Here is a 57,671-nt window from a genome sequence, read left to right as displayed (position 1 = left end):
AACCGAACCCGGACCCCCACCCGAAAGGCACTCCCCGTGCAGCACAAGCGCACCCTGGCCGGCATCGCCCTGGCCGCCGCCGCGATCGTCACCCTCGCCGGATGCTCGGCGACGAGCTCCGCCAGCACGACCAAGGACGACACCGACTGGAAGACCGCCACGAGCGCCGAGTCCGCCGGCGGCATGGACGCCCTCGTCAAGGCCGCCAAGTCCGAGGGGCAGCTCAACGTCATCGCGCTGCCGCCGTCGTGGGCCAACTACGGCAAGATCATCGACGGCTTCACCAAGAAGTACGGCATCAAGATCACCTCCGCGAACCCGAACGGGTCCTCCGCCGACGAGGTCGCCGCCGTGAAGTCGCAGAAGGGCCAGTCCACCGCGCCCGACGTACTCGACCTCGGCAACGCCGTGCTCCAGCAGAACCTCGACCTGCTGACGGACTACAAGGTCGCGAACTGGAGCGACATCCCGGACACCCTCAAGGACGAGGACGGCGCCTGGACCCGCGACTACACGGGCCTCATGTCGATCGGCTACGACTCGTCGAAGATCACGGACGCCCCGAAGGACCTGAACGACCTGCTCGGCTCCGAGTACAAGGGCAAGGTCTCCATCTCGGGTGACCCGACGCAGGCGAACCAGGCCGCCTCGGCCGTGTACCTCGCCGCGCTCGAGAACGGCGGCTCCGCGGACGACATCACCAAGGGCGTCGACTACTTCGGCAAGCTCAAGCAGGCCGGCAACTTCCAGAACGTGCTGCCGACGCAGGCGACGGTCGCCTCGGGTGAGACCCCGGTCGTCATCCAGTGGTCCTACAACAACCTGGCGTGGGGCCCGGCCGCCGGCACCTCCGGCAACAAGAACTGGAAGACGGTCGTCCCCGAGGGGCAGGCCCTCGGCTCGTACTACTCGCAGGCCATCAACAAGGACGCCCCGCACCCGGCGGCGGCACGCCTCTGGCAGGAGTACATCGCCAGCCCGACGGTGCAGAACCTGTACCTGCAGGCCGGCGCCTTCCCGTCGACGCTCTCCGCGCTCGAGAAGTCGGGCAAGGTCGACCAGGACGCCCTCGACGCAGCCGGTGGCGCGCCGAAGGACTACGTCGAGCTGACGGACGACCAGGCCACGGCCGCCGCGAAGGTCCTGTCGGCCAAGTGGGCCTCGACGATGGGGTCCTGAGCAGCATGACCACCGCATCGGCGGGCCCCGCCGCCACCAGCGTGGCCCCCGCCCCGGCGATCACCGCCGATGCAGCCGACCGCCGCGTCGCCGGGCACCGCGCCCGGCGCCGCGGCGGCCTCGCCTGGCTCGGCCTCACCCCGTTCGCCGCGTACGTCCTGCTCTTCCTGGCCGTCCCCGCCGTGATCGCGGTGGGCAGCGGCTTCTTCGACGGGTCCGGGGGGTTCACGCTCGCGAACCTCGCCGCCTTCGCCGACCCGTCGGTCATCCGTGCCTTCGTCGGGTCGTTCGGCCTCTCCGCCGTCTCCGCCGTCGTCGGTGCGGTCGTCGGGGCGATCGTGTGCTGGGCGCTCGCCGCGCTCCGGCCCGACGGGCTCGTCCGGTCGATGATCGACTCCGCCGCGAGCGTCCTCGCCCAGTTCGGCGGCGTCATGCTCGCGTTCGCGTTCATCGCCACGATCGGCGCGCAGGGGCTCGTCACCGCGTGGCTGGTCTCCGCCTTCCACGTCGACCTCAACGCGAACGGGACGTTCCTCTACACGGTGCCCGGGCTCGTGATCCCGTACGTCTACTTCCAGGTGCCGCTGATGGTCCTCACGTTCATGCCCGCACTCGAGGGCGTCAAGACGCAGTGGGGCGAGGCCGCCGCCACGCTCGGTGCCTCCCGCCTGACGTACTGGCGGCGCATCGGTCTCCCCGTGCTCGCACCGGCGTTCTGGGGATCGCTGCTGCTGCTCTTCGCGAACGGATTCTCGTCGTTCGCCACCGCCGCGGCGCTCATCTCGCAGGGCGGGATCGTGCCGCTCACCATCCGCACGCAGCTCACGAGCGAGACGATCATCGGCCTGCAGAACGTGGCCGGGGTGCTCGCCTTCGGCATGGTCGTCGTCATGGCGGTCGTGATGAGTGGGTACGCGCTGCTCCAGCGTCGCGCCGCCAGGTGGCAGCGATGAGCGGGACGGGAGGCGCGACCCGCGTCCCACGCTTCGGCGTGGCCCCGTCACGGGTCACCGCCGCGATCGTGCTGATCGTGGTCGGCCTCGTGTTCGCCGTCCCCCTCGTCGCCCTCGCGCAGTTCACGTTCCGTCAGGGGACCGACGGCAGCCTGACCGTCGCGCACTACGCCGCCATCGCCGACCCGGTGAACGCCGCGACCTACCAGCCGGTGTTCGACGGGCTCGGCGCCTCGCTCGTCATCGCCCTCATCACCGTGGCGATCGTGCTGCTCGTGCTCCTGCCGGCGCAGATCATCACGGCCCTGCGGTACCCACGGCTCCGCCGCATCCTCGAGTTCGTCTGCATCGTCCCGATCACGGTGCCGGTCGTGGTGCTCGTCGTCGGGTTCATCCCCGTGTACCAGATCGTCGCGCAGGTCTTCGGGTCGGGGGCCTGGACCCTGGCGTTCGCGATCGGGATCGTCTCGTTGCCGTTCGCGTTCCGGCCGATCGCCGCAGCCATCACCGCGATGGACATGACCGTGCTGTCCGAGGCCGCCAGGTCGCTCGGCGCCTCGTGGTGGACGGTGACGTGGCGGGTGCTGCTGCCGAACCTCCGCCGCGGCATCACGGCCGCGTGCTTCCTCACCATCACGGTGGTCCTCGGCGAGTACACCCTCGCTTCGTTCCTGTCCCGCACGACGTTCCAGACCGCGCTCTTGCTTGTGCAGTCCACCGACCCGTACGTCGCGGCGATCTTCTCGCTCGGCGCCCTCGTGTTCGGCTTCGTGCTGCTCGTCGTCATCGGACGGGTCGGCGCCGCGCGCGTCGGCACTGCGCGCGTCGGCGCCGCCCGGGCCGGCACCGCCCGTCGATCCCGCACCAAGGAGTCCGCATGACCGTCACCGCCCCCGCCGCCCCCGCGTCGCTCTCGACTTCCGGGGCGACCGTCGAGCTCGAGGCCGTCGAGAAGCACTACGGCACCCACCGCGCCCTCGCCGGCCTGTCGCTCCGGGTCGAGCCGGGCGAGTTCGTCTCGCTCCTCGGCCCGTCCGGCTGCGGCAAGACCACGGCGCTCCGCGCGCTCGCCGGGCTCGAGGGCATCGACTCCGGCACCATCCGCATCGACGGCACGGACGTGTCGAGCGTGCCGGTCGACAAGCGGGACATCGGCATGGTGTTCCAGCAGTACTCGCTGTTCCCGCACATGACGGTGCGGCAGAACGTCGCCTTCGGGCTCGAGATGCGGAAGGTCCCCGCGGCCGCCCGCCGCGAACGGGTGATCGACGCGCTCGACATGGTCCACCTCGGCGAGTTCGCCGACCGGTACCCCCACCAGCTGTCCGGAGGCCAGCAGCAACGCGTCGCCCTCGCCCGCGCGCTCGTCACCCGGCCCCGTGTGCTCCTGCTCGACGAGCCGCTCTCCGCGCTCGACGCCAAGGTGCGGGTGTCCCTCCGCGACGAGATCCGCCGCATCCAGAGCGACCTCGGCATCACGACCGTCTTCGTCACGCACGACCAGGAGGAAGCGCTCGCCGTCTCGGACCGCATCGCCGTGATGCACGCCGGTGACATCGAGCAGATCGGCACGCCCGAGGAGCTCTACCGCTCCCCGTCCTCCGCCTTCACCGCGGACTTCGTCGGGCAGTCGAACCGGCTCCGCGGCGACCTGCGCGGCGGCGACGTGTTCGTGTACGGGTTCCGGGTGCCGGCGCTCGACGGCTCGGTGGCCGACGGGCCGGTGCTCGCGTACGTCCGCCCGGAGGACGTCGCGTTCGCCCCCGACGGCGTCTCGGGGACGGTCGTCGCGTCGAGCTTCCTCGGCTCGATCCGCCGCACGACGGTCCGGCTCGACGACGACACGGTCGTCACCGTGCAGCACGAGGTCGGCGACCGGCGCGTGGCCGGCGACGCCGTCGCCGTGCGGCTGCTCGGCGCCCCCGTCGCGGTCGCGCCCCTCGCCTAGGCGGCCGCCGACCCCCGGCCCCCGGCCGCCCCGAGTCTCGCGCTGAGCGACAGTTTTCGCGGTCGTCGGCCCGAGAAGTGTCGCTCACACCGAGACTCGGCGCCGCGCCTCCAGGCCGTCAGCGCTGGAAGCGGGCGGCGGGGCCGCCGGACAGGGCCGCCTCGATGCGCGCGAGCATGTTCGCGGGCATCTCCGGCAGCGCGTCGAGCGGCGCCCAGAACGCCTCGGTGTTCTCCCCGTCGGCCGGGAACGGCTCCCCGGAGACGTACCGGCACGCGAAGACAAGGTCGAGGTACTGCGCCCGGTCGCCGTTGCCGTAGGTCATCTCGGGCAGCACCTGCACCCACGCCAGGCGTTCGGCGACGGCGACGACGTCGGCCTCCTCCAGGACCTCGCGCTCGGCGGCGACCGCGGGTTCCTCGCCGGGATCGACGATGCCCGTCACCGGGGTGAACGCACCCGTGTCGGCACGGCGGACGACGAGGAGTTCGCGCTCTTCGCCCTCGCCGCGGGTGACCACGGCGGTCACCCCCGTGAGCCAGAGCGGATCGGTGCCGATCTTCGCGCGGAGGGACAGGACGAAGTCAGGCGTGGGCATGCGACCACGCTACCGACACGCCCCTGTCGCGGACTGGTCATGACCAGTAGGCTGTCCCCGTGGAGATCATCATCCTGCCCACGCCGGAAGAGGTCGGCCGCGTCGCCGCGGCCAAGATCGCCTCCGTCGTCGCGAAGAAGCCGTCCGCCGTCATCGGAGTCGCCACCGGCTCCAGCCCGCAGGGCATCTACACCGACCTGCAGCGTCGCGTCGAGGCGGGTGACATCTCGTTCGCGGAGGCCCGAGCGTTCGCCCTCGACGAGTACGTCGGCATCCCGCTCGAGCACCCCGAGTCGTACGCGAGCGTCATCGCCCGCGACGTCATCGGCCCGCTCGGGTTCGACCCGTCGCGCGTGCGGGTGCCGGACGGTCGCGCCGCCGACCTTGAGTTCGCCGCGAAGGAGTACGACGCCGCGATCCGTGCCGCCGGCGGGGTCGACGTGCAGATCCTCGGCATCGGGGCGAACGGGCACATCGGGTTCAACGAGCCGACGTCGTCGTTCGCGTCCCGGACCCGCATCAAGACCCTCGCGCCGTCCACCCGCGAAGCGAACGCCCGGTTCTTCGACTCCCTCGAGCAGGTGCCCACGCACTGCATGACGCAGGGGCTTGGCACCATCCTCGACGCCCGTGAGCTCGTCCTCGTGGCGCAGGGCTCGTCGAAGGCCGACGCCGTCGCCGCCGCGGTCGAGGGGCCGCTGTCGTCGTTCGTCCCCGGGTCCGCGCTGCAGCTGCACCAGCACGCGACCGTCGTGGTCGACGAGGAAGCCGCGGCCGGCCTGCAGCTCGCCGACTACTACCGGTACACGTACGCGAACAAGCCGGCCTGGCAGCGCTTCGAGTAGGACCCCGGCTCAGCCGTCTGCACGTCGCGACCACGCGGCGTGCAGACGGCTGAGTCCTTCGTCGAGGGTCTCCGCCGAGCAGCCGAAGTTCAGGCGCAGGTGGCCGGAACCCTGCCGTCCGAAGTCCAGGCCGCGGCCGAGCGCGACCTTCGCCTCGTCGACGAGCGCGGTCGCGGGGTCGTCGCCCCACGGGAGCGCGCGGAGGTCGAGCCACGCGAGGTACGACGCCTGCGGCTGCCGGTAGCCCGAGCCGGGCAGGACGTCGCCGAGCCGCTCGGCCAGCGTGCGCCGGTTCGCGGCCAACTCGGTGAGGAGCGACGCGAGCCACGGGCCGCCCTCGCGGAACGCGGCCACGCTCGCGGTGTAGCCGAGGATGCCGGTGCGCTCGACCACCTCGGTCGGCATCCCGTCGAACCAGGCGCGTGCCCGGTCCGAGGCGCCGACCATGAGCGCGCACTTCGTTCCGGCGAGGTTCCACGCCTTGCTCGCACTCGTCAGGGCGACGCCGAGCTCCGCCGCCTCGGGGCACGAGTCGAGGAACGGCGTGAAGACCGCGTCGGCGTGCACGAGGGGCGCGTGGATCTCGTCGGACACCACCACGGCGTCCCACTCCGCGGCCAGCCGGGCGAGGGCAGCGAGGTCGTCGCGGGAGTGCACGAGCCCGAGCGGGTTGTGCGGGTTGCAGAGCAGGACCGTCCGGGCACCGTCGGAGAACGCCCGGGCGATGCCGTCGAGGTCCATCCGCCAGCCGGCCGTGGTGTCGAAGGGGTCGGCCGGGCCGTCCGGTGCGAGGAGCGGCACCTCGGTCACGGAGCCGCCCGCCTCGGTCACGTACTCCCAGAACGGCGGGTACACGGGCGGCATGATGACGACCTGGTCGCCCGGCTCGATGACCCGGCGGAGGGTCTCGACCGCTGCGACCGAGACGTCCGTGGTGGTCCGGACGAGGTCGGGGTCGACGTGCCAGCGCCAGCGGTCCTCGGCGAAGTCGGCGAAGGCCTCTGGGAGGACCCGGCGGTGGCCGACGTACCCGGTGTCCCCGTTGGTGACGGCCGCCACGAGGGCGTCCCGCACGGGTTCGGCGAGCTGGCTGTCCATCTCGGCGACGAACATCGGCAGCACGTCCGGCGGGTAGGCCGTGTACTTCTCGCTCGTGCGGGTGCGGAGGGCATCGAACGTGGAGACCATGACGCTCATGGGCCCATCCTCGCAGCCGGATCCGGAACTCGGCAGTGACGTCGACCGATCGTGGTGCTATGTTTGCGCGCGCAACAAATCCCGGACGAGGACGTCGGAGGACGCGCGATGACGCACGGCACAGAGCACCGCTTCGGTGAGACGACCCTGACGATCGTCGACGGTACGGGCAGGCCGCTGCCCGGAGTCGACCTGACCGTCGAACAGACCCGCCACGCGTTCGGCTTCGGCAACATCGGCTTCGACTTCATCGGGCTCGCGAACGGTGAGCCCGACGTCGGCACGGAGCACCTGGCGGACCTCTTCACCGACGTCTTCAACACCGCGACCCTGCCGTTCTACTGGGGCCGCTTCGAACCGGAGCGCGGCGCCCCGGACACGGACCGCCTCCGCGCGACGGCGGAGTGGTTCCGCGCACGGGGCACTGCTCTGAAGGGCCACCCGCTCGTCTGGCACACCGTGCAGCCGGACTGGCTCCTCGGCCTCCCGCTGGACGAGGTCGAACGGCTGCAGCGCGAACGGATCCGCCGTGAGGTCACGGGCTTCGCCGGGCTCGTCGACACCTGGGACGCGATCAACGAGGTCGTCATCATGCCGGTGTTCGACAACGGCGACAACGCGATCACGCCGCTCGCCCGGGCGAAGGGCCGCATCCCGATGATCCGGATGGCCTTCGAGGAAGCGCGGGCCGCGAACCCGCACGCGACGCTCCTCCTCAACGACTTCGACCTCTCGAGCGCGTACGAGTGCCTGATCGAGGGCGTCCTCGAAGCGGGGGTGCAGATCGACGCGATCGGGCTGCAGACCCACATGCACCAGGGCTACTGGGGCGAGGAGACGATGCTCGCGATGGTGGACCGGTTCGCCCGCTACGGACTGCCGCTGCACCTGACCGAGACGTCGCTGGTCTCGGGCGACCTGATGCCGGCCCACATCGTCGACCTCAACGACCACCAGGTGCCGTCGTGGCCGTCGACCCCGGAGGGAGAGGCGCGCCAGGCCGACGACCTCGAGCGGCACTACCGCAGCCTCGTCGGCCACCCGTCCGTCGAGGCGATCACGTACTGGGGCATCACCGACGCCGGCGCGTGGCTCGGCGCACCGATCGGGCTCGTCCGCGCCGACGGCACCCCGAAGCCCTCGTACGACGTGCTCCGCCGCCTGGTCAAGGAGGAGTGGTGGCTCGGTCCGACGACGCTCCGCACCGACGAACGGGGTCAGGTGCGGGTGCAGGGGTTCCGCGGCGACTACCGGGCGGAGGTCCGGGGGAGCTCGACGGCGTTCACCGTCACGGCCGACGACGACGCCAGCGCGCAGATCGTCGTGTGACCGTCGGGCTCAGCCGAGCTCACGCCCCGCGCCCCACACCCGCTGCACCTCGAACGACGGCGACATCGCCACGAGGTCCGCGGCGAACCCTGGAGCCAACCGGCCCAGCCGGTCGCCGAGCCCCAGCGCGGCCGCCGGCACGCTCGTCAGCGCCGCCACCGCGTGGGGCAACGACTGTCCGGCGAGGGTGACCGCGTTCCGGAGTGCCACGTCCTGCGTGAGCGTCGACCCTGCGATGGTGTCCGTCCCCGCGACGTGGGCGACCCCGTCCGTGACCGTCACCGCGAGCGAACCCAGCGTGTACGACCCGTCGGCGGCTCCCGCTGCGCCCATGGCGTCGGTGATGAACGCCACGCGGTCCGGGGCCGCACGCATGAGCATCGACGCCACCACGGGGTGCACGTGCACGCCGTCGAGGATCAGCTCGAGCGTCACCCGGTCGTCCGCCACCGCGGCCGCGATCGGACCGGGAGCACGGTGGTGGATCCCCGGCATGGCGTTGAACGCGTGCGTGAGGACGGTCGCACCGGCGTCGAAGGCCGCTCGGGCCTGCTCGTACGAGCAGACGGTGTGCCCGACGGCGACGACGACACCCGCGTCGACGAAGCGCTCGATCGCGGCCAGCGCCCCCGGGAGCTCCGGCGCGATCGTGATCTGCCGCAGCACGCCCGCACCCGCCGCGAGCACCGCGGAGACGGCGTCGGGGGTCGGGTCGATCAGGAACGACTCGTTGTGCGCGCCCTTGTTGTGCGGGGAGAGGAACGGCCCCTCCAGGTGCGCCCCGAGCACGAGCGGGTCGTCCGCCATCACGGTGCGCACCCGGTCGAGCGACGCCTCGAGCGCCGAGACCGGGTTCGCGACGAGGGACAGGACGGACCGGGTCGTGCCGTGCGCCCGGTGTGCGGCGAGGGCGGCCGCGAACGAGTCGTCCTCGTACGCCTCGGTCGCACCGCCGTGGCCGTGCAGGTCGATGAAGCCGGGCGTCAGGACCGCGTCGCCGAGGTCGACGACGTCGTCGACCGAGGTCGCCGCAGGGGTATCGGGGCCGGAGCCGACCGCGCTGATGGTGTCGCCCGACAGCAGGACCCAGCCGTCGGCGGTGGAGCCGGCCGCGTCGACGACGCGGGCCGCACGGACCAGGGTGCGGTGCGCCTCCAGGCCGGTCGGGAGGCGCGGCGCGGTCACGCGGTCTCCTTGCGGAACGCGATCACGCCGCTCAGGGCCGCGATCACGATGAAGACGAGGCCCACGACGGGGTGCCCGATCGAGATCCAGCAACTCCCCGCCGCGACCACCAGCGCGACCTCGACGATCGTCTTGCCGACGACGTCCGTCTGGATCGGAGAGGCCGGGGACCGGAAGAAGTACCAGACCAGCGCCGCGAACACCGGGGCCCCGACCATGAAGAGGATCCCCGGCATCGGGAACGGCCACGCGATGTAGCCCCAGTACGCCAGCGACACGAGCCCGAACGCGCAGACGACGATGCGGAGCACCCGCCAGCCGTCGAACTCGCGGCGGGGCTTGCCGATCGCGGACGGATCGGGGACCTCGCCCCAGTCGACCGGGGACTGCGGACCGTTCGTCATGGTGCTGCCTACTTGAAGATGATGGTGCGGGCGCCGTCGAGGAGGACGCGGTCCTCCGCGATCCAGCGCACCGCCTGGGTGAGGGTGCGGGACTCCTCGTCCTGCCCGATCGACACGAGGTCCGCGGGGTCCTTCGTGTGGTCGACGCGGACGACGTTCTGCTCGATGATCGGGCCCTCGTCGAGGTCGCTCGTGACGAAGTGCGCCGTCGCACCGATCAGCTTCACCCCGCGGGCGTGCGCCTGCCGGTACGGGTTCGCACCCTTGAAGCCGGGCAGGAACGAGTGGTGGATGTTCACCGCGCGACCCTCGAGCGCCGCGCACAGCTCCGGCGACAGGATCTGCATGTACCGGGCGAGGACGACGAGCTCGATGTCGTGCTCCTCGACCGCCTGCAGGATCCGGCGCTCCATCGCCTGCTTCGCGGCGGCGTCGGTCACGGGGCGGTGCTCGAACGGCACGGAGTAGAACGCCGCGAGGTCCGAGAGGTCCGCGTGGTTCGACAGTACGAGGGGGACCTCGATCGGGAGCTGCCCGCCGCGCTGCCGGTAGAGGAGGTCGTTGAGGCAGTGCCCGGCCTTCGACACGAGCACCAGCGTGCGGAGCGGCCGGCCGACGACGTCGAGCTGCACGCGGGCGGCGTAGCGCTCGGCGACGGGGGCGATCGCGGCTTCGAACGCGGCGCGGTCGACCGGGGCCATGACCTGCAGGCGCATGAAGAAGGTGTTCGTGTCGACGCTCGAGAACTGCTGCGACTCCGTGATGTTGCCGTTCGCCGCCACGACCGCTCCGGAGACGGCGTGCACGATCCCGGGCTGGTCGTCGCAGACCAGGGTGAGGGTCCAGTGCGTGGGGGGCGCGTCGATCGGGTCGGTCACCGGTTCAGGCTACCGGGCCTGGTGCGGGGAGCGGCTTCCCGAGGGCGCGGTCGGCGATGGTCAGGACGCTGAGGAGCACCCCGACCCCGATGATCACCCAGGCGAGCACGTGCAGGTCGGGGGTGGTCGGGGCCTGACCGAAGACACCGCCGATGAGCGAGGACGCCCCGATCGCGCCGATGTAGACGCTGGTGCGGGAGAGCCCGGCGGCGGTGCCGATGTACTCCGACGGCACGACCCGGTACAGCGCCGCCTGGTTCGACACGGACGCCAGGGCCTGCGGCACGCCGAACAGGGCCGGCGCGAGCACGAGCAGCAGCACGGGCGACCCGGCGTGCAGGAGCAGGAGCAGGAGCCCGCCGAGGACCGGCACGACGGCCGCGATGATCAACGGGATGCGCACGGCGGTCTTCCGCGCGACGAGGAACGACGCGACGCCGGCGACCAGGGCCGCTGGCAGCTGGAGGTACCCGGCGACGTCGCTCGAGTACCCGGCGACGTCCTGCACCCACTGCGAGAAGCCGTACGTCATCGTGTACGCCAGCAGGTAGGCCAGGAACAGTCGCACGTAGGTCCGGGACAGTGCGCCGTTCCGCGCCAGCAGCCGGACGTCCACGAAGGGCTTCCGCGCGCGGAGCTCCCACAGCACGAGCGCCGCGAGCAGCACGATCGCGACGCCCAGCAACCACCAGAGGCCGGCGGACAGGTCGAGCAGGAACACGAGCAGCGCCGACACCGCGCCGGTCATGAGCAGCATGCCGAGCGGGTCCAGTGCGGTGAGGACGGGCAGGTCCTCGTCGCTGCGGGGGCGGAGCTTGTCGGACGGCAGCCAGAGCGCGGACACGACGATGCCGAAGACGGCGAGCGGCACGTTGACCAGGAAGATCGCGTGCCACCCGAAGGCCGCGATGAGTGCGCCCCCGAGCGGCGGGCCGGCGGCGGCCGACACGAGCGAGGTGATCGACAGCGCGCCGAGCACGAGCGACGGGGTCGGCTTGCCGATGCGGGCCGAGTGCTGGCGGAGGGTGGTGAGCGCCGCCGGGTAGGCCGAGGACGTACCGATGCCGATGAGCACGCGCGCGAACACCGCACCGCCGAAGCCGGTCAGGAACTCGGGCACGATGCCCGCGACGCCGACGATGACGAGCCCCGTGAGGAAGACCTTCTTCGGCCCGAACCGGTCGGCGAGCTTCCCCATCGTCGGCTGGGCGATCGCACTCGCGAGGTAGAGGGCGGCGACGAGCCAGATCGCCTGCGCCGCACCGATCCCGAGGTCGCGGGAGATCGGCGCGAGGGCGACCGACACCATCGTGGTGTTGATCGGGTTGAGCAGCGGGCCGACCAGGACGGGGACGAGCAGCTTCGGGCCGAAGCCACTGCCCTTCGGGCCGGTCGCCGGCGTGACGGGGGTGGAGGCGGTTGCGGTGGACGTGACGGTCAGTCCTTCAGGGTTCGACGACGGGGCCGAGGATGGCGATCGACCGCGCGACGGTGGCGCGGTCGTCGGGGTCGAGGGACGCCAGCCGTTCGGCGAGCAGGCGGGTGCGGGAACGGTGCGAGTCGTCACGCGCGGTGCGCCCGGCGTCGGTGGCGCTGACGATCGTGCGGCGGCCGTCCTCGGGGTCGGGCTCCCGCGTGACGAGGCCGAGGTCGACCAGGGCCTGGACGGTCGCCCCCATCGACTGCGGCCGGACGCCCTCGGCGCGGGCGAGCTCGGCCGTGGTCGTGGCACCGTCCCGGATGAGCCGGCCGAGGACGGCGGACTGGGAGGCGGTGACGTCGTCGACCTTGCCGACGAGCGTGGTGCGGCGGATCTTGCCGTACAGCGTGAGCAGCTCCCCGGCGAGTTCGTCCGTCGCGCGTGATTCCATACCGACACGGTACTACTTCAGCAGGTGGACTTGCAAGGCAACCTGTCGATCACCGGAGCCGGCGGGGCGGAGGCGATCCGCGCCTCCCGGCCGACCGTCAGTGCGACGCGCTGAGCGTCTCGACCAGGTGCTCCTGCACGTACCCGAGCCAGTCGTAGACGTCCCGCAGGCCGACGCCGGCGTCCGACGTGTACGACCGTTCCTCGGTGGCGGCGTCCACGATGCCGAGCCGGTCCGCGATCGTCAGCCGCAGGTCCGTCAGGCAGCGGAGCCAGGCCTGCTCGTCCTCGACGGTGAACGCCCCGTCCCGCGCACCCGTCAGCCAGGCGTGCACCGTCGACGCGTTCGTCGTCTTCTGCGCGAGCAGGTCCGACTCGGTCCACCGGCGGAACTCGGCGCTCGCGTCGGCGTCACCGCGGTAGGCGTCCGGGAACATCCGCGCCGCGACCGGGTCCGACGCCAGGTCGCCGGCGAGGACCTGCTGCAACTGCTCGGTGAGCGACGTGAGGACGGAGCGCTCGCCGGAGGACATGCCGAGGTGCACGCCGTCGCGGCGGCGGACGAACGGGATCACGGCGTCGGGGCCTTGTCCACGGAGGCCTGCAGACCGTAGCCGTGCATCGCCTCGACGTGGGCCTCCATCGCCTCGCGCGGGCCCGTCGCCACGATCGCGCGTCCCTCGTCGTTCACCTGGCGCATCAGCCGCTCGGCCTTGGGCCGGGGGAACCCGAAGTACTGCTGGAAGACGTAGGTGACGTAGGACATGAGGTTCACGGGGTCGTCCCACACCACCGCGACCCACGGGGAGTCCGGTCGGACGTCGGCGCGGGCGTCGGTGCGCTCGTCCACGTCGGGCGTCAGCAGGGTCATGCACCCAGGGTGACACGAACCGGCTCGCTCGGTACGATCGGGGGGTCGCGACTGGCGTTGGATGGGTCACCATCGGGGAGCGACACCTGACACGGTGCGCGGCCGTACGCCTGGGCCGCGCCCCACCGTCCACCTCGTCGCGCTCGTGCGCGGCGGACAGACAACGAGGAGTCCCGTGTCCATCACCGATCTGCCCCCAGCAGCCACCGCTTCGACGTTCAACGCCCCGCTCAGCGAGGTCGACCCCGAGATCGCGAAGGTCCTCGAGCAGGAGCTCGGCCGTCAGCGCGACACCCTCGAGATGATCGCGTCCGAGAACTTCGTGCCGCGCGCCGTGCTCGAGTCGCAGGGCTCGGTGCTCACGAACAAGTACGCCGAGGGCTACCCGGGCAAGCGCTACTACGGTGGCTGCGAGTTCGTCGACGTCGCCGAGCAGCTCGCCATCGACCGGGCGAAGGCCCTCTTCGGCGCCGCGTACGCGAACGTGCAACCGCACTCCGGTGCCAGCGCGAACGCCGCCGTCCTGCACGCCATCGCCTCGGCCGGCGACACCATCCTCGGCCTCGAGCTCGCCCACGGCGGCCACCTGACCCACGGCATGAAGCTGAACTTCTCCGGCCGCATCTACAACGCCGTGTCGTACGGCGTCGACCCGGAGACGTTCGAGGTCGACTACGACGACATCCGCGCGAAGGCGATCGAGCACCAGCCCAAGGTCCTCATCGCCGGCTGGTCGGCGTACCCCCGCCAGCTCGACTTCGCGAAGTTCCGCGAGATCGCCGACGAGGTCGGCGCCACGCTCTGGGTGGACATGGCGCACTTCGCCGGGCTCGTCGCCGCGGGCCTGCACCCGTCGCCCCTCCCGCACGCCCACGTCGTGTCGTCGACGGTGCACAAGACCCTCGCCGGTCCGCGCTCCGGCCTGATCCTGTCGAACGACGAGTCGCTGTTCAAGAAGCTGAACTCGGCCGTGTTCCCGGGGCAGCAGGGCGGCCCGCTCATGCACGTGATCGCCGCCAAGGCCACCGCGTTCCTGCTCGCCGCGACGCCCGAGTTCAAGGACCGTCAGGAGCGCACGCTCCGGGGCGCCCGCATCCTCGCGGAGCGCCTCACCCAGCCCGACGCCCGCGCGGCCGGGATCGACGTGCTCACCGGCGGCACCGACGTGCACCTGGTCCTCGTCGACCTCCGCGAGTCCGAGGTCGACGGCAAGCAGGCCGAGGACCTGCTGCACGAGGTCGGCATCACCGTGAACCGCAACAGCGTGCCGTTCGACCCGCGCCCGCCGATGGTCACCTCGGGTGTCCGCATCGGTACCCCGGCGCTCGCGACGCGTGGCTTCGGGGACGCCGAGTTCACCGAGGTCGCGGACATCATCGCGCTGACGCTCATGCCGAACCCCGACGTCGAGGCCCTCTCGGCACGGGTGAAGGCCCTCACCGACGCGTTCCCGCTGTACGCGTGAGCGGTGTGGCTCCTTCCCTCGCGCCCCTGCCGCGCGAGCGCTGGGCCGGGGAAGGCTCTGCCGTCCGCATCGACGGCACCGCCCTCGCCGCCCGCACGCTCGACGACCTGAAGCTCCGCATCGACCGGCTGCACGACCACGGGTTCCGACCCGGCCTCGGCACGATCATGGTCGGGCAGAACCCCGGGTCCGTGTCCTACGTCGCCGGCAAGCACCGTGACTCGGCGCAGATCGGGCTCGACTCGGTGCGCATCGACCTGCCGGAGACGGCGAGTGCGGCCGACATCCGGGCCGCGATCCTGCAGATGAACGACGACCCCCGGGTCACCGCGTTCATCGTGCAGCTCCCGCTGCCGTCCGGCATCGACCCGACGCCGATGCTCGAGCTGATGGACCCGGCGAAGGACGCCGACGGCCTGCACCCGACGAACCTCGGCGAGCTCGTGCTCGCCGTGCCCGGAGGCGCCGGCACCATCGACGCGCCCCTGCCGTGCACCCCGCGTGGCATCGTCGTGATGCTCGAGGCGTACGAGATCCCCATCCGGGGTTCACACGTCACGATCATCGGGCAGGGTCTGACCGTCGGCCGGCCCCTCGGTCTGCTGCTCACCCGGCTCGAGGCGACGGCCACCCTGACGCACTCGCTCACCGCCGACGTCGCGGCCGAGTGCCGGCGGGCGGACATCATCGTCGCTGCCGCCGGGGTCGCCGGACTGGTCGAGCCGGACTGGGTGAAGCCCGGTGCCGCCGTCATCGACGTGGGGATCACGCGTGTTGTGTCCCCGGAGACGGGGAAGGCGAAGTTGCGCGGGGACGTCGACCCCGCGGTCGCCTCGGTCGCCGGGTACCTGTCGCCCGTGCCCGGGGGCGTCGGGCCGATGACGCGCGCGATGCTGATGAAGAACGTGGTCGAGGCGGCCGAGCGGCACCTGCACTAGGGCGGCGCGGCGCTCGCTCGCGGCGCGGCGCTCGCGCGCGCGGTCGGCCGCTCGCGCGGGCGCTCGCTCCGAACCACGGAACCGACGTCGAACCAGCCCCGGGGCACGGTTCGACGTCGGTTCCGTGGTTCCACCCTCCGCGCGGGCACCGGCAGCGGCCTGGAGGCGCGGCTCGACCCGCCCCGTCGGTCCGGCCTCCCCAGTCGCTCGGTGCAGGGCCACCCCTCGGACGGGCGGTCCTGCTGCGGCCCGCTTCGCGCTACCGTGCGAGCATGACCACGCCCGCCGAGGAGCCCCGGACCCGGGAGTCACTGTTCACGACGGACAGCCGGAAGCTCGTCTGGATCACCCTGCTGTGTCTGTTCCTGCAGGTCCTGGCGCAGAACTGGTCGGCCGGCCCGCCACTGCCGGGCAGCACCGACGATCGTCAACTCGGGTTCGTGCAGTTCGGGGCCAGGCCGTGGATCGGGTGGGTGCTGCTCAGCGTCGGGTTCGCGTTCGCGGGGTTCGTCGTCGGGGTCGCACGTCGTGGTGCCTCGCGGTGGAACCAGGACCGCATCCTGGCGCTCGGCCTGGCAGGGGTCGTCGGGGTGACCGTCCTGGTGTGGGTGCTGTTCATCGTGCAGTACGAATGGGTGTACTGGGCCGTCGCGCACGGGAACCTGCACCCCTTCACGATCGGCGACGTCGCATGGTCGATCGAGCGGCTCGGGGACGCCCCGTGAGCGCCGAGCGGGGTGCTACGGTCGCGGACATGGGGGAGAACGTGCAGACCGCACCGGTGATGGCGGCACACGGTCGGAAGATGCGACCGCGGGGGTGGGGGCTCGCGCTGCTCGGTGTCGTCGCGCTCGTGCTGTCCCCGACGTCCACCACGTGGTCGGCCTCGGCGGAGTACGGCGGGACGGACGCCGACGGCAACTGGATCGACAACGCTGGGAACCCGGTCTCGAGCGCGCCGCCCACCGTGCACGTCGAGGGGCACGTGGCCCCCGTGGCGCTCGCCGTGTTGCTGCTCGTGGTCGTCGTCGGGGTGTTCCTGCCGCCGACGCTCGAGCGGTTCGGCCAGCGGGCGCTCGGGGACATCGTCCGGTACTCCGCGTACCTGGCAGCACCCGTCGTCGTCGTGGTCGGGGTCCTCGTCTACACCGTGTGGCAGGGCCACGTCGTGGTGGACCAGGTCCAGCACGAGGTCCTGCACCCGCACGGCTTCCCGTGGGGCGGCGTGACCGTCACGACGGGCCACATGACCCGCTGACGGACCGCGACTCAGTCGCGCCGGGCGCCCTGCGCGGCGTGCACGGTGAAGACGTTCGGCTCGCGGTACCCGGCCTCGGCGAAGGCGGCGGTGACCGCCGCGGTGATCGCTCCACGCGCCTCCTGGTCGACCAACGCGATCGCCGCACCACCGAACCCGCCGCCCGTCATCCGGGCGCCGACCGCACCGTGCTCGACGGCGGTCGCGACCGCGAGGTCGAGCTCCGGCACGGAGATCTCGAAGTCGTCGCGCATCGACTCGTGCGACGCGACGAGCAGCGCGCCGATCGCCCGCGGACCCTGTTCGCGCAGCGTGCGGACGGTGTCGAGGACGCGCTGGTCCTCGGTGACGACGTGCCGGACACGACGGAAGGTCTCGTCGTCGAGGAGTTCCTCGGCGCGGGGGAGGTCGTCGACGGACAGGTCGCGGAGCGCCTCGACGCCCATCGCCGCAGCGCCGCGCTCGCACGACTCACGACGGGCCTTGTAGCCGCCCGTGGCGTGCGCGTGTTCGACACGGGTGTCGATCACGAGGACCTCGAGCCCGTTCGCCTCGAGCGCGAGGTCGACGACCGCGGTGTCGAGCGTGCGGCAGTCGAGGAACACCACGGCGTCCTGCTCGCCGAGGAGCGACGCCGACTGGTCCATGATCCCGGTGGGGGCGCCGACCGCGTGGTTCTCGGAGTACTGGCCGACCCGGGCCAGGGTCTTGCGGTCGAGCCCGAGCTCCCAGAGGTCGTTGAAGGCGAGCGCGACGCCGCACTCGATCGCGGCGCTCGACGACAGGCCCGCGCCGACCGGCACGTCCGACTCGATGAAGACGTCGAACCCGGTCTTGTCGGTCAGGTCGGCGCCCGCCTGCTCGCGGAGTGCCCACGCGATGCCGAGGACGTACGCGGACCAGCCCTCCATCCGATCGGGCGCCAGCTCGTCGAGCGAGAGCGACACGGGCGGGTGTTCGGTGTCGAAGGCCGAGGCGACACGGAGGACCCGGTCCTCGCGCGGGGCGATCGATGCCGTCGTCCGGCGGTCGATGGCGAAGGGCAGCACGTACCCGTCGTTGTAGTCGGTGTGCTCGCCGATCAGGTTGACCCGGCCCGGAGCGGAGTACTGCACCGCGGGCTCGTACCCGTAGACCTGCTGGAACGTCATGCGCGTTCGATCCCTCCTCGGATGAACTCGGCCGCCTTCTCGGGCACGAGGTCCCCGATCCAGGCGCCCATGGCGGCTTCGCTGCCGGCCAGGAACTTCAGCTTGTCCGCCGCACGACGCGGCGACGTGATCTGCAGCATCAGCCGCACGGTGTCCCGGGCGGTGTGCACCGGAGCCTGGTGCCACGCTGCGATGTACGGGGTGGGGTCGCCGTAGAGCGCGTCCAGCCCGCGGGTGAGCCGGAGGTGCATGTGCGCGAGCTCGTCCTTCTCGGGGTCGGTGAGGCCCGCGAAGTCCGGCACGTGACGGTGCGGCAGCATGTGGACCTCGATCGGCCAGCGCGCGGCGAACGGCACGAACGCGGTGAAGTGCTCGCCGGCGAGGACGACCCGCTCGGACGCGCGCTCGTTCGCGAGGTGCTGCTCGAACAGGTCCGGACCGAAGCGCTCGATGCTCGCGAGCAGACGCTGGGTGCGCGGCGTGATGTACGGGTACGAGTAGATCTGCCCGTGCGGGTGGTGCAGGGTGACGCCGATCGCTTCGCCCCGGTTCTCGAACGGGAAGACCTGCTGGATCCCGGGCATCGCCGAGAGCGCCGCCGTGCGGTCGGCCCAGGCCTCGACGACCGTGCGGGCACGCGACTCCGAGATCGACGCGAAGGAGCCGGACGTCTCGGGGGAGAAGCAGACGACCTCGCACCGACCGACACTGCGGAGCTGCCGGTTCAGCCCGACGTCGCTGAGCGACTCGAGCGAGGTGGGTGCGTCGTCGGCTTCGAGCAGGGGACCGAACGACGGGGACCGGTTCTCGAACACGGCGACGTCGTAGCGACTGGGGATCTCCGACGGGTTCGCGGCCGTCTGGGGCGCGAGGGGGTCCTGGTCGGTCGGCGGCAGGAACACCCGGTTCTGCCGGCTCGCGGCGATGGAGACCCACTCGCCGGTGAGGACGTCCTGTCGCATCCGCGCGGTCTCGGGCCGGGGGTCGAGCACGCGCTGGTCGATGCTGCGTTCGGCGGGCAGCGTCGAGTCGGCGTCGTCGAAGTAGATGAGGTCGCGGCCGTCCGCGAGCTTCGTCACACGCTTGGTGATCACCGCACCACCCTACCCCCGATCCGAAGCGTTGCGAAAGCCACCGGAAGCAAGCGAAACTGTCCCCATGACGGACGACGACCTCTCCTTCCTCGCCGGTGCGCTCCCCGCGCCGCTGCGCCAGGACCGCATCGTCTCCATCGTCGAGGGCGCGCCGGGCCTGGTCCGCACGGCCGCTCTGGCAGCGGCGCTCGGTACCAGCGAGGTGACCGTCCGGCAGGACCTCGCCTCCCTCGACCTGGAGGCGCGGATCCGCCGGGTCCGTGGCGGTGCGGTCCGCCTCGGGGCCGGGTCCACCGAGCGTCCCTTCGAGGAGACCGCCGTCGAGCACCAGGTCGCGAAGGCGGCGATCGGCCGTGCCGCCGCAGCGCTCGTGCGGTCCGGCCAGTGCGTCGTGCTCGACGTCGGGACGACCCCGGCCGCCGTCGCGGAGGCCCTCGTCGCGCGGACTGACCTGGTGGACGTCACCGTCGTCACGAACTCGCTCACCACCGCGCTGACGCTCGAGCGTGCCGTACCGCGGTTCACCGTCGTCGTCACCGGCGGCACGCTCCGGCCGCTCCAGCACTCCCTCGTGGCGCCGTTCAACAACACGCTGCTGCCCCTCATCGCCGCGGACGTCGTGTTCCTCGGCGGCACCGGACTCGACGTCGGACACGGGCTCACGAACGTCAACCTGCCCGAGACCGAAGCGAAGCGCATGCTCGCGGCGACGGCCCGGCGTACGGTCGTGGTCGCGGACGGGTCGAAGTTCGGCCGGGCCCACATCGGGGTCGTCCGCGCGCTCCAGGACATCGACGTCGTCGTCACCGCCGAGACCACGGCGGACGCGGTCGCCCCCGTCCGGGCTGCCGGGGTCGAGGTGGTCGTGGCGGACGGCAGCGACGACACCGCCGGCTCGGACCCGGCACCGACCGGAAGGAACCACACCCCATGACCGCAGCAGCACCGACCGGAGGGCAGTACCACCTCCGCCACGCCGGCCCCGACGGGGTCGTCGAGGCGGTCGTGACCGAGGTCGCCGCCGGCATCCGCGAGCTCCGAGTCGCCGGGTTCGACCTCACCGAGCCGTTCCCCGTCTCGTCGCAGCCGCCCGGAGCCGACGGCATCGTCCTCGCACCGTGGCCGAACCGGGTCGCCGGCGGCGTGTGGGAGCTCGACGGCAAGCGCCAGCAGCTCGACGTCTCGGAACCCAAGTACGGCAACGCGTCGCACGGGCTGCTCCGCTTCGCGCCGTACCGCGTGGTGGGCCAGACGGAGTCGTCCGTGCAGCAGGAAGCGACGATCCACCCGCAGCACGGCTGGCCCTTCACCCTCGAGACCCGCGTGCACCACGAGCTCGTCGACGACGGCATCCGGATCACCCACGAGGTCGTGAACCGCTCGGGTGTCCGAGCACCGTTCGCGATCGGCGCGCACCCGTACCTCCGGGCCGGCGACACCCCCGCCGAGGACCTCGTCGTCCGCCTCGACGCCGCGACGGCCTTCACGGTCGACGAGCAGAAGATCCCGAACGGCACGGTGCCCGTCGACGGGACGCCGTACGACCTCCGGGGCGGGCTCCGTGCCGGGGACGCCGATCTCGACACCGCCTACCGGGACGTCACGCCCGACGCCGAGGGGGTCCGCCGGACGACGCTGCACGGACCGGAGGGCGACGGGGTCGAGCTCTGGCAGGACGAGTCGTTCCCGTACGTGCAGGTGTTCACCTCGCGGGAGTTCCCCCGGGGCGACGGCACCGGCCTGGCCGTGGCGGTGGAGCCGATGACGGCACCCGCGAACGCGCTCAACTCCGGGGAGGGGCTGCGCTGGCTCGAACCCGACGAGTCCTGGACCGGCACGTGGGGGATCCGCCGCGTCTGGTCCTGACCTCGGCCACCGCCCCCGCACACCACGAGCCGCACGCGAAGGACGCCGCCCCACGGGGCGGCGTCCTTCGTCTTATGAGGGGTCTCGCGGGGCGTCAGGCTCGCCGCATCCGCAGCGCCTCGACCGCGAGGGACTCGGTCGCGTACCGCCCGACCTCCTGCGCCCACGCGGGGTCGTCCCCGCGCAGCGCGATGAAGTCCTTGCGCTGCCGGCAGACGTAGCCGAGCACTGCGGTCCCGGTGGCGACCTCGACGAAGTCCTTCCGGATGTGCCGCGTCGTGACCCGCGCGTTCCGACGGAGCGTGTCGAGCAGCAGCTCGTTGCTCATCGACGTGTTGGTCACGGCGGCGAGCTCGACGATGCGGCGTGCGTCCCCGGTGGTGCTGGTCTGCGTGGCTTCGATGGGCTCGATCACGGTGTACCCCGTTCGGTCTGCGGTGGAGCGGTGGTGCTGGATCCGTCGATCGGATCCGGGAACGACACTATCGGCGGTAGGCCAACAGTCGGCTGAACGCGCACTGAACTGTGCAGAGGAACTGCCATGAGCCGGCTGAGGACGCCTTGTACCCCGACGCAGGCGGTCAGGCGATCACGCGATCAGGCGCACTGCTCGCCCTGTGCGGGCGTGGCGAGCTCGTCGAGGGAGTCCTCGATCCGACCGGCCAGGTAGAGGTAGCCCGCGTCGTTGAGGTGCTGCCCGTCCGGTGCGGCGTAGCTGGCGCTGTTCATCGCGGTGAACCACTGCCCGTCGAGCGGGTCCACGTAGGGCACACCCGCTGCCCGGGCACCAGCGGCGACCGCCGACGAGATGCCCGCGGTCGACTCGGCGCGGGGCTGGGGAGCGGAAGGGCCGACGGCGACGACGACCGCTCGGGGCCACTGCCGCTGCGCGGTGCGGAGGGTCCGTTCGACCCGGGCTTCGAGGGTGGCCGCACTGACGAGCCAGTCGTTCTGGCTGCCCTGCACGATCACGAGCTGCGGGTCGAGCGCGGCGCTCCGTTCGATGCGCGAGACGTAGTTCCACCGCGTGGAGTTCGTCGCGCCGGTGTTGACGTACCCGGTGCCGGGGACGCCGTCGATGGTGGCGTCCCACCCGCGTTCCGTCGCGAGGTCCTGCGCCCAGCCGTGCGTGCCGTCGTACGAGCCCCGCCCGGTCGTGTACGAGTCCCCGACGATGAGGACGTCCGAACCGCGCGAGATCGCTGCGGCGACCCGGGTCGCCGAGACGTCGGACGCGGCGGGCACCGACTGGCACGCGTCCGAGACGGCGGGGAGCATGACCAGGCACCCGGCGACGCCGAGGGCCATCGCGCCGAGCGCGACGGCGGGGATGACCCGTCGGGTTCGGCGTCGTCGTCGGACGGGATGCGAACGAGGACCGTCCGGCCATCCACCGTCGGTTCGTCGGGCCACGGCGAGGATTCTACGCGGTGGGCCCCGTGGGGCTCGAACCCACGACCCTCGGATTAAAAGTCCGGTGCTCTACCAACTGAGCTAGAGGCCCTCACCCGCAAGGCTAGCGGGTGAGGGCCTCGAGGTTCGGCTCCGGGGATCGCGGTCAGCCGCGACGACCCGTGAGCGAACGCAGGAGCCAGGCGATCACCGCGATGACGAGCAGCACGATGCCGACCCACAGCAGGAACTTCAGGCTCGCGGCGAAACCGCCGACGAACAGCAGGATGACCGCGATCACGGCCAGGATGATGAGCAGGGCGTTCATGGAGAGTCCTCTTCTTCACGTCCGGGAGGGGTGCCTCCCTGCCGGAGGAGCGTACGCCGGAACGGCTCGTTGCGTTCTGGGCGAACGAGGGGCTCCGAGTGTCGCCGGCCGCGCCTACACTGCTGCGGTGCCTCGCGATCACCACCGTCCCGTCCACTTCACCGACCAGGAGTTCGCCGCGATCCAGGGCGGCGAAGACCCGGCCGTGGTGAACCGCGTCGCGCACGAGACGGCGAACGCGCTGCTCCACCGCGTGCGCCAGGACCCGGACCCGGAGGTCGTCGAGCGGCTCGTGACCTACACGGACGTGCACGGCATCGACGCCATCGCCGAACTGTGGGCGCGCGTCGGAGCGCACACGCTGCCCGGCGCACTGTGGCGCATCTACCTCGTCCGCACGGTCATCCGGCAGAACCCGGACGAGATTGCCTACTTCTTCCAGCGCGGCACCGAGCAGGTCGGCACGATCGACCAGGCGGTCGCGGGGGCGGAGCAGCCCACGGGCCCGGCGGAGATCCTCACGCTCGCCGACCGCATCCTGCAGGGCCTCTACACGGGCGACCTCGCGGTGGCGCTCGACCGCGGAGCGGCCTTCTGCCGGCTCACGGCGGCCGGGGCGACCTCGGTCGCGGACGACTCCGACCTCACGGCGGGCGAGCGCGCGAGCGAGCGAGCGAGCGAACTGACGACGCGGGCGCTCCGCCTGTCCGAACTGGCGGCCGACCTGACCGAGGCGGCGGCGCTCTGGCGTCGCGACAGCCTGGACTGAGCGAGCGGCAGGGCGGACCCGCGCCGCGCCTCCAGGCCGAGGAGATCCCGGACGGACGCGACCAGGCCGACAGACGCCGGCAGAGGAAGACCGGGCCGCAGAAGCGCCTCTCGGCGCGAGGCCGCTCGGAGCGGCGAATTTTGGAGCCCGGGGCTTGCTGCGGCCCGGCGTCTGCGAGTCTACGAGACCCTCGCTGTGCGCACGACCCTGTTCACTGACGGTGGACAGGACCGCGCCCGGGCGTGTACCCGGAACGCGGGGTGAGAACCGCTCCAATCCGACGGACCGACCGTGCCGAATCATCACCGTGGCGGACGAACAGTCCGACACGAGGCGAGGGTCCCGTGAGACCCGGTCCGCTCCCTGGCGGTCAATTCCCTGCGGGTCACGCGGGCCCTCGTCCTGCACCGTTCCTGCACGTCCGGGCGAGCCCCGCTCCCGTGCATCGGCGCAGAACACACAGTCGATCGCAACCGAGAGGAGGGAAACCTGCAATGCTTGCCATCGTGGACAGCGACACCTGGAGCTCGACCGAGCCTGCGCAGGCGTCGCCCGACGACCTCCTCGCACGGGTGGCGACCGGCGACCAGGCAGCCTTCTCCGATCTCTACGACGCGTTGTCCGGCCGTGTGCTGGGCCTCGTGACGCGCCTCCTCCGGGACCGCGCGCAGTCGGAAGAGGTCGCACAAGAGGTCTTCCTCGAGGTCTGGCAGCAAGCCACCCGCTTCGACCGGAAGCGCGGGACCGCCGCCAGCTGGGTCCTCACCATGGCGCACCGCCGAGCGGTGGACCGGGTCCGAGCGTCGCAGTCGTCGCACGACCGCGACACGAAGATCGGCATCCGCGACTTCGAGGCCGGTTTCGACCAGGTGTCCGAGTCGGTGGAGATCCGGATCGAACACGAACGCGTCAGTCGGGCGCTCGGGAAGCTCACCGAGTTCCAGCGACAGGCCGTGCAACTCGCCTACTACGGCGGCTACTCCCACAGCGAGATGGCCGCACACCTCGGTGTCCCGATCGGCACCGTCAAGACCCGTCTCCGTGACGGGATGATCAGACTCCGCGACGAGATGGGGGTGACGTCATGACCGAACGCCACGACGACCCTGCCCTGCTCACCGGTTCGCACGCCCTCGATGCGCTGTCGGACGACGAGCGTGCCCTGTTCGAGACCGCCCTCTCCACCTCCCCGGAGCTGCAGGCCGAGACGGACTCGCTGCGCGAGACCGCACTGCAGCTCGCGTACTCGGTCACCCCGATCGAGCCGCCGGCGTCGCTGAAGGCCTCGCTGATGGCGCAGATCGCGTCGACGCCGCAGGCGGCGCCGATCGCGTCGGCTCCGGTCGCGTCGACTCCTGTCGTCGAATCGACTGCTCCTGTGGTCGCGACGGTCGACGATGCCGGCCAGGAGGCGCGGTTCACCCCCGCCACGCGCCGCACCCGGGCAGACGGTCCGGCAGCGGCCGCAGCTCGCCGCCGGTGGTTCACGCGTCCGGCAGCCCTGCTGTCCGCAGCCGCGGTCGCGGTGGTGTTCCTCGGGGTCGGACTCGGCGTCGGCACCTCGTTCGGTCCGTCGAACGGCCCCGGGACGGGCACCACGCAGGCGAGCAGCGGCCTCGACCGGATCTACGCCGCGTCGGACTTCAAGCGGACCACCGCGAAGGTCACCGGCGGCGGGACGGCCACGGTCGTCTGGTCGAACTCGCTCGGCAAGTCCGCCGTGATCCTCGACGGGGTCGCCGCGGCGCCGAAGGACAAGACCTACGAGCTCTGGTACATCGGCTCCGAGGGCACGGGCGGCAAGATCAGCTCCGCGGGCCTCGTGGACGGTGTCGCCGACGGCGTGCACTCGGCCGTGCTCACGGGCACGAAGCCGCACGGCGCGACGATCGGCATGACTGTGGAGCCCGCCGGTGGTTCGGAGCAGCCGACGACGACGCCGATCATGGCGGTCCCGACGGTCTGACGGGCTGTCGGCTCGACGCTGCAGCGCCCGCGCGTTCGTTCGCGCGGGCGCTTCTGCGTGTGCATCGTTCGACGTCCCACCTGTCGATCGACTGGTGCGCTGTCGACAGATGCGAGCGTGTCCGATGCGGGTGCACAGTGCGACACCGCACTCGTCGATCGACGGGTGCGGTGTCGCATGGCGTGTGCAGGCCGAGGCCCCCGCGGCCCCCGATCACCCGAAGCGGCCGGAGACGTAGTCCTCGGTGGCCTGGACGGACGGGTTCGAGAACATCATCGCCGTGTCGTCGTACTCGATGAGGTGCCCGGGCTGGCCGGTGCCGGCGATGTTGAAGAACGCCGTCTTGTCGCTGATGCGCGAGGCCTGCTGCATGTTGTGGGTCACGATCACGATCGTGTACTCCTTCTTCAGCTCCTCGATGAGGTCCTCGATCGCCAGGGTCGAGATCGGGTCGAGCGCCGAGCAGGGCTCGTCCATGAGGAGCACGTCCGGCTGCACGGCGATCGCGCGGGCGATGCAGAGGCGCTGCTGCTGCCCGCCGGACAGGCCCATGCCGGGCTTGTCGAGGCGGTCCTTGACCTCGTTCCAGAGGTTCGCGCCCTGCAGCGACCGCTCGACGACGTCGTCGGCCTCCGAGCGGGAGAGCCGCTTGTTGTTGAGCTTCACGCCGGCGAGCACGTTGTCCTTGATGGACATCGTGGGGAACGGGTTCGGCCGCTGGAAGACCATGCCGACCTGACGACGGACGAGCACCGGGTCGACGCCGGCGCCGTAGAGGTCGTCGCCGTCGATCTTGACCGAGCCCTCGACGTAGGCGCCGGGGATGACCTCGTGCATGCGGTTGAGCGTGCGGAGGAAGGTGGACTTGCCGCAACCGGACGGGCCGATGAACGCGGTGACGGTGCGGGGCTCGATCGTCATGTCGACGCCCTCGACCGCCTTGAACTTCGAGTAGTAGACGTTGAGGCCGTCGACCTCGATGCGCTTGGACACGGGGATCCTTTACGTGGGTTGGGTGGACGAACCGCGCTAGCGCGCGAGCTTGGGGGCGAAGAGGCGGGTGATGAACCGCGCGAGCAGGTTGAGCGCCATCACGATGAGGATGAGCAGCAGCGCCGCGGTCCACGCCCGGTCGACGAACGGCACCGGGTTGGCGCCCTGCTGCGAGTACTGCGTGTACGCGAACACCGGCAGCGTCATCATCGGGTTCTTGAACAGGTCGTAGTTCATGCTCGCCGTGAAGCCGGCCGTGACCAGCAGGGGGGCGGTCTCGCCGATGACGCGGGCGATGGAGAGCATGACGCCGGTGGTGATGCCGGCGAGCGACGTGGGGAGCACGACCTTGAGGATCGTGAGGTACTTCGGGACGCCGAGCGCGTACGAGGCCTCGCGGAGCTCCATCGGCACGATCTTCAGGACCTCTTCGGTGGAGCGCACCACGATCGGGATCATGAGCACGCTCAGGGCCACCGAGCCGACCAGGCCGAAACGGGCTCCCGGGCCGAGGAACAGTGCGAACAACGAGTAGGCGAACAGACCGGCGACGATCGACGGGATGCCCGTCATGACGTCCACGAAGAAGGTGATGCCCTTCGCGAGCGCACCCTTGCCGTACTCGACGAGGTAGATCGACGTGAGCAGCCCGATCGGCACCGAGATGAGCGCGGCGAACAGCGTGATCTCGAGCGTGCCGATGAGGGCGTGCAGCGCGCCACCGCCCTCGGAGATGACACCGCGCATCGAGTACGAGAAGAACTGCGCGTCGAAGCGCGCGAGCCCGTCCGCGAGCACCGTGTAGAGGAGCGACACGAGCGGCAGCACGGCGATGACGAAGGCCGTGATCACGAGCGAGGTGATGAGCCGGTCGACGGCCTTGCGCCCGCCTTCGACGATCCGCGAGATCACCACGATGAGGACGTCGAACAGCACCGTGCCGAGGAAGAGGGCCGCGACGACGTTGAAGTCCTTCACGGCGCCGCCGGCGTTGAGCAGGGCGAACACCAGGATCAGCGCGACCCAGGAGCCGAGGAGGAGCAGCCACGGCACGGACTTGTGCAGCTTGCCGTTGGCGTAGACGTTGCCGGCGACACCGGACTGACGGATGGCGAGGGACATCGGGTCGGACCTCTCAGCTCACGCGCGCACGGACGATGTACCGGGCGAGCATGTTGATGACCAGGGTGATGACGAAGAGGATCAGACCCGACGCGATGAGCGCGTTGAGGGCCGTGCCGGACGCCTCGGCGAACTGCAGCGCGATGTTCGCCGCGATCGTCGATGGGTTCAGCGAGGTGAGCATCTGGAAGGTGACGTTCGTCGACACCGACAGCACCAGTGCGATCGCCATCGTCTCACCGAGTGCGCGGCCGAGGCCGAGCATGATCGCGGACACGATGCCGGACTTCGCGAACGGCAGGACCGACAGGCGGATCATCTCCCACCGGGTGGCGCCGAGGGCCAGGGCGGCCTCCTCGTTGAGGCGCGGGGCCTGCAGGAAGATCTCGCGCATGACCGCGGTCATGATCGGGATGGCCATCACCGCGAGGACGATCGACGCCGTGAGGATCGTCCGACCCGTGCCGGAGACCTGCCCGGAGAACAGCGGGAACCAGCCGAGGTAGGTGTTGAGGAACACGTAGAACGGCTTCACGAACGGCGCGAGGACGACGATGCCCCAGAGGCCGTAGACCACGGACGGCACCGCGGCGAGCAGGTCGATGACGTACCCGAGGACCGGGGCGATCCGGCGCGGTGCGTAGTGCGAGATGAAGAGGGCGATGCCGAGCGACAGCGGCACGGCGATCACGAGCGCGATGAGCGCGGACCAGACGGTGCCGAAGACGAGGGGCCCGACGTAGTCCCAGAAGTTCGTGGCCTGGTTCGGCAGGTCGCCGACCTTGGCGCTGAACGCCGGGATGCTCTGCCAGACCAGGAAGGCGGCGACGAGGACGAGCACGAAGAGGATCAGTCCGCCGGCGATGACCGAGGCGGCGGAGAACACCCGGTCGCCGATGCGGACGACGGGCTTCGGCTTGGGGGTGACGGTGGCCCCTGGCTGGGCCGGTGCGGTCGTCATGGGACTCCTGTCGGAGGAACGCCGGGGGAGGCGTCGGGTTGGGGGTGTCCGGTGGTGCGACGTCTCCTCCGCCAGCGGGGGCGGAGTGGACGGGCGAGGGCCCGGACGCCGGTCGAGTGGGTGGGGACCGGCGTCCGGGCTCTCAGGGGGCCTTACTTGATGGAGGCGACGGCCTTCGCTGCCTTCGCGGCGAGGTCGGACGAGAGGGCGGCCGACTTGGCCTCCTTCGCGGCGGCGTCCTGCGCGTCCTTCGAGACGACGTAGTCGAGGTAGCCCTTCACGAGCTTGCCCTTGTCGGCGTCCTTGTACTCCTGGCAGGCGATCGCGTAGGAGACGAGGACCAGCGGCCACGCACCGTCGGCGGTGTCCTTGCGGTTGATGTCGATCGCGAGGTCGTTGTCCTCGCGGCCGGAGACGACCTCGGAGTCCGCGACGACCTTCGAGGCGCCGTCGGCCGAGATCTCGGTGGCCTTGTCGCCGACGAGGAGCTTGGCCTTGTCGAGGTCGCCCGCGCCGGAGTCGTCGATGTAGGTGATCGCGTTCGAGGCGCTGGCCATGGCCGAGGCCACGCCCGAGGTGCCCTTGGCGCTGTCGCCCACCTGGTACGGGAAGGTCTGGCTCGGCTCCTCGGTCCACACGTCGGCGGCGTTCGCCGACACGTACTGGGAGAAGTTCTGCGTGGTGCCCGAGTCGTCCGAGCGGTGCACGACCGTGATGTTCGCGTCCGGCAGGGTCGCGTCCTTGTTGAGGGCGGCGATCTGCGAGTCGTTCCACTTCGTGATCTTGCCGGAGAAGATGCCCGCGATGGTCTTCGCGTCGAGCGTGAGGTCCTTGACGCCGTCGACCTTGTAGGCGATCGCGATCGGGGAGATGTAGACCGGGATGTCGATGGCCTTCGAGTCCGCGGCGCAGAGGCTGAAGGAGCCCGAGAGCTCCTCGTCGGAGAGTGCGGCGTCGGAGCCGGCGAAGTCCGCGGCGCCCGAGATGAAGTTCTTGCGGCCGGCACCCGAACCGTCGGGCGAGTAGTTGACCGTGGCGCCGGAGGCGACGCTCTGGAAGCCGGCGGCCCAGGTGGCCTCGGCGGTCTGCTGCGCGGACGAACCCGAGCCGGTCAGCGTGCCGGAGAGCTTCGAGTAGTCCGTGCCCGAGCTCGACGTGGCGGACGCGCCGTCGCCTGCGTTCTCGTTCGAGGCGCAGGAGGAGAGCACGACGGCGCCGACGATCGCGATTGCCGCGACCGTGCCGATTCGCTTGATGTTCACAAGGGTCCCTTCGGGAATGTCATTGCAGGTGGGACCGCTGCTGGTCCCGCGGGCCGGTGCTGACCCGCGAGTGACTGTAGGGACGCGAAGTGACGGCAATGACGCGCATCGGTGAACGGGAGGTGAACGAGGGGTTGTCCCGGACGAGGCGCCGTGCGACGGCGCGCGTGCGGGTGCAGGATCGGGAACGCCGCGCCGTGCGAGCGCATGCGCACGCATGGAGATGCGGCGACCGGCCTGGAGGCGCGGGTCGTCCCTCGACGTCGGCCTACGCCGGGATGGTGTTCCGGTGGGTCTCGACGGCCACCAGTCGGCCGTCGGCGATGTGCATGACCGCGAAGTCCCCGACCGAGAGCATCGCTGCGCGCCGCAGGTCGAACCTCCCGCTGTCGTCGGCGGTCGCGGTGGCGATCCGGGCGATGATGTCCGGCAACACGGGACCGTGCGAGCACAGGACGGTCGACTTCGCCTTCTCGAGGCGCTTCTGGACCAGGCCCTTCACGTTCGCCGCGCCCCGGTCGTGGGCGTCCTGGCTGATGTCGGGCGTGCTGGAGACACCGAGGTGCGTCCGGTCGGACAGCGGTTCGACGGTCGCGAGGCAGCGGGCGGCGGTGCTGCTGACGATCTTCTTCGGGCCGAACGCGGCGACGGGCGACGCGACGGCCTTCGCCTGCGACCGCCCGACGGGCAGCAGCGGACGGGTCGCGTCCGGGCCGTCCCACTCCGAGCCGGGGACGGTCTTCGCGTGCCGGAGCGCGATGAGGGCGAAGGTGCGGTGTTCCCCGGCGGCGACGCGTTCGGCGAACCGGTCGAGGATCGCGACGTCGCGGTCGTAGGTCAGCCGGTGGCGGGCGTCGTCGAGCGTGACCCACTCGACCGAGGCGACCTCGTCGTTGGGGCGGAACGTGCCGGCGCGCTCGTACTCCTTCGAGGGGACGCGGGCGGACCAGTAGTGCACGACCTTGTCGCGACCGCTCGGCAGGACGTACTCGGCCGTGCCGAGCGGAGCGCCGAGGTGCACCCGGTACCCGGTCTCCTCCTCGATCTCGCGGACCGCGGTCGTCGGGACGCTCTCGCCCGGGTCGACCTTGCCCTTCGGGAAGGAGACGTCCTTGTGGTGGTCGCGGTGGATGAGCAGCACCAGCGGGACGCCGTCGCGTTCACGCCAGACGACGGCGCCGGCGGCGACGACGGGCCCGGAGGAGCCGCCGCTCACCGAGTGGAGCGCTTCCGCGCCGAGATCTTCCGCATGAGGACATTCTGCACGTCGTCGAGCGGTCGGCCGTCGTCGTCGGTCGACCGGCGCGTCCATTCGCCGTCGGACTCGAGGTGCCACGAGCTCGTGGTGTCCGCCATCGCCAGGTCGAACATCTCCTCGACCTCGTTCACGTGCGCCGGGTCGGACAGACGCACGAGCGCTTCGACCCGACGGTCGAGGTTGCGGTGCATCATGTCCGCCGAACCGATGAAGACGGCCGGGTCGCCCTCGTTGTGGAAGGCGAACGCGCGGGAGTGCTCGAGGTAGCGGCCGACGACGCTGCGCACGCGGATGGTGTCGCTGACGCCTTCCATGCCGGGCTTCAGCGAGCAGATGCCACGCACCCAGACGTCGATCGGCACGCCGGCCTGGCTCGCCAGGTAGAGCGCGTCGATGATCTGCTCGTCGACCATCGAGTTGACCTTGATGCGGATGCCGGAGGGCTTGCCGACGCGGGCGTTGTCGGCCTCGGTCTGGATCCGCTTGAGCAGGCCCTTCCGGAGGTGCAGCGGCGCCACGAGCAGCCGCTTGAACTTCTTCTCGATCGCGTACCCGGACAGCTCGTTGAACAGGCGCGTCAGGTCCTTGCCCACCGTGTCGTCCGACGTGAACAGGCCCATGTCCTCGTAGATGCGCGAGGTCTTCGGGTTGTAGTTGCCCGTGCCGATGTGGCTGTAGTGCTTGAGCGTGCCGCCTTCCTGGCGGATGACCAGCACGAGCTTCGAGTGCGTCTTCAGGCCGACGAGGCCGTAGACCACGTGCACGCCGGCCTTCTCGAGCTTGCGCGCCCACGTGATGTTGTTCTGTTCGTCGAACCGCGCCTTGATCTCCACCAGCGCGAGCACCTGCTTGCCGGCGGCCGCGGCGTCGATGAGGGCTTCGACGATGGGGCTGTCGCCGGAGGTCCGGTACAGCGTCTGCTTGATCGCGAGGACGTTCGGGTCGGCCGCTGCCTGCTCGAGGAACGCCTGCACGCTGGTCGCGAAGGACTCGTAGGGGTGGTGGACGAGGACGTCCTTCGCCGCGATCGCGCGGAAGAGGTCGGGCTTGGCGTTCGGTTCGCCCGGCTGGAACTGGACCGGGGTCGTCGGCACGTGCTTCGGGTAGTGCAGGTCCGGGCGGTTGATCTTCGAGATCTCGAACAGGCAGCCGAGGTCGAGCGGCGACGGCAGCCGGAAGACCTCCTGCTCGGTGATGTCGAGTTCGCGGACGAGCAGGTCGAGGGTCACCGGGTCCATGTCCTCGGTGATCTCGAGCCGGATCGGCGGACCGAAGCGCCGACGGAGCAGTTCGCGCTCGAGCGCCTGGATGAGGTTCTCGGCCTCGTCCTCCTCGATCTCGACGTCTTCGTTGCGGGTGACCCGGAACACGTGGTGCTCGAGGACCTCCATCCCCGGGAAGAGGTCGTCGAGGTGGTTCGCGATGAGGTCTTCGAGCGGGATGAAGCGCATGCGCCCCGAGTTGTCGTCCGGCAGTTGGATGAGCCGGGAGAAGTTCTGCGGCACCTTGAGGCGCGCGAACTCCTGCCGCTGCGACTTCGGGTTGCGGACGCGGACCGCGAGGTTGATCGAGAGCCCCGAGATGTAGGGGAACGGGTGCGCCGGGTCGACCGCGAGCGGCATGAGCACCGGGAAGATGCGCTCGTTGAAGTACTCGCGCATCCGGAGCCGGTCGGCTTCGTCGAGGTCGGACCAGTGCTCGATGTGGATGCCCGCGGCGTCGAGGTCGGGCTTCAGCGAGCCGATGAACGCCTGGGCGTGACGGTCCTGCAGCTCGTGGGCCTTCTTCGCGATGTCCCGCAGCACGTCGGACGGGGCACGGCCGACGTTGGTCGGCACGGCGATCCCGGTGTCGATGCGGCGCTTCAGTCCGGCGACCCGGACCATGAAGAACTCGTCGAGGTTGGACGCGAAGATCGCCAGGAAGTTCGCGCGTTCGAGGAGTGGCTGCGTGCGGTCCTCACCGAGCTCGAGCACGCGCTGGTTGAACCGGAGCCAGCTGAGCTCACGGTCGAAGTAGCGGTCGGTGGGCAGCGACTCGTGCTCGATCTCGACGACCTCGTCGAAGTCGTCGAGGTCCGGTGCGACGGAGTCGCCGTCGAGCTGCGGTTCGGTGTCCATGCCCACATCCTGCCACCCGGCCCCTGCGGTCGGAGGGACCGGGGTGGACGCTGTGGAAACCCGCGGTGAACACCGACCGCGGAACGGCGCCCCTCGTTCGGGGGGAGGAATCGTCACGATATACGTACGGTGACATCTAGGGTGGAAAGTGGGTATGGTGGGCCGCGTCAGAGCCTCCGGGGGGAATTCCACTGCGCGGGGGTGCAGCTACGAATGAAAGAGGTTCACCATGTCGCGTGTGCTTTCGACCGAACAGGCGAAGTCGGCCATCCGTCAGATCCAGTCCATCGTGAACGGTGGGTTCACCGACCAGATCTCGCAGCTCGACGCACAGGGCCGGATCCTGTCCGACTCGAACGTGTGGGACGGCCCGCTCGCGTCGACGTTCCGCGGTTCCACCTGGCCGGAGACCAAGGCCGCGCTGGACAAGGCGAAGACGGAGCTCGAGCAGCTCCGGACCCAGCTGGACAAGATCTCGCAGGACATCTTCACCGCGGGTGGCGGCGCGTAGCCACGGTCCACCGCCCGGGCCGCCGCACACCGGCGGCCCGGGCGTGCGCGGTCCGGGGCGGACCGCACGATCACGAACCACAGCAGCACCTCCGGGGGGAACGACCATGGCCCAGATCCACGCGAACACGGATCCGATCGCGTTCGACAACGGGACGGCCGACGCGCTGAAGAGTGCGTTGACCTCCGCGGCCGATGCGATCAGCGGGCAGGCGGGGTCACGGCAGTCGTACGTGTCCACCGCGTCGCAGGAGTTCCGCGGCCACTTCTCGCAGCTCTTCACCGAGAACGCGGCCACCGCCTCGGCGGACGCCGGGAAGATCGCCGACACGCTCCGCACCGTCGCGGGGTGGGTCGACAAGATGAAGGACGCCGCCGCGACCGAACGCGCGAACCGCAAGAAGGCCCGCGAGTGGCAGGAGCGCGAGGACGAGCGGAACGGCTTCCAGGACTTCTGGAACGACACCTTCCACTACGACCCGATGCCGCAGGTCGAGAACACGAAGCCGCCGTCGTTCGATCCGCCGAGCGTGACCGCACGGCCACGACGGACACCGGCCCCGGGCTCGGGCGGTGGCGGTGGCGGTGGCGGCGGCACGTCCTCTGCGCGGCCGGCCGACCTGCGGACCTTCGCGACCGGGTCGTCCGCCCTGAACCAGGCGCTCGACGGCAAGCCCGGCGTCCTGAGCGGCAAGCTCGCGGACTTCAACACGCGGTGCTCATGGGCCCACATCGACGCGGGCAGCGTCGTGACGGCGTTCCAGCAGTGGCTGACCGCGAACGACCAGGACGTGACGTGGGCGACCACGATCGCCGACGCCTTCGCTGCCGCCGGTGGCGAGGGGAACGTCTCGACAGTGTCGGACTCGGCGCTCGGGGCAGCACTCGCGGCTGCAGGCGTCTCGCAGAGCCGGAAGGACCTGCAGTTCGACCCGCCGACCGCCTACGGGGCGCAGCCGACCACGGGCTTCTCGATGGACCCGGTCAACACCACCACGGGCAACTTCCTCGAGCCCGAGCTCGACCTCGGCTTCTCGGGTGCATCGGCCTCACTGCAGGTCACCCGCATGTACAACTCGCTCGACGAGCACGTCGGGCTGTTCGGGCCGGGCTGGGCCTCGGTCCTCGAGACCCGGCTCGAGCTCGATGACGAGGGCGCCTCGTTCGTCGGCGCGGACGGCCGACAGATCCGGTTCCCCCGGGACGGCGAGGGCTGGGCCCGCGGTGTCGGCGAGAACCGCTGGCTCACGGCCGAGGGCGACCTGCTAGTCGTGCGCGACAACGACGGCGGACGACTCACCTTCACCCGTTCGGGCACCTGGGTCGGGTCGACGAGCGGACCCGGCACGGCGGTCACCGTCGAGCGGGACGACCACGACCTGATCGTGCGGGTGCGCCACGAGCGTGGCCGATCCGTCGACGTCGAGTACGTGGCCGATCGCGTCGCCGTGCTCCGAGGCTCGGACGGCCGCCGCGTGGAGTACGGCTACGACGACCGCGGCCGACTCGTGTCCGTCACGGACGCGGTGGGCACCCGGACGTACGGCTGGAACGACGACGACCTGGTCGTCACCGTCACGGACGCCGCGGGTGTCGTCGAGGTGGACAACACCTACGACGACGCTCGGCGGGTGGCGCAGCAGGTCAGCCCGCACGGCCGGACCGTGCGGTTCGCGTACCTTCCCGGCCGCGTGACGGTCGTGTCCGACCCGGACGGTTCGCGGTCGGACACGTACATCGCAGACGCGAAGGGGCGCCTCGTCGGGGTCGTCGACTCCGACGACCAGCGGCAGTCGATGAGCTACGACGCCCACGGCAACCTGGTCTCCGTGACCGAGCGCGACCGGTCCGTCACCGTCCACGCGTACGACGAGCGCGGGCGGAAGACCCGCACGGTCACGCCCTCGGGTGGCGACTTCACGTACGGGTACGACGAGCAGGACCGCGTCACGACAGTCGTCACGGACGCCGGCGCCGTCGTCGCGTACGAGTACGTCGGCGACGACCGCGATCCGTCGGTGGTCATCGACCCGGTCGGCGGCCGGACCGAGCTGACCTGGGACGCGGGGCTCCTGCGGCGTGTGGTCGACCCGACCGGCGTCAGCATCGACCTCGAGTACGACGCGTTCGGCGAGCTGATCGCCACGACGAACGCGCTCGGCGACACGGCGCGGATCGAACGGGACGGAGCCGGACGCCCGATCGCTGCCGTCAGCCCGACCGGTGCCCGGACCGAGTACCGCTACGACGCAGCGGGGCTGCTGGTGTCCCGCCAGGACGCCGACGGTGCCCAGTGGCGGTTCGAGCACACCGCCGGTGGCCGGATCAGCGCCGTCGTCGACCCCCTCGGCGCGCGCACCGAGTACACGTACGCGCCGAACGGTGAGCTCCGCACGGTGACCGACCCGCTGGGTCGGACCACGACGCAGAGGTACGACGACCAGGCCAACCTCGCACGGCTCGAGATGCCGGGTGGCGCGGACTGGACGTTCGCGCACGACGCGTTGTCGCGCCTCCAGGCCGTCAGCGACCCGACGGGCGCGACGTGGCGGCGTGAGTACGACGTCAACGGACGGCTCTCCGCCGTGGTCGACCCGACCGGTGTCCGGCGGGACTTCGCGGAGGACGTGCAGACCGGCGTCGCGTCGCTGCGCGACGCATTCGACACGGTGACCGTCCGGTTCGACGCCTATGGTCGGCCGGTCGAGTCGACCAGCGACGACGCGGGCTCCGAGCTGATCACCTACGACGCCGCGGGGCGCCCCGTGGAACTCGTCGACGGCGAGGGCGGGCTGACGCGGATCGAGCGCGACCTCGCCGGCCGGGTGGTGACGCTCACCACGCCGTCCGGGGCGCGGACGACCTACGAGTACGACGTCTGCGGTCGCCCGGCGGCGGCGACCGACCCGACGGGCGCGCGCACCACGCTCACCTACGACGCGGACTCGCGCGTCGTCCGACGGACCCTGCCCACCGGTGACGTCGAGCAGGTCACGTACGACCCGGTCGGCCGGGTGGTCGCGCAGTCGACGTCGGGTGCCGGCACCAGCCGGTTCCGCTACGACACAGCCGGGAGGCTCGTCTCGGCCCACGACGCACGGTACGGCCGTCGTCGGTTCCGCTACGACCTCGCTAACCAGCTCATCGAGACCGTCAACGGTCTCGGCGGGGTCACCTCCTTCACCCACGACGAGCGAGGCCGGCTCACCACCGTCACCGACCCCGCCGGCGGCGTGACCGTCCGGACGTACGACGACGCGGACCGCGTCACCAGCGTGACGGACCCGCTCGGCCGCACGACGACCGCCGAGTACGACGCGGCCGGCCGGCAGACGCGCCAGACCGATCCGGACGGCCGGACGACCTCGTGGTCCTACGACGCGGCCGGACGTCAGGAGCAGGTCGCGGTCGACGGCGCCGTCCAGTTCGAGCTGCGGCGGGACGCACTCGGGCGGAACCTCGTCGTCGCCGACCACACCCGCGGCGCCGGTCGCAGCGTCGAGCACGAACTCCACCACGACCGCCGGGGGCTCCTGGTCCGCCGCAGTCGCGGACAGGCCGCGATCGGGTGGGAGTACGACGCCGACGGGAACCGCACGGCCCGCATCGACCCTGACGGTGCACGCACCGCGTTCCGGCGCGATGCTGCCGGACGGGTGACCGCGGTCGAGCGCGACGGGCTCGGCGCCGGTGCCTTCGCGTACGACGCCGCCGGGCGCATCGTGCAGTCCGCGACCGGGGACCTCGTGCAGGCGTGGTCCTACGAGGACGGCGCCCTGGTGGCGCACACGACCACGACCCTCGACGGTGCTTCGGTGACGCGGATCGAGCGAGACAGCGGCGGGCGGATCACCGCGATCGACGCTGCCGACGGTCGCGTCGAGTACGGCTACGACGATGCCGGACAGCTCGTGCGGGCCGGAGACTCCACGTGGGAGTACGACGTGGCCGGCCGGTTGGTCTCCGAGACCGTCGCCGGCGTGACGACCGGGTACGAGTACGACGTCGCCGGGCAGCTCACCGCCTCGGTCCGGGACGGCCAGCGGACCGAGTACGTGCACGACGGCCTCGGTCGCCGGGTCCGCCGGACCGAACCCGACGGCTCCACGACCGAGTACGCGTGGTCCGCGCTGGGCTACCTGGCCGGTGTGTTCACGCGTGACGCCACCTACGGCGAGACCGGGCGGATCGACGTGTGGGCGGACGCGCTCGGCGAGCTCGCCGAGGTCGACGGTGTCGACGCGTGGTGGGACACCGCTGCTGCGGTCCCGACCCTCGTGTCGATCGCGGGGACGAGCGTGCTCGACCTACCCGGGGGCGTCACCGCCGTCGGGTCGGAGTGGGCGACGCAGGGGTGGCGTGACGCGCGGGCGACCGGTGCGTTGGACCCGTGGGCGGTGCTCGCCGGGGTGACCGGGGTGGGCCTGCCGGCGGGCGTGGGGCTCACCGCGACCGGTGGTGTCTCGATCGGCGGGCTCGAGTGGCTCGGGGCGCGGGTGTACGACCCGGCTGCCAGGGGCTTCCTGTCCGTGGACCCGCTCGCGCCGGTACTCGGGGCGGGGTGGGCCGGGAACCCGTACTCGTACGCGGGGAACGATCCGTTGCAGGCTGTCGATCCGCTGGGGCTGCGGCCTGCGACGGATGCTGACCTGCAGGCGTACCGGGATGCGCATCAGGGGGTGTTCGACAAACTCCGCGACTTCGCGGACGAGCACGCCGATGTCATCTCCGGCATCGCGGTCGGCCTCGGAGTGCTCGCCACCGTCGCAGCGCTGTGTACACCCATCGGTCCGGCGGTGGCGCTCGGACTCATGATCGGTGGGGGTGCGGCACTAGCCGGCGGTATGTCCATCCAGTCGAACAAGAAAAAGAATGGAAAAGTCGACTGGGGTGCAGTTGGCATCGATACGCTGATTGGTGGTGCATCCGCAGCGGTGGGCGGCGCTGCGTCCTTTGGCCTGTCGAAGGCAGTTCCTGCTCTCGGGCGTTCAGCCGTGGGCTGGATGGCCAAAGTGGGCGGTTCGCGCATCCTGGGGAAAGCCGGACAAAGTGCCATATCGAGTGGACTGCAGACCGCCGGAAGCAACGTGGCGGATTACGGCGTGAAGACCGGCTGGAAGGGTGACGCAGCAGGATACTGGAGGGCCGCCGGAGTCGGAACCGCCACCGGAGTCGGCTTCAGTGCATTGTCTAGCGCAGCTTCACCCAAGGTTGGGGGATGGGTCGCATCGAAGCTCAATCTGGACGGTGGGGGCGCTCACGTTGACGTTGATCGAATCTCGACTGCCGTCCAAAGCGTTCGCTTCGTTGTGTCGAAGGGCGTCGACTCGATCGGAGGCGGGCTTGGTTCGATGGCCAACGAGGCTGCTCGTCCCGGTGGCGACCCGTACTCGGCGGATAACATGACTCGCACATTCTGGAGCGGGTTCATCGGCGGGGGCGAGGGTCCGGATGTCCACAGCCCGACTGCGGCGCACAGAGGGTAGTGTCGCAGTGATGTCAACAACACCGAGCTCGAAGGCACCCCCACGGCGGAACGTTCGGAAAAGCAAGGCGCGAATCCTCAGAGAGAGAGTGCTCGCGATCGTCGTGCTTTTCGCAGTCGTTGGGCTGCCGGTTTTGGTGTTCGGAATCGGCCCTTCCGTATTGGTGTCTTATGACCGCGAGCATCGGATGGACTTATCTTGCCGAGTTGACTCAGCGAAGCCAAGCATTGCATCCTCGCGATCTCTCAAGGGGGCTGGTGGCTCAGAGTCGCAAGTGGTCTTTCGAACTGATTGCGGCACTCTTCTTTTCCAGGACGGAGTTTCTCGCTCGAATATGAGGCGCCTCGCGGATGAAGTATCTGTTGGCGAGGAGTATCACTTCTCTGTCGGCCAAGGCTCATACGGTCTGCGCTCGGCGCTACAGGTATTCAAGGTGGCGCCAGTTGCATTCAGCTATGACCGCGTCCATGAGTGACTGAAACGTCCAATTTTTTCGGTCGGTACTGGGCGCTCGGACACCGGGACCTCTGCTCTTCTCGAGCGAATCACGATGAAGGCATAGTTATCGGGCGCACGAGGGAGAAGCCGCCAAAGCGGCCTCTCGAGGAGCGCATCGGCAGCGGCCGACGTCTCGCCTCTGTTCCCCGAACGCATTCTCTGGGGGTCCTGTGTCAGTGCAGTTTTCGAAAGCGGACAAGCGCCGTTACAGCAGAGGTGCACAACGAGTGACGAAATCAACATCGACATCGAGATCGACTTCGCGACCGAGACGTAAGATGCCACGGCCCGTGGCATGGCTCATCTTTGTTGTTGCTGCTCTGATCATCCTGATCGTCACGGCGTTTTATCTCGTCGGACCGTTTGTTCTTTCTTCTTATGATGCAAAGCACAAGGTGCAGATCTCTTGCACAGTCGACCACGCGAGCAGCGGCGCTGCATCGGCGCGCTCATCCAGCGGAGTGAACACACTCGGACAGCTCCCAATCGCACATCCCCGAGCACTCTCCAGTGTCTTTGACTTCAGCAAGACGAACACCCGTGGACTCTGGGGTCCGCAGTGATCGGTGGCGCTGCCGATTGGGTCGAGGACGTCACTGGTGTAAAACAACTCCTGGGAGCAGATTGAGATGGTGGACCGCGAGCGAAAAGTGAATCGGACCCTAGATCGTGGAATACTACTGGGGTATCTTTCGGTCTTGATCGCCGTTCTGCTTGCCGCGGGTGCATGGACGACATCGGGACTCGCCCGTTCGAATGTCGCGGTCGCTTTGGCTACGGGATTTGGTGGCCTGGTGGTAGGAGTTTTGGCGGGGCGTGCGCATGCGCGATGGTTGCGAGGTCTCCTGTTCGCCTCTGTGCTCGTGGGTTTGCTGGTTCTGTCTTCGATTGCGGAATTGGGCGGATCATACCAATTCGCGTGGCTGTTCTCCGCGATCAGCGGTCTGATCATCGCGAGGCGTGAATGGCCGTGGTGGCGTCGCTCAGAAAAAAAGCGGAACTAGCGCTATGAAGGACCTTGGGTACAGACTGTCCTACCGTGCGTTTTCGTGCCCGTCGGAATGATTGACAGCTGGAGGAGTCATTTCCCACACACGACCGCCGTCCGCGCATGCCGCGAGAGGCAAACGATTCCTTGCAGTCGTCCTTCTTGCGTTGATTGTCTTGGTACCCGTCGGGATCATCGGCGGCGGGACTGTGCTCAACGGCTATGGCGCAGCGAACCGCTTGCATCCGACTTGCACGGTGCGTTCAGTACACAGCAGTATCGACTCGTCACGGTCGTCGAAAGGTGTTGGATCCTCCACGGCGCAGGTGGTGATCGAAACGACTGATTGCGGAACCTTGGTGTTGCTGTGGGGTGTCACCCGCGAGAATCAAGAGAAGGTGGCCGCGAGTATCTCTCCGGGTGACCGGTATAAATTCGACGTCGGTGCAGGGTCGTTCAAGATGCGTGACTTCCTGTACGCCATCAAGCAGGCGGGCGGCGGTGCGTCGGTCACGGCGGCAGAATTCAGCCGTGGAACGGAGTGACCGGAAGGGGCATCGACGAGGAGACGTTGCAGGATGACGATGGGTTGGCTGCCCGTTCATGGACGGTTCCACGCGTTTTCACAACTTCAGCAGCAGACGATCATCGAATCGGCGCACGAATGAGCGACGCTGACACATTTTCAAGCGCGGGTTCAGTCGCTGATCAGCGTTCACGGCCGTGTCGGGCATGCCGAAGAGCGTTGTTGGGAGCCGCGGCGCGAACGCGAGTTGAGTCTCCAAGGTTCGCATCGGTCCCGACGCGGTCCGTCAGTTTCGTCTGCGATTGCAATCGATCGCGCGAAGTTGCGCGCGCCCGCGCGGTCATCCTTCTGGGAGCCCGCGCACCCAGTGCTCGAACGTCGCGGCGTCTTCCGCGGCGAATACCGCGGAGAGGTGCGTGTTGGCTCCTGCGATGTGCAGGAGAACCAGGGCCCCTTCCGGCAAGCTGCCGGTGACTTCACCGATGATCGAATCGGGGAAGCGAGCCCGACACGTGTGAGGAAGAACAGCGGTTGTCCGCTGACGGACTCGGCGGTGCCGCTCTCGTTGTTGAAGTGACCGGCGAGACCGGCGACGGAACGTGCCGTCGGGTCTTGCGTGACGATGGACACCGCGGGGACCGACCGACGGCCGACGTTGTGTTCGACCAACTCCGCGTACAGCCCGGATCCCGATCACCGCTGGATGTCCGCGTTTGGGAGTTTCTCCTCCGTGCGCGGAGCTGGCTTCCGCGGGAATGTCGCGGTGACGGCGAGCGCGCCGGCCATGACTGCCATGAACCACGCAGGGCCCGAAGCGACCTTCGTGCCGAGGAGTACCCAGGAGACCACGAGCCAGCCGGCCATCGCCAGATTCGAGATCCACTTCGATTCCCGACGCGCGCCGAGGAACCACAGCCCTGACCCGTAGGCGAAGCCCGCCACGGTCGGCAGCCAGACGGCGAGTGGATTGCTGACCAAGAGCTGCCGGTGGACGACGAACAGGACGATGACGGCGACGACGGACAGTCCGCTTTCGAAGAACCGCGTGGCGTTGCGGTCCCGTTGTCTGGTCGTGAGGCTGGTCGATAGGGGATCCGTCGCTTTATTTCGGTCAGGGTTCTCTCGGGGATCGATGGTCGGCAGACCGTCGACCCACCGCCGGAACGACCCCAGTTCGGCGCCGTGGAGCACGGCAGCCGGGCGCGGCAGGTCGCCGACGAGGAGGGCGAGGGAGTCGGCCGGGACACCAGCCATGGCACTACCAGCGGCGGACGACCGGGCGGCGCTGCCGGGACTACAGAGGTAGGCCTCGGGTGTCCAGAGTGATTCTGCGATCCCGCGCTTGCCGCTCGTGACCGCCTGGAGGTCGGTGAGGTGCAGCGCGGCCGTCCCGGCGGCGGACCTGAGTCGGACGACGGGTTCGGGACCGTGACGCGAGCCCAACGGCAGCATCGTCCAATCCGCAGACAGCTCAGAGTTCCGCCAAGACGGGACGGCCGACACCGGCGGGACCGAAGTAGCCGCGGATTCTCGGAGTGGAGCGACGACTCGGTCTGCGAGGAACTCTGTGAACTCCCGGTACCCGTACGAGAGTCCCATCACGCTGAACAGTCGCCGTCCGTCGGTGTCACGTGCATCGACGCCGCCGTAGGCGTTCGCGAGCGGACGGACCACTGCGATGGCGGTGAGCGGGATGGTGCGTTCTTCGCGGAAACCTCGACGGACGACGAGTCCGTCGGGCGACGCCACGATCCGGAACCGTCGTGTCGGCGTCGACGAAGGAGACCAGGCTGAAGGAGCCTCCGACCACGATGAACACGATTCCGAGAACGCGCCAGACGACCCACTGCCACGTTCGGGACCGGACGACGACCCGGGCAGGGTCCTGGGCGATCAGCGGGTCGCGTTCCGCTCTTCGATGGTCGTTCCTCCGGACGCTGGCGCTCACGGCCAGCGGGATGACGAAGGATGCCAGGCCGGCGACGGTCACGGACACGAGCGAGATCCACATGGCAGTTGTTCCCCCGAATTCTGCAGTGCACTCGCGATCGAGCGCATGTTGCATGCAACGTATCAGAGTGCGCTAGCGTTCGGTGCGGCCCGAAAGGGGGCGGCCCCACCAGCCGTTCCGGGCGGACCCGCCGCCGATCGACAACTAGCATCGACGTGTTCGTCGATTCTCTTGGGGGGAAAGAACGTGATGACCATGCGCGCCGGGAACACCGGAGCACGACCGACCGAACGGCGGATCCTGGGGGCAGTCGCCGTGACCGGGGCGCTCGTCCTCGTGCTGGCCGGGTGCACCGGGCCGGACAAGCCCGTCGCCGACCCGTCGCGCATCCTGCAGACCGTCGACACCCGCCTGGCGGCCGACGGCTCGGTGCAGTCGATCCAGGACACCGCGATCTCCGTCGCGGGCAAGGACTCCTCGTCCGCGACGACCGACCACGACCCGGCCAAGGCGGCAGGTGACCTGCCGCTCCGCGTGACGACGCAGTACACGACGGCGAAGAAGACCGGCAGTGACCTGTCCGACCTCGACGGCTACTCCGGTCGGATCGAGATCGACCTGACGATCGAGAACCTGACCGTGCGGTCGCAGAACCTCACGTACGACGTCGCCGGCTCGTCGCGGACCACGCCGGCACTCGTCGGCGCACCGTTCAGCATCGCCGCGTCGACCGTGCTCACGGGGACGAAGGCCGACGCGATCGTCACGGACGGCGCGGACGACGACGGCACCGCGACCGACGGTGTGGTCAGCACGAACAAGGACGGCGACGCGGTCGTGCAGTGGGGCCGGCTGCTCGCGCCGCCGACCTCGGGGGCGAGCAGCACGCTGCACCTCGTCGCGGACGTCAAGAAGTTCGCCGCACCGTCGATCGACATCGCGGCGCAGCCCGGCATCACGACCGACCTGTCGACGAGCGGCGTGCTCGACGGCGCCTTCGGCTCCTCCGACGACTCGGAGCTCGCGTTGCAGCGCCGGACGATCGACCTCATCGCCCAGGTGAACGAGGTCCTCGCCCGTGCCGGCGGCACCATCACCGAGGTCCGGTCGAACCTGGAGTCGACGTCGCAGACACTCGGCGTGCGGACGGCCGAGCGCCTGCAGGAGAGCAGTGCGGCCCTGGCCAGCACGATGCAGTCACTCACCGGCGAGCTCGGCTCGCTGCAGTCCGACCTGGGCGCGACGGCGAAGGCGACCCAGTCCACGGTTCTGCAGCAGCTGCAGCAGACCACGTCGAGCCTCGACTCCCTGCTCGGGGACACCTCGGCGACCGCGCCGTCGGTGACCCTCGACGGTGAGGGGTGCGCTGCTGCACCGAAGACCGCCGCCGCGGGGTCGAGCGTGTACGGCAGCCTGCTCCGGGTGTCCGCGCAGCTGAACGGGTACGCGGACGCCAGCGAAGCGTGCAAGGAGCAGGTCAGCACGCAGCTGTCATCGGCGGTGGGGCCGGCCGACCCGACTGCGACGTCGTGTGCGGTGCCGGAGAACCGGGACTCGCTGACGTGCGCACTGTACGAGTCGTCACTGTCGGTGACCGGAGCGCTCGCAAACCTGGTCAAGCGGGGAGACGCGGTCGCTGCCCAGCTCGACCCGAACCTCACGGACAAGGCGCTCGAGCAGTCCGACGCGTTGAACGGAACTCTGGACAACCTGACGACCGCGCTGGCGGCCGTGCGGAGCGACGATGACGGAGATGTCGCTCGCACGCTCGACGCCCTCGATGACGCGGTGTCGCAGGCCCGGGCGAACGTGGACCCACTGCGTTCCTCACTGCGGACAGTGCACCAGCGGGCTGCCGACGCGAAGGTGTTGATCGGCACGGTCGGTGATCGCCTCCTGAGCACCTCGATGCAAGCGCAGAACAGCGCGGTGGCGGATCGACTCTGCGACTTGGCCGCAGCTGGCGAGCTGAGCGACGAGGACGCCGCCGACCTCCGGGGATACCTCACCGCGAAGCCATGCGCGAGCGCCGAGGGGTCCGAAGGGTCCGAAGGGACGATGCTGCGTCCAGGCTTCCCGTTCACTCAACCGATGGACGAGCGCCTCACGGACCAGGCCACCGAGTGGCAGGCCATCGTCGACAGCACCGACCCGGACGCGCCGACCGGCATCGGCGGTGCGGTGACCATTCTCGACGGACACCTCGACGAAGTCGCTGACGCGGTCTCCGCCGTCCGTACTGCGATCGGGAGGGACAACGGCTCGGTGGACGGCGCCGTCGGAAAGCTCCAGAGTCTCGCAAGTGCAGCCACCGACTCCGCTGGTGTGGTCCGCACGCGCCTCGTCGCCGTGAGCGACCAGCAGAAGCAGCTCCAGCAAGCCGTCAAGGACGCGTTCCAGAACGCGTCCGACGAGTCCTCCGCCGAGGTCACCGCCCTCATCGACCAGCAGGTCCGTCAGGTCAGCGACACCGCCGCCGACAGCCGCGACGCGGTCGTCACTGCGTTCGACAAGTCGATCTCCGGACTGCGGTCCACCTCGACCGAGGTCACGAAGGACTCGAAGGGCACGATCGACGACCAGAAGGGCTCCCTGCAGGAGGAGAGCGGCAAGCTGGCCACCGCGGTGGACCAGCAAACGGCATCCAGCCTGCAGCGCATCGACGCGTCGACCAGCGCTTCGACGCGGGACGTCGACGGTGCCCGCACCCTCCTGACCGGGGACCTCAACCGCGTGATGCTCGACCTCGGCGACCGCACGGTGAACGGGTCCGGCATCCTCGGGGCGATGGCGACGAGCGCCGCGAAGTCCGACTCCGCCGACTACCAGCTCGCCCTCGCGTCGCAGAACGCCGCCGGCTACGCGAACGTCCGTGCAGAGGACGTCGCCGGCATCCTGCTCCAGCAGCAGCAGCTCCGGGCGTCGCTGGACGCCGCCACGAAGCTGCCGGCGTTCGCGCTCAAGGTCCCGTCGAGCGCCACGTCGACGACGCTGTACACCTTCCACATCGGGGACGCGCGATGACCGACGACACGCAGGCCACCGGCGACGGCCTGGAGGCGCGGCGCGGCGGCCGACGTCGGCTCCTGTTCGTGGGGATCGCCGTCCTGGTCGTGGCCGCGGTGGTCGCGGCGGTCCTGACGGTCCGCTCGCTCACGGCCGCACCCGCCGAGGCCGTACCGGCCACGGTCCCCGTCCCGGTGACCGTGGCGCACGTCCCGGACGGGACGAAGATCGGTGTCGTCGTCACCCTCGGCGACGGTGAGGGCTCCGAGTGGAACCAGGCCGCGCAGGGTGCCGTGGTGGCGCAACGGCGGCTGGCCCTGGGCGGCACGGACGTCCAGCTCGTCACCCGGAACGACGGCGGGTCGGACGACGGTGCCGGGAAGGCCGTCCGGCAGCTCGTGCACGACGGCGTCGCGGGGATCGTCGTGGCCTCGTCGGGGAAGCACGTCGCTGCGGCCGCTGCTGCTGCCGCCGACGCGGGAGTGCCGGTGGTGCTGCCGTACGCCGACCACACCGACGACTCCTGGTCGACCGCTCCCGCACCGGCGTCCGTGACCGCGGCGATGCAGCGCGCCCTCGGCAGTGCGGAGTCACCGCTCCTGGTCGACCTCGGCGGCGGGGCGCCGTCGGGACTCCGGATCGCGCACGTCCTCACCGCCGGGTCGACCGACGTCTCGGCCCTCGCGAAGACGGTCGCCCAACGGACCGGGGCGGTCCAGCCGGACGCGGACACCGCTGCCGACGCCCCGGCCGTGGACTCGGACGCCGTGGTCGTCAGCGGCGACGCAGCCCGCCAGGGTGCACTCGTCGCGGCGCTGCAGGCGGCCGACGTGACCGTGCCGGTCGTGCTCACGCCCGATGCGACCAGCCCGGCGTTCGGCGCCGCCCTCAGCTCGGGCGGCGGCAGTCTGTCGGGCACGTTCCGCACGGCCGGGGTGGCGACCGACGATGCGACCGCGCTGGACTCCGGCTCCGCCGGGCGCGCGATGTCGGCGTTCCTCGGCGCCGTCCGCATCGTCGCGAAGGACCCTGAGGCGAAGAACCTCACCGGCGACCAGGCGTTCTCGGCGGTCGCGTCCGGTGCCGACTCGCGCAGCCACGACGCCGTGCTGGCGCTCGTGCACGTGGTGGGGGCGGCACGCAGCACCTCGCCCGAGGCCGTGACCGACGCGCTGGCGAAGACCTCGCTCGGTGTCGACGACGGTCTCGCCGGGCCTGCGCTCGACTTCGGCGACCAGCAGGCGCTCGGCTCCGACGCGACCGTCCTGACCGCCTCGGCGCAGTCGCTCGGGCTCCGGCCGACCGGGTCCTCGACGACGTCGCTGGTCTGGTTCGCGGACACCACGGAGCACTAGGCACCACGGACCACAGGAGGGACCCGCACATGCGGATCGTCATCGAGCTCGACGACCGGGTCGAAGCGGTCGAGGTCGACGGGTGGGCGGACACGTCCACCCTCGGGCAGCTCGTCGAGGCCGCAGTCGGACCCGTCCTCGAGCCCGGCGCAACCCTGGCCGTGGACGCGCACACCACGAGCGCGGACACCCCACTGCGCGACCTGGTGCTCCTCGAGGGGTCACGCATCGCGCGGACCCCGGAGGACCGCACTCGCACGATCGACGGCTGGACGGTCACGCTGGCGGGTGGCCTCGACGTGGGACGGGTCCTGCCGGTCCCGCGCTCCCGCAAGCTCGTGGTCGGCCGCGCCCCACAGGCGGACCTCGTGCTGCCCACCGAGAGCGCGTCGTGGGAGCACTGCACCCTCGAACGCGAGGACGACGGCGTCCGGATCCGTGACGCCGGCTCGACCAACGGCACGATCGTCGCGGGCGCACGCCTCGACGCCGACGGCGTGCTCGTGACCGGGACGACGAGCGTCATCGTGGGCGGAGCCGTGCTGCTCGTCCGTCCCTCCCTGCAGGAGACGACGGTCCCGGCCGCCGGCACGCTGCAGAACCTGACGCCCGCCGCCACCGCGCCCTTCAACCGCCCACCCCGTCCCGGCCGGAACACCGAGCAGGAGACGGTCGTCCCGCCCGCGAAGAAGGACGTGCCACCGGCGTCGAAGTTCAGCTGGATCACGGTGGCCGCTCCGCTCGTGCTCGCCGGGGCGATGGTGCTGCTCCTCGGGGACGCGCGGTTCGCCCTCTTCGCCCTGCTCAGCCCGGTCACGGCCATCGGCATGTGGTTCGAGCAGAAGCACCGTCGTGCCCGGAACCTCAAGGAGGAGGACGAGCGCTTCGCCGGTGCGGTGGACGCCTTCCGCTCCGAGATCGCGGCCGCCGCTGCGGTCGAAGCGGGGCGGCGGCAGGAGCTCGTCCCCGACCCGGCCACCGTGGTGCGGCGTGCCGCCCTGCCGACCACCACCCTCTGGCAGCGGCGGTCCGACGACGACGACTTCCTCAGCCTGCACGCCGGGACCGGTGACGCGCCGTGGCGCCCCGAGCTGGACCAGCGCAGCACCTCCATGAAGCTGGAGGACGAGGCGAAGGCCGCCATCGCGGACAGCCGACTCACCGCCGCCCCTGTCGTGACGGACCTCTCCGACGCCGGTGTCGTCGGCATCGTCGGCGACCGGGACGGCGCGCTCGCCCTCGCTCGCGGGCTGCTGGCGCAGGCGGCGGTCCACTGCGGCCCGGCCGACCTCACCGTGGGGGTGTTCTGCGACCGCGGGCGTGAGTCGGACTGGGCCTGGGCGTCGTGGCTGCCGCACACCCGGGTGGCGGGCAGCAGCACCGGCGAGCGGTGGATGTCGGCGCAGCGGGACCACAGCGCGGCGGTCCTGCGCGGCCTCCGCGACACCGTCGACGACCTGCCGACGCCGAACCTGCTCGTCCTCGTCGACTCCGAGGTCCTCACGGAAGGGCGGGACGCACCTGCGCGCGCACTGCTCGGACACGGCCGGTCCGTCCCCGGCCAGGTGCTGCGACCGGGGGAGCGTCCGCACCGCGTCAGCGGCATCGTGATCGCGTCGAGCGAGCAGCAGCTCCCCGCCGCGTGCACGACCATCGTCACCGTGGGCCCGGACGCCGCCGCCACCGTGTACCGCCCCGAGGACCGCACCCGGGTGGAGGACGTCGTGCTCGCCGGGCTGTCGGTGGCGACCGCCGAACGGTGCGCCCGGGACGTCGCGCACTTCGACGACCCCGAGCTGACGGTGCCCGGAGCCTCCTTGCCGTCGCTCGTCCGGTTCCCGGAGCTCGTCCGTGTCGACGGCGCCGACGCGGTCCGGGCCGCGTGGGACGCGCGCACCGGCGTCTCCACGCCGATCGGTTCGTCGGAGTCCGGTCCGCTCGTGGTGGACCTGGTCCGCGACGGCCCACACGGCCTCGTCGGCGGCACGACCGGCTCCGGCAAGAGCGAGTTCCTGCGCTCGCTCGTCGCCGGTCTCGCTGCGCGTACCGCCCCGACGGAGCTGAACTTCCTCCTCGTCGACTTCAAGGGCGGTGCGGCCTTCGCCGCCTGCGAGCGGCTGCCGCACACGATCGGCACGATCAGCAACCTGGACGAACAGCTCGCCGACCGCGCACTGCGTGCCCTCGAAGCGGAGCTGGAACGGCGGCAGCGCGTCTTCGCCGCGGCGGGCGCGGACATCGACAACCTCGACGCGTACCTCGCGACCCGTCCCGCGGAACCGATGCCGAGGCTGCTGCTCGTGGTGGACGAGTTCGCCATGCTCGCGAAGGACTTCCCCGACGTCCTCACGTCGCTCGTGAGCATCGCCGCGGTCGGCCGGACGCTCGGCGTGCACATGATCCTCGCGACCCAGCGGCCCGCGGGCGTGGTCAGCGAGGACATCCTCGCGAACACGAACATGCGCGTCGCCCTCCGGGTCCAGAGCCGGGAGGACTCCGTCAACGTGATCGGGGTGCCGGCGGCCTCCGCGATCAGCCGGCAGCAGACCGGCCGGGCCTACGTGAAGCTCGGCCAGGACGACATCACGCCCGTGCAGACCGCCCTCGTGACGGGACTCGCCCGCGACCGCGGGACCGAGGAAGCCGTGGCCGTCCGCCCGACGGACGTCTTCGGCGTCCCGGCTCCGGCGCCGGCGGCTGCTCCGAGCGCCAGCGACGAGACCGACCTCGACCGCCTCATCGACGCGATCGAGCAGGCGAACACCGACGCCGGGTACGCGGCGCCCCGTCCGATCTGGCCGGAGGCACTCGGCGAACGCGTCGACCGCGCCACGCTCGACACCGAGGCGGTCGCCCCGAGCGTCATCCCGGTTGCCCTCGCCGACGACCCGGACCACCAGCGCCAGGTCACGACCGGCTGGGACACGGAGCAGGGCAACCTCCTGCTCATGGGCATCCCCGGCAGCGGCACGAGCACCGCACTCGCGGCGATCGCCCTCCGGCTCGCCGACTCGACGGACCCCGCCGACCTCGACTTGCTCGTCCTCGACATGGGCGCCGGGGACCTCGCGCCGCTGCAGCACCTGCCGCACACCACGGCGTACGTCGGGTCCGGGCCTGGTGCTGGCGAGCTGCAGGCGCGGTTCCTCCGGCACCTGCGCGCCGACCTCGAGCGCCGTCGTGCCGCACCGGGCGGCCGTCGCGCGGTCGTGCTCATCGACGGCTTGGCGGCGCTCCGCGACGAGTACCAGGACTTCGAGGGCCAGCTGCTGCTCGACGCCCTGTACCGCGTGTACGCCGAGGGTCCGGCGCTCGGCATCTCGTTCGCCGTGTCGACGACGCGCGCCAAGGCGGTGCCGAGCGCGATGGACGAGGTCACCACCCAGAAGTGGTTGTTCCGCCTGGCCGACCCCTACGACTACTCCTCGATCGGCGTGCCGCCGAAGGACGCCCCGCCGCCCGTGCCCGGCCGCTTCGTCGACTCGCTCGCCCGCTTGCAGTCGCACGTGGCGACCCCGAGCGGTGCCCTGGACGGGGCAGTGACCGAGATCGCGGCGCGCTGGCCGGACGCTCCCCGGAAGGCCAGTGCGGTCGGACGGCTCCCCGACGCAGTGTCGGTGCGGGACCTGGCGCTGACGGCGACGTTCGACACCGAGCCGTGGCGCCTTCCCGTGGGCATCGCCGAGGACGACCTCGGCACGGCGGCGCTCGAGGTCTACGAGGGCGAGCACGTCCTGGTCGCCGGGCCGGCCCGCTCCGGCAAGTCGACCGCCCTCCTCGCGATCGCGCAGACCGCGCGCGCGGCGACGGGTGTCCGTCCGGCGGTGTGGGGGATCTGTGACCGTCGGTCGCCGCTCGCGTCGGCCGACCTCGACCGGATCGCGATCGGACCGGACGAGGTCCCGGCGCTCGTCGCTGGCCTCCGGCTCGAGCGCGGGCCGGTGCTGCTGTTGGTCGACGACGCGGAGCGCTTCGACGACCAGGACCAAGCCCTGGCCGGGTTGCTCGCGTCCGAACGCCCCGGGACCTGCGTGGTCGCGGCGGGGCGGGCCGTGGACCTCCGGACGCTCTACAGCCACTGGACGAAGGCCGTCCGGAAGACCCGGTGCGGGATCCTGCTCCAGCCCGACGTCGACTACGACGGCGAGCTGCTCGGGGTGCAGCTCCCGCGTCGTGCGCCGGTCGCGATGACCGTCGCGCGCGGCTACGCCGTGTCCGGCGGACGGGTCCGTCTCGTGCAGACCGCCGCCGCCGGCGCCTGACGTTCGGCCCGCAGCGACGGCCTGGAGGCGCGGGACGGCTCCGACAGGTCCGCCGCGTCCGTCAGTCCCGCGTCGTGATGCTGAACGGCGCGCTCTCGAGGTCGGTGAAGGCGCCGACCGTGGCGCGCACGGTGCACGACGGGGCGACCGACAGGGCCGTGACGACGAGGCCGTCCGAGGACACCGCGAGCGCACCGGAGCAGCCGTCCGAGAACCGGACGCCCGCTTCGCCGCCGGCGACGTCCTGGAGCATCTGGGACGGCGACCCGGTCGCGGGGCTCCGGTACAGCGGGTTCAGCTCGTCCGCGCCGCTCGGCCACACCGGGACGAGGGTGACCGGCAGCGTCGTCTGGCTGACCGTCCGGTCCGGGGTGCGCACGTCGATGCCCTGCAGCCGCTGCACGGGGAATGCGGTCCCGGTGACGGACTGGTCGGTGACGGCCGCGGTCGTCGCGGAACCGACGGCGTCGAGCCACTTCTGGAGCGATGCGCCGTCGGTCACGGACGGCACCCGGACGCGCGCCTGGACGGTGACGTCGGAACCGGCATCGATCCGGGCGCCGGAGAGCGACCACGAGCACGCCGTGTCGACCCCGGTCAGCGAGGGCTGGTTCCGCGTCGCCGTCACGGTGCCCTGCTGCCACCGGACGGTCGGGCAGGCGGCACCCGACCGGGCGCCGGGCAGCACCTCGAGCAGAGGTCCGGACAGGGTGGCCCCCTGCGCGGCGTACGTGATCGTGAGGTCGACCGTCCCCGAGTCCGGGTCGATCGTGGCCTTGCGGGTTGTGGTCAGACCGGTCGGCAGCGGACGGTCCTGTTGGTACGCGTTCGCGGCCTGCGCGGTGGCGGCGCTGCTCGGCGTCTTCCGCAGCGCCCCGGGCAGCCAGACGACCCCGCCGACGACGAGCGCCGCGACGAGGACGACGCCGAGCACCCCGAGGCCGGCCATCCGGTTCGTGAGCCACTCCGGGCGCCAGGACCGGCGCGGCGGTGCGGTGTCCGGAGCCGGTGCGACCGGGAGCGGCTGCCGTGCCATCGGGCGGATGACGGTCTGCGACCCCGCCGGTCCGATCTCGGGGACCGGACCGAGGCCGTCCGGGCGCGCGGTGCCGTCTGGAGCCGTGCCGTCGGATTCCGATTCGGCCGGTGCCGGGGCCGACACGCCCCGCACGATGGTCGCGGGTCGCTCCACCTCGTCGAAGGACTCCGGGTCGATCGAGGGCACGAGCGCCGGGGCATCGCCGAGCGTCCGGGCGAGCCGCCGGAGGGTCGCGGCGGCGTCCGAGGCGGACGGTCGCGCAGCCGGGTCCTTGGCGAGGAGGCGCTCGAGCACCGCCCACAGGGCGTCGGGCACGTCGAGTCGCGGCGGGTTCGACGTGACGTGTCGGTAGGCGACCGCGAAGCCCGTGCCGGAGCCGGCGAACGGCGTCCGCCCGGCGAGGAGTTCGTAGAGCATCACGCCCGCGCCGTAGACGTCCGCCGCGGGACCGGAGCGGCCGTGGCTGATCGACTCGGGCGCCATGTACTGCGGGGTCCCGAGGAGGCCCGTGGTCTTCCGGTCCCGTTCGGCGACCACGCTCGCGATGCCGAAGTCGGTCACGCGGACGTCGCCGGTCGTGCCGGGCGACCACGGCCCGGCGAGCAGCACGTTGTCGGGCTTCACGTCGCGGTGGGTGACGTCCCGCTCGTGCGCTGCCGCGAGGGCGTCGAGGGTCTCCGCGGTGATCGTGAGGGCATCGCGTGGTGGCAGGGTGCTGTTGGTCGCCAGGAGGTCCCGGGCGGAGCCGCCGCCGACGAGGTCCATGACGATGGCGAGCCGGTCGCCCTCGACGACGAGGTCCCGCAGCCGGACGATCGACGGGTGCTGCAGGGCCAGCAGCACGGAGCGCTCGCGGACGAAGCGCTCGACGATGTCGGGGTCGGCGGCGAGCTCGGCGCGCAGGAGCTTGGCGGCGAACCGGTCACCCGTGGCGGTGTGGTCGACCCGCCAGACCTCGCCCGTCGCGCCCGTGCCGAGCAGCTCGGTCAGGCGGTACGACGCGCCGAGCGGTTCCCCTTGCCCGTACTGCGCCACAGGTCCCCCGAGTCCGCCACTGGTCGACCCCTCGCCGACCGCACCATGTTACCGGCCGGACCGCGGCGCCGCGTACTGCACGTCGATCGCGTGCTGCTCGAACCCGGACCGTCGGTAGAGCGCCAACGCCGGTTCGTTGTCCCCCTCGACGTAGAGCGCCGCGGTGCTGAGGCCACGACCGGTCAGCCGGGCCGTCCCCGCGCGCATGAGCACACCGCCGAGGCGCCGCCCCTGCAGGTCCGGACGGACGGCGACGGCGTAGAACTCGCCGACGTCGCCCTCGACCTTGAGCCAGCACGACCCCGCGAGCCCACCGGACGCATCGCGGAGGAGCAGCAGGTCGTCGCCGGAGAACCAGTCGTCGGACTCGCGGGCACGGAGGTCGTCGAGCGTCATCCGCCCCTGCTCCGGGTGGTGGGCGAACGCCGCAGCGTTGAGCGCGAGCCAGTCGTGCTCGTCGCGCTCGTCGCCGGCGCGGAACGACGACAGGGTGTAGCCGTCGGGCAGGCCCGGGTCCGGGGCGGTGGACGCGATCGGGGCGCGGAGCTGCAGGAGCGTCCGGACGGCCGTCCAGCCGAACCGGACGGCGAGCGCCCGGGCAGCGGGGTGGTCCCCGTGCGCCCACGCGAGCCGGGGCGCAGACGCGAGCCGGGGCGCCGAACCGGCTACGGGGGCGGCCCCGCCGCCGAGCCCGAGCACCTGCGTGACGAGCGCCGTCCCGAGGCCGCGGCCCCGTTCCTCCAGGCCGACCACCAGTTCCAGCTCACCGTCGCGGACCACGGCGACCCCGCGCTCGTCCCCGACGACCGTCGCGCGGCCCGCGCGGACGTCCACCAGGGTCTGGTCCGAGAACGGGGGAGCCTCGCCCGGGACGGCGAAGCGCGACAGGTCGACCACTACTGGGCCGAGAGCCGTTCGGCCTCGTCGTCGTAGACGTTGAAGCGGTACCCGACGTTGCGGACCGTGCCGATGAGCGACTCGAGGTCGCCGAGCTTCGCGCGGAGCCGTCGCACGTGCACGTCGACGGTGCGGGTGCCGCCGAAGTAGTCGTAGCCCCACACCTCGCTGAGCAGCTGCTCGCGCGTGAAGACGCGGGACGGGTGCGTGGCGAAGAAGCGGAGGAGCTCGAACTCCTTGAAGGTGAGGTCGAGGGGCCGGCCGCGGACCTTCGCGGAGTAGCTGGCCTCGTCGATGACGACGCCGGAGGCCTGGATCTTCGACCCGGTCTGGTTCTTCGACGCGCGACCGGCGGCGAGTCGGATGCGGGCGTCGACCTCGGCGGGCCCGGCGGTCTCGAGCACCACGTCGTCGACGTTCCACTCGCTGTTCACCGCGGTGAGGCCGCCCTCGGTGACCACGAGGATGATCGGCGTCGTCGAGCCGCTCGTCGCCAGGATCTTGCACAGCGCCTTGGCGCTGGCGAGGTCCGTGCGGGCGTCCACGAACATGAGGTCGCTCTGCGGCGCGTTGACCAGCTGTGCGGCCTCGGCCGGCACGTGGCGGATCCGGTGGCTCAGCAGGCCGAGACTCGGCAGGACGTCGCCGGGCGCGGCTGAGGTGAGTACCAGGAGCTGGGCCACAGGACCTCCAGGGCGTGGGGGAGTCGTGCACACATCCTAGTGATGCTCGGCATGTCACCCTCCGACCAGACGGTCGGGGGACGGTGCTGCCATGATGGAGCGCGTGACCGAGCCCGTGCAGCCCACCGATCAGCGCCGTCTCCGGCTGACGTCCGTCCTGCCGGTCTGGGTGCTCGCGATCGTCGGTGCGGTGCTCGTGCTGACGCTCACCGACAAGGACTCGTTCGCCTGGCTGCTGCTCGTCTTCGTGCTCTGCGTGCTCGTGAGCTTCGTGCTGCAGCTCATCACCGCGACGAAGGACGGGCTGGTCGAACGGATCAGCATCGCGTCCTCCGGCTCGTTCGTGGTCGTGCTCGTCACCGCCGTGGTGCTCCTGGCGCGTTGAGCCCGTCCGCGTAGACTCGCAGCATGGATTCGCTGCTTGCGCTCGAGCTCTTCTACGTGGGCCTGCTCGGCCTCGCGTCGCTCGCGATCGCGTTCATCTCCGTCACCGTCGTCGTGAAGCTCTTCAAGGGCCAGCGTTGATCGAACTGCCGGAGGGCCTGGCCCCCGAGCTCGTCCCGCTGTCCTGGCTCGTCGGCGTCTGGGAGGGCACGGGTGTCGTCGAGTACCCCGTCGGCGACGAGGAAGAACCCCGGAAGTACGAGTTCGGGCAGCGCGTGAGCTTCAGCCACGACGGCCTGCCGTACCTCAACTACTCGTCCACGACGTGGCTGCTCGACGACGAGCACACGCCGCTGGCCGCCGAGATGGGGTACTGGCGCATCGACCGTCCGTCCGAGCCGGGCGACCGCGGGCCCGCGATGCTCCTCGGTGAGGGGCCGACCCCGTTCAGCACGGTCGAGAGCGTCGAGGCGCTGCGGAACACGACCGACGGCTTCGACGTCGAAGCCTCGATCATCCACCCCACGGGCGTCAACGAGCTCTACGTGGGCCGGGTCCGCAAGGGCCGCATCGACCTCTCGACGGACGCCGTGATGCGCTCGCCGAACGCGAAGGACTACTCCGCCGCGACCCGGCTCTACGGCCTGGTCGAGGGCAAGTTGTTCTGGGCGTGGGACATCGCCGCGCTCGGCAAGGAGCTCACATCGCACGCCTCGGGGCAGCTCGCGAAGGTCGACTGATGGCCGCGTCCTCCGCGTTCGCGTCGCGCCCGGGGTTCGTCGCCGCCGCGACCGGTGTCGCTGCGCACTTCGGCAACCCGCTCGGTGAGCAGCGGCTGCTCGCCCGTGGCCGCGCCGTCGTCGAGCTCGGTCTCGGCGTCGTGACGGTCGGAGGGCCCGACCGGCTCTCCTGGCTCAACTCGATCACCTCGCAGCAGCTCACCGGGCTCGCGCCGGGCGTCTCGACCGAGACCCTCGTGCTCGACCAGTCGGGTCGCGTCGAGCACGCCGCCAGGGTCGTCGACGACGGTTCCGTCGCGTGGCTCCTCACCGAGGCAGCCGACGCGGAGCCGCTGGCGGCGTGGCTGTCGTCGATGCGGTTCATGCTCCGCGTCGAGGTCGCCGACCGCTCCGCCGACTTCGCGACGGTCGGCTGGTTCGGCGACGCCGCCCCGTTCGCGTCGACGGCCCTGCCCGAGCCGCCCGTCGTCGAGTGGGTCGACCCGTGGGCGTCCGTCACGCCCGGCGGGTGGAGCTACGCCGTCCAGGAGGCGCACCCCGGCTCCGACTGGACCCTCCGCATCGCGGTGGTCACCCCCGGCACCGCGGCCGCGATCGCAGCGTCCGACGAACCCGCCGCGGGACTCCTCGCGTACGAGGCACTGCGGATCGCTGCCTGGCGTCCCGTGCTCTCCGACGTCGACGAGCGGACGATCCCGCACGAGCTCGACTGGCTCCGCTCCGCCGTGCACCTGTCGAAGGGCTGCTACCGCGGGCAGGAGACCGTCGCCAAGGTCCACAACCTCGGGCACCCGCCGCGCCGCGTCGTGATGCTCCACCTCGACGGGTCCGACGGGGTGCTGCCCGCCGCCGGGACGCCGGTCGTGCTCGACGACAAGGAGGTCGGCCGGCTGACGGCGTCCGGGATCCACCACGAGCTCGGGCCGATCGGGCTCGCGGTCGTGAAGCGGTCCCTCGACCCGGCGGCGACGCTGACGCTCACGGCGGACGACGTGGTCGTGACCGCGACGCAGGAGACCATCGTCCCGCCCGAGGCCGGCGCGACCGCGCACGTGCCGCGGCTGCCGCGGCTCGGGGCCGTCCGGCGCTCGTAGCCCGGCGCGCTCGCGCC

General features: G+C 70.9%; 49 protein-coding genes, 1 tRNA gene and 1 riboswitch. Of the genes, 25 read left to right on the top strand and 25 right to left on the bottom strand.

Going from position 1 to position 57,671, the window contains the following annotated elements; all coding sequences use genetic code 11:
• Positions 1-36: 36 nt before the first annotated feature.
• The 4 genes from FS825_RS05030 to FS825_RS05015 are packed head-to-tail and all read left to right on the top strand — an operon-like array spanning position 37 to position 4,080.
• Positions 37-1,179 (top strand): ABC transporter substrate-binding protein, encoded by a 1,143-nt coding sequence (locus FS825_RS05030; protein WP_144711398.1) that lies wholly within the window; start codon positions 37-39, stop codon positions 1,177-1,179.
• Positions 1,180-1,184: 5 nt separating this feature from the next.
• Positions 1,185-2,132 carry an ABC transporter permease gene (locus FS825_RS05025; RefSeq protein ID WP_144711397.1) on the top strand — a complete coding sequence of 316 codons (948 nt, stop codon included), beginning with the start codon at positions 1,185-1,187 and terminating at the stop codon, positions 2,130-2,132.
• A complete protein-coding gene (locus FS825_RS05020) occupies positions 2,129-3,013 on the top strand; it encodes an ABC transporter permease (protein ID WP_144711396.1) in 885 nt (294 codons plus the stop codon). The genes FS825_RS05025 and FS825_RS05020 overlap by 4 nt, the downstream gene beginning before the upstream one ends.
• Positions 3,010-4,080, top strand: a complete 1,071-nt coding sequence (locus FS825_RS05015; protein ID WP_144711395.1) for an ABC transporter ATP-binding protein — start codon at positions 3,010-3,012, stop codon at positions 4,078-4,080. Before FS825_RS05020 ends, FS825_RS05015 begins: the two co-directional genes overlap by 4 nt.
• Positions 4,081-4,198: 118 nt before the next feature.
• On the opposite strand, the gene FS825_RS05010 is transcribed toward FS825_RS05015, so the two are convergent.
• Complete coding sequence (locus FS825_RS05010; RefSeq protein ID WP_144711394.1) at positions 4,199-4,678, bottom strand: NUDIX hydrolase; 480 nt, start codon at positions 4,676-4,678, stop codon at positions 4,199-4,201.
• Positions 4,679-4,737: 59 nt separating this feature from the next.
• Here FS825_RS05010 and nagB point away from each other — a divergent pair, with 59 nt between their 5' ends.
• The gene (gene nagB, locus FS825_RS05005) at positions 4,738-5,523 is read left to right on the top strand and encodes a glucosamine-6-phosphate deaminase (protein WP_144711393.1); all 786 of its coding nucleotides are present in this window, start codon (positions 4,738-4,740) and stop codon (positions 5,521-5,523) included.
• A gap of 9 nt (positions 5,524-5,532) precedes the next feature.
• Here nagB and FS825_RS05000 read toward each other — a convergent pair whose 3' ends face one another.
• Positions 5,533-6,720 (bottom strand): MalY/PatB family protein, encoded by a 1,188-nt coding sequence (locus tag FS825_RS05000; protein WP_144711392.1) that lies wholly within the window; start codon positions 6,718-6,720, stop codon positions 5,533-5,535.
• Between the two features lie 108 nt (positions 6,721-6,828).
• Between FS825_RS05000 and FS825_RS04995 the strand changes: the two genes are divergently transcribed.
• Complete coding sequence (locus FS825_RS04995; protein ID WP_144711391.1) at positions 6,829-8,049, top strand: endo-1,4-beta-xylanase; 1,221 nt, start codon at positions 6,829-6,831, stop codon at positions 8,047-8,049.
• Positions 8,050-8,058: 9 nt separating this feature from the next.
• Here the strand turns inward: FS825_RS04995 and nagA are convergent, their stop codons facing one another.
• From nagA to clpS, 7 genes are all read right to left on the bottom strand, one after another.
• Entirely contained in the window at positions 8,059-9,234 is a 1,176-nt protein-coding gene (gene nagA, locus FS825_RS04990; protein ID WP_186377079.1) for an N-acetylglucosamine-6-phosphate deacetylase, read from the bottom strand.
• Positions 9,231-9,638: a YrdB family protein gene (locus FS825_RS04985; protein WP_144711390.1), complete on the bottom strand. Its 408-nt coding sequence runs from the start codon at positions 9,636-9,638 to the stop codon at positions 9,231-9,233. The genes nagA and FS825_RS04985 overlap by 4 nt, the downstream gene beginning before the upstream one ends.
• An 8-nt stretch (positions 9,639-9,646) precedes the next feature.
• Positions 9,647-10,516 (bottom strand): formyltetrahydrofolate deformylase, encoded by an 870-nt coding sequence (gene purU, locus FS825_RS04980; RefSeq protein ID WP_260981024.1) that lies wholly within the window; start codon positions 10,514-10,516, stop codon positions 9,647-9,649.
• Between the two features lie 4 nt (positions 10,517-10,520).
• Entirely contained in the window at positions 10,521-11,849 is a 1,329-nt protein-coding gene (locus tag FS825_RS04975; RefSeq protein WP_260981077.1) for an MFS transporter, read from the bottom strand.
• A gap of 112 nt (positions 11,850-11,961) precedes the next feature.
• Complete coding sequence (locus FS825_RS04970; RefSeq protein ID WP_144711388.1) at positions 11,962-12,387, bottom strand: MarR family winged helix-turn-helix transcriptional regulator; 426 nt, start codon at positions 12,385-12,387, stop codon at positions 11,962-11,964.
• 97 nt (positions 12,388-12,484) lie between these two features.
• Positions 12,485-12,961, bottom strand: coding sequence for a DUF2017 family protein (locus FS825_RS04965; protein WP_144711387.1), 477 nt, complete (start codon positions 12,959-12,961; stop codon positions 12,485-12,487).
• Complete coding sequence (gene clpS, locus FS825_RS04960; RefSeq protein ID WP_144711386.1) at positions 12,958-13,257, bottom strand: ATP-dependent Clp protease adapter ClpS; 300 nt, start codon at positions 13,255-13,257, stop codon at positions 12,958-12,960. The genes FS825_RS04965 and clpS overlap by 4 nt, the downstream gene beginning before the upstream one ends.
• A 37-nt stretch (positions 13,258-13,294) precedes the next feature.
• Positions 13,295-13,380: riboswitch (ZMP/ZTP riboswitch) on the top strand.
• Positions 13,381-13,438: 58 nt separating this feature from the next.
• Here clpS and glyA point away from each other — a divergent pair.
• From glyA to FS825_RS04940, 4 genes are all read left to right on the top strand, one after another.
• Positions 13,439-14,722: a serine hydroxymethyltransferase gene (gene glyA, locus FS825_RS04955; protein WP_313960534.1), complete on the top strand. Its 1,284-nt coding sequence runs from the start codon at positions 13,439-13,441 to the stop codon at positions 14,720-14,722.
• A 5-nt stretch (positions 14,723-14,727) separates the two neighbouring features.
• On the top strand, positions 14,728-15,660 hold the full coding sequence (locus FS825_RS04950; RefSeq protein ID WP_260981023.1) for a tetrahydrofolate dehydrogenase/cyclohydrolase catalytic domain-containing protein: 933 nt from the start codon (positions 14,728-14,730) through the stop codon (positions 15,658-15,660).
• A gap of 272 nt (positions 15,661-15,932) precedes the next feature.
• Positions 15,933-16,385, top strand: a complete 453-nt coding sequence (locus tag FS825_RS04945; RefSeq protein WP_144711385.1) for a hypothetical protein — start codon at positions 15,933-15,935, stop codon at positions 16,383-16,385.
• 29 nt (positions 16,386-16,414) lie between these two features.
• Positions 16,415-16,918: a hypothetical protein gene (locus tag FS825_RS04940; RefSeq protein ID WP_144711384.1), complete on the top strand. Its 504-nt coding sequence runs from the start codon at positions 16,415-16,417 to the stop codon at positions 16,916-16,918.
• Between the two features lie 11 nt (positions 16,919-16,929).
• Here the strand turns inward: FS825_RS04940 and galK are convergent, their stop codons facing one another.
• The gene (gene galK, locus FS825_RS04935; protein ID WP_144711383.1) at positions 16,930-18,069 is read right to left on the bottom strand and encodes a galactokinase; all 1,140 of its coding nucleotides are present in this window, start codon (positions 18,067-18,069) and stop codon (positions 16,930-16,932) included.
• Entirely contained in the window at positions 18,066-19,163 is a 1,098-nt protein-coding gene (gene galT / locus FS825_RS04930) for a galactose-1-phosphate uridylyltransferase (protein WP_144711382.1), read from the bottom strand. Before galT ends, galK begins: the two co-directional genes overlap by 4 nt.
• 64 nt (positions 19,164-19,227) lie before the next feature.
• On the opposite strand from galT, the gene FS825_RS04925 reads away from it, so the two are divergent.
• Both FS825_RS04925 and FS825_RS04920 read left to right on the top strand, forming a co-directional pair.
• Positions 19,228-20,097 carry a DeoR/GlpR family DNA-binding transcription regulator gene (locus FS825_RS04925; protein WP_144711381.1) on the top strand — a complete coding sequence of 290 codons (870 nt, stop codon included), beginning with the start codon at positions 19,228-19,230 and terminating at the stop codon, positions 20,095-20,097.
• Complete coding sequence (locus tag FS825_RS04920) at positions 20,094-21,029, top strand: aldose 1-epimerase family protein (protein ID WP_144711380.1); 936 nt, start codon at positions 20,094-20,096, stop codon at positions 21,027-21,029. The genes FS825_RS04925 and FS825_RS04920 overlap by 4 nt, the downstream gene beginning before the upstream one ends.
• Before the next feature lie 94 nt (positions 21,030-21,123).
• Here the strand turns inward: FS825_RS04920 and FS825_RS04915 are convergent, their stop codons facing one another.
• From FS825_RS04915 to FS825_RS04900, 4 genes are all read right to left on the bottom strand, one after another.
• Complete coding sequence (locus tag FS825_RS04915; RefSeq protein ID WP_144711379.1) at positions 21,124-21,444, bottom strand: hypothetical protein; 321 nt, start codon at positions 21,442-21,444, stop codon at positions 21,124-21,126.
• Between the two features lie 182 nt (positions 21,445-21,626).
• A complete protein-coding gene (locus FS825_RS04910) occupies positions 21,627-22,442 on the bottom strand; it encodes an SGNH/GDSL hydrolase family protein (RefSeq protein ID WP_144711378.1) in 816 nt (271 codons plus the stop codon).
• Between the two features lie 18 nt (positions 22,443-22,460).
• Positions 22,461-22,533, bottom strand: a tRNA-Lys gene (locus tag FS825_RS04905).
• A 54-nt stretch (positions 22,534-22,587) separates the two neighbouring features.
• Entirely contained in the window at positions 22,588-22,749 is a 162-nt protein-coding gene (locus FS825_RS04900; protein WP_138801981.1) for a DUF2207 domain-containing protein, read from the bottom strand.
• A gap of 127 nt (positions 22,750-22,876) precedes the next feature.
• On the opposite strand from FS825_RS04900, the gene FS825_RS04895 reads away from it, so the two are divergent.
• From FS825_RS04895 to FS825_RS04885, 3 genes are all read left to right on the top strand, one after another.
• Positions 22,877-23,518: a DNA-directed RNA polymerase subunit beta gene (locus FS825_RS04895; RefSeq protein ID WP_144711377.1), complete on the top strand. Its 642-nt coding sequence runs from the start codon at positions 22,877-22,879 to the stop codon at positions 23,516-23,518.
• Positions 23,519-24,012: 494 nt separating this feature from the next.
• A complete protein-coding gene (gene sigK, locus FS825_RS04890; RefSeq protein WP_144711376.1) occupies positions 24,013-24,606 on the top strand; it encodes an ECF RNA polymerase sigma factor SigK in 594 nt (197 codons plus the stop codon).
• Positions 24,603-25,484: an anti-sigma factor gene (locus FS825_RS04885; RefSeq protein WP_144711375.1), complete on the top strand. Its 882-nt coding sequence runs from the start codon at positions 24,603-24,605 to the stop codon at positions 25,482-25,484. Before sigK ends, FS825_RS04885 begins: the two co-directional genes overlap by 4 nt.
• A gap of 213 nt (positions 25,485-25,697) precedes the next feature.
• On the opposite strand, the gene pstB is transcribed toward FS825_RS04885, so the two are convergent.
• From pstB to FS825_RS04855, 6 genes are all read right to left on the bottom strand, one after another.
• On the bottom strand, positions 25,698-26,477 hold the full coding sequence (pstB, locus tag FS825_RS04880) for a phosphate ABC transporter ATP-binding protein PstB (RefSeq protein ID WP_144711374.1): 780 nt from the start codon (positions 26,475-26,477) through the stop codon (positions 25,698-25,700).
• Positions 26,478-26,513: 36 nt separating this feature from the next.
• Positions 26,514-27,599 carry a phosphate ABC transporter permease PstA gene (gene pstA / locus FS825_RS04875; protein WP_144711373.1) on the bottom strand — a complete coding sequence of 362 codons (1,086 nt, stop codon included), beginning with the start codon at positions 27,597-27,599 and terminating at the stop codon, positions 26,514-26,516.
• 13 nt (positions 27,600-27,612) lie between these two features.
• Positions 27,613-28,560 carry a phosphate ABC transporter permease subunit PstC gene (pstC, locus tag FS825_RS04870; RefSeq protein WP_144711372.1) on the bottom strand — a complete coding sequence of 316 codons (948 nt, stop codon included), beginning with the start codon at positions 28,558-28,560 and terminating at the stop codon, positions 27,613-27,615.
• Positions 28,561-28,712: 152 nt separating this feature from the next.
• Entirely contained in the window at positions 28,713-29,822 is a 1,110-nt protein-coding gene (locus FS825_RS04865) for a phosphate ABC transporter substrate-binding protein PstS (RefSeq protein ID WP_144711371.1), read from the bottom strand.
• Between the two features lie 268 nt (positions 29,823-30,090).
• Complete coding sequence (locus FS825_RS04860) at positions 30,091-31,038, bottom strand: NUDIX hydrolase (RefSeq protein WP_260981022.1); 948 nt, start codon at positions 31,036-31,038, stop codon at positions 30,091-30,093.
• Positions 31,035-33,200, bottom strand: a complete 2,166-nt coding sequence (locus FS825_RS04855; protein ID WP_144711369.1) for an RNA degradosome polyphosphate kinase — start codon at positions 33,198-33,200, stop codon at positions 31,035-31,037. Before FS825_RS04855 ends, FS825_RS04860 begins: the two co-directional genes overlap by 4 nt.
• A 229-nt stretch (positions 33,201-33,429) precedes the next feature.
• Between FS825_RS04855 and FS825_RS04850 the strand changes: the two genes are divergently transcribed.
• The 4 genes from FS825_RS04850 to FS825_RS04835 all read left to right on the top strand — a co-directional run bounded on the left by FS825_RS04850 (position 33,430) and on the right by FS825_RS04835 (position 41,227).
• Complete coding sequence (locus FS825_RS04850) at positions 33,430-33,711, top strand: hypothetical protein (RefSeq protein ID WP_058740961.1); 282 nt, start codon at positions 33,430-33,432, stop codon at positions 33,709-33,711.
• A gap of 106 nt (positions 33,712-33,817) precedes the next feature.
• Positions 33,818-39,196 carry a DUF6531 domain-containing protein gene (locus FS825_RS04845; RefSeq protein ID WP_144711368.1) on the top strand — a complete coding sequence of 1,793 codons (5,379 nt, stop codon included), beginning with the start codon at positions 33,818-33,820 and terminating at the stop codon, positions 39,194-39,196.
• Between the two features lie 788 nt (positions 39,197-39,984).
• Positions 39,985-40,257, top strand: coding sequence for a hypothetical protein (locus FS825_RS04840; RefSeq protein ID WP_144711367.1), 273 nt, complete (start codon positions 39,985-39,987; stop codon positions 40,255-40,257).
• A gap of 754 nt (positions 40,258-41,011) precedes the next feature.
• Complete coding sequence (locus FS825_RS04835; RefSeq protein WP_144711366.1) at positions 41,012-41,227, top strand: hypothetical protein; 216 nt, start codon at positions 41,012-41,014, stop codon at positions 41,225-41,227.
• 674 nt (positions 41,228-41,901) lie between these two features.
• Here FS825_RS04835 and FS825_RS04830 read toward each other — a convergent pair.
• Complete coding sequence (locus FS825_RS04830) at positions 41,902-42,957, bottom strand: hypothetical protein (protein WP_144711365.1); 1,056 nt, start codon at positions 42,955-42,957, stop codon at positions 41,902-41,904.
• A 457-nt stretch (positions 42,958-43,414) separates the two neighbouring features.
• On the opposite strand from FS825_RS04830, the gene FS825_RS04825 reads away from it, so the two are divergent.
• The 3 genes from FS825_RS04825 to FS825_RS04815 are packed head-to-tail and all read left to right on the top strand — an operon-like array spanning position 43,415 to position 51,782.
• Positions 43,415-46,183 (top strand): hypothetical protein, encoded by a 2,769-nt coding sequence (locus tag FS825_RS04825; protein WP_222126889.1) that lies wholly within the window; start codon positions 43,415-43,417, stop codon positions 46,181-46,183.
• The gene (locus FS825_RS04820; protein ID WP_144711363.1) at positions 46,180-47,520 is read left to right on the top strand and encodes a type 1 periplasmic-binding domain-containing protein; all 1,341 of its coding nucleotides are present in this window, start codon (positions 46,180-46,182) and stop codon (positions 47,518-47,520) included. Before FS825_RS04825 ends, FS825_RS04820 begins: the two co-directional genes overlap by 4 nt.
• A gap of 29 nt (positions 47,521-47,549) precedes the next feature.
• Positions 47,550-51,782: an FtsK/SpoIIIE domain-containing protein gene (locus FS825_RS04815; RefSeq protein ID WP_144711362.1), complete on the top strand. Its 4,233-nt coding sequence runs from the start codon at positions 47,550-47,552 to the stop codon at positions 51,780-51,782.
• Positions 51,783-51,843: 61 nt separating this feature from the next.
• Here FS825_RS04815 and FS825_RS04810 read toward each other — a convergent pair whose 3' ends face one another.
• From FS825_RS04810 to FS825_RS04800, 3 genes are read right to left on the bottom strand one after another with little or no spacing between them, the layout of a single operon-like run.
• On the bottom strand, positions 51,844-53,856 hold the full coding sequence (locus FS825_RS04810; RefSeq protein ID WP_144711361.1) for a serine/threonine-protein kinase: 2,013 nt from the start codon (positions 53,854-53,856) through the stop codon (positions 51,844-51,846).
• A 48-nt stretch (positions 53,857-53,904) separates the two neighbouring features.
• Positions 53,905-54,753 carry a mycothiol synthase gene (gene mshD / locus FS825_RS04805; RefSeq protein ID WP_144711360.1) on the bottom strand — a complete coding sequence of 283 codons (849 nt, stop codon included), beginning with the start codon at positions 54,751-54,753 and terminating at the stop codon, positions 53,905-53,907.
• Entirely contained in the window at positions 54,753-55,436 is a 684-nt protein-coding gene (locus FS825_RS04800; RefSeq protein ID WP_144711359.1) for a winged helix-turn-helix domain-containing protein, read from the bottom strand. The genes mshD and FS825_RS04800 overlap by 1 nt, the downstream gene beginning before the upstream one ends.
• Before the next feature lie 103 nt (positions 55,437-55,539).
• Here FS825_RS04800 and FS825_RS04795 point away from each other — a divergent pair, with 103 nt between their 5' ends.
• From FS825_RS04795 to ygfZ, 3 genes are all read left to right on the top strand, one after another.
• Positions 55,540-55,821, top strand: a complete 282-nt coding sequence (locus tag FS825_RS04795) for a hypothetical protein (RefSeq protein WP_144711358.1) — start codon at positions 55,540-55,542, stop codon at positions 55,819-55,821.
• Positions 55,822-55,957: 136 nt separating this feature from the next.
• Positions 55,958-56,560, top strand: a complete 603-nt coding sequence (locus tag FS825_RS04790; RefSeq protein WP_144711357.1) for a heme-binding beta-barrel domain-containing protein — start codon at positions 55,958-55,960, stop codon at positions 56,558-56,560.
• A complete protein-coding gene (ygfZ, locus tag FS825_RS04785; RefSeq protein ID WP_144711356.1) occupies positions 56,560-57,654 on the top strand; it encodes a CAF17-like 4Fe-4S cluster assembly/insertion protein YgfZ in 1,095 nt (364 codons plus the stop codon). Before FS825_RS04790 ends, ygfZ begins: the two co-directional genes overlap by 1 nt.
• The last annotated feature ends 17 nt before the right edge of the window (positions 57,655-57,671 follow it).

This window comes from Curtobacterium pusillum, from assembly GCF_007680845.1.
GTDB classification, from domain to species: Bacteria; Actinomycetota; Actinomycetes; order Actinomycetales; family Microbacteriaceae; genus Curtobacterium; species Curtobacterium pusillum_B.
Note: the sequence above shows the minus strand (reverse complement) of the source record. Positions and strands in the feature narration are given on the sequence as shown.

Excerpts from the sequence above, each read along its gene's own strand:
- FS825_RS04820 (WP_144711363.1), top strand. The coding sequence starts at position 46,180 with ATGACCGACGACACGCAGGCCACCGGCGACGGCCTGGAGGCGCGGCGC.
- FS825_RS05010 (WP_144711394.1), bottom strand. The coding sequence starts at position 4,678 with ATGCCCACGCCTGACTTCGTCCTGTCCCTCCGCGCGAAGATCGGCACC.
- FS825_RS04985 (WP_144711390.1), bottom strand. The coding sequence starts at position 9,638 with ATGACGAACGGTCCGCAGTCCCCGGTCGACTGGGGCGAGGTCCCCGAT.
- FS825_RS05000 (WP_144711392.1), bottom strand. The coding sequence starts at position 6,720 with ATGAGCGTCATGGTCTCCACGTTCGATGCCCTCCGCACCCGCACGAGC.
- FS825_RS05015 (WP_144711395.1), top strand. The coding sequence starts at position 3,010 with ATGACCGTCACCGCCCCCGCCGCCCCCGCGTCGCTCTCGACTTCCGGG.
- ygfZ (WP_144711356.1), top strand. The coding sequence starts at position 56,560 with ATGGCCGCGTCCTCCGCGTTCGCGTCGCGCCCGGGGTTCGTCGCCGCC.
- FS825_RS04855 (WP_144711369.1), bottom strand. The coding sequence starts at position 33,200 with ATGGACACCGAACCGCAGCTCGACGGCGACTCCGTCGCACCGGACCTC.
- FS825_RS05020 (WP_144711396.1), top strand. The coding sequence starts at position 2,129 with ATGAGCGGGACGGGAGGCGCGACCCGCGTCCCACGCTTCGGCGTGGCC.
- FS825_RS04920 (WP_144711380.1), top strand. The coding sequence starts at position 20,094 with ATGACCGCAGCAGCACCGACCGGAGGGCAGTACCACCTCCGCCACGCC.
- FS825_RS04995 (WP_144711391.1), top strand. The coding sequence starts at position 6,829 with ATGACGCACGGCACAGAGCACCGCTTCGGTGAGACGACCCTGACGATC.
- FS825_RS04970 (WP_144711388.1), bottom strand. The coding sequence starts at position 12,387 with ATGGAATCACGCGCGACGGACGAACTCGCCGGGGAGCTGCTCACGCTG.
- pstA (WP_144711373.1), bottom strand. The coding sequence starts at position 27,599 with ATGTCCCTCGCCATCCGTCAGTCCGGTGTCGCCGGCAACGTCTACGCC.
- FS825_RS04845 (WP_144711368.1), top strand. The coding sequence starts at position 33,818 with ATGGCCCAGATCCACGCGAACACGGATCCGATCGCGTTCGACAACGGG.
- FS825_RS04945 (WP_144711385.1), top strand. The coding sequence starts at position 15,933 with ATGACCACGCCCGCCGAGGAGCCCCGGACCCGGGAGTCACTGTTCACG.
- sigK (WP_144711376.1), top strand. The coding sequence starts at position 24,013 with ATGCTTGCCATCGTGGACAGCGACACCTGGAGCTCGACCGAGCCTGCG.
- FS825_RS04900 (WP_138801981.1), bottom strand. The coding sequence starts at position 22,749 with ATGAACGCCCTGCTCATCATCCTGGCCGTGATCGCGGTCATCCTGCTG.
- FS825_RS04825 (WP_222126889.1), top strand. The coding sequence starts at position 43,415 with ATGCGCGCCGGGAACACCGGAGCACGACCGACCGAACGGCGGATCCTG.
- FS825_RS04925 (WP_144711381.1), top strand. The coding sequence starts at position 19,228 with ATGACGGACGACGACCTCTCCTTCCTCGCCGGTGCGCTCCCCGCGCCG.
- FS825_RS04940 (WP_144711384.1), top strand. The coding sequence starts at position 16,415 with ATGGGGGAGAACGTGCAGACCGCACCGGTGATGGCGGCACACGGTCGG.
- galK (WP_144711383.1), bottom strand. The coding sequence starts at position 18,069 with ATGACGTTCCAGCAGGTCTACGGGTACGAGCCCGCGGTGCAGTACTCC.
- pstC (WP_144711372.1), bottom strand. The coding sequence starts at position 28,560 with ATGACGACCGCACCGGCCCAGCCAGGGGCCACCGTCACCCCCAAGCCG.
- FS825_RS04815 (WP_144711362.1), top strand. The coding sequence starts at position 47,550 with ATGCGGATCGTCATCGAGCTCGACGACCGGGTCGAAGCGGTCGAGGTC.
- clpS (WP_144711386.1), bottom strand. The coding sequence starts at position 13,257 with ATGACCCTGCTGACGCCCGACGTGGACGAGCGCACCGACGCCCGCGCC.
- FS825_RS04850 (WP_058740961.1), top strand. The coding sequence starts at position 33,430 with ATGTCGCGTGTGCTTTCGACCGAACAGGCGAAGTCGGCCATCCGTCAG.
- FS825_RS04885 (WP_144711375.1), top strand. The coding sequence starts at position 24,603 with ATGACCGAACGCCACGACGACCCTGCCCTGCTCACCGGTTCGCACGCC.
- FS825_RS05025 (WP_144711397.1), top strand. The coding sequence starts at position 1,185 with ATGACCACCGCATCGGCGGGCCCCGCCGCCACCAGCGTGGCCCCCGCC.